Genomic DNA, 57,671 nt, shown 5'->3' with positions numbered 1-57,671 from the left:
TTCGCTATTCCATCAGACATGATGAGCAACTTAGTACAACAATTGATTGAGTTTGGCGAAGTTCGCCGCGGTGTACTGGGGGTTCGGGGTAACGACTTAACTCACGATGTTGCTCAGGCACTGAATATTCCGGTCAATCGGGGGGCTTTTGTTTCACAGGTGGTACCGGGTAGTTCTGCCGCTGAAGCTGGTATTGAATCCGGCGATGTCATTATCTCAGTTGACGGCCAAAAAATCCGCTCATTTTCTGAGCTTGGTGCAATGGTCGGCTCGATAGGCTCGGGGAACTCATTAAAGCTTGGAGTGATTCGCGACGGAGAAGAGCAGTTTGTAAACGTTACCCTTGGTGCGCAGGACATGTCTGTTACAGCGGAGTCAATTCACCCTGCTTTACAGGGCGCTACTCTTGCGGCAACGGATGGGAATGGAATTGAAGTAGAGGAGCTTGAAGAACGTTCTCCTGCCGCGCGAATTGGCCTCGAGAAAGGCGATATTATTCAGGGCGTTAACAGAAAATCAGTGAGGTCACTGTCGGAGTTGCGGTCAGCAATTGAAGATAACAGTGGCGTTATAGCTCTTAATATCAAGCGAGACGACAGTTCACTATTTATTGTGTTGCGGAACGCAAACTGACATTGTGACAGGCAGGTGGTATCAGTGCTATGCTGATACCACTTGATTTAACCGGAAGCTGGTATGCAACAACTTTCTTCAACTCTACGATTTTTATTTCAGTCAGTTGGCTTAGGCCTAGTTGTTGCGGCTATAGTGATTATCGCCAAGCCTTTCTGGGCTCAGTCTGAATCATTAAGACAAAACGGCAACGAAATTACCTCTTTTAATCAGGCCGTTCGAAAAGCAGCCCCTGCCGTCGTGAATATTTACAGCATGGGCGAAATTCAGGGCTCTTATTATCAACCTCAATCATCACGCGTATGGCGTTTAGGTTCAGGCGTTATTATGGACACTCAGGGCTATATTCTGACCGCCCATCACGTTGTCGATAACGTTGATAAAATTGAGGTCGCACTGCAGGACGGCAGACGCTATGCCGCTCAGTTAATTGGTAGTGACCGTTACACCGATTTAGCCGTACTGAAAATTGATGCAGAGAACTTACCGGTCATTCCGGTTCAGTCGACACGCCGCGTGCGCGTTGGTGATATTGTTCTTGCCATAGGTAATCCATACAACATCGGCCAGACAATTACACAAGGTATTGTCAGTGCCAGTGGTGGTCGGGTCGGTGTCAGCAATTCCTATTCCGATTTGATTCAAATGGACGCGGTGATCAACCAGGGCGCCTCAGGCGGAGCTTTGGTCAACACCGCCGGCGAGCTTATCGGGATTAATAACGCCCGCTATAATTCGGCGTTCGGAGACGGCGGCGAAGGCATCTATTTTGCCGTACCTTATGAAAATGCCCGCAAAGTAATGAAAACGCTTATTCAGGAAGGCAAAGTGGTCCGCGGATACATTGGTATTAGCGTTAATCCTAACTTTAGCGAAGAACAGTCTCTGTCTGGCATATTAATAACGGAAGTCGAACGAAACAGTCCGGCGGCAAAAGCAGGACTAAAACCAAACGATTTTTTAATCGCTATTGGTGGCGACCCCGTTCGCTCTGCGCCGGAGGGTCTTGACCGGGTTGCGGGTAGTGAGCCTGGCACTGAACTGGAAGTGGAATTTTATCGTAATGAAAAACGAATGACGACCACCGTGACAGTGGCCGAATTACCGAGGTAATAAGTGAGAACGGCTGCTAAGCCGTTACTCGTTCAATATCAGCACCTAAGCCCTGAAGTTTTTTCTCAATCCCTTCGTAGCCCCGGTCAATATGGTAGATGCGCTCGACAACAGTTTCGCCGGTCGCAACCAACCCCGCTATAACGAGCGAAGCAGAAGCTCGTAAATCGGTACACATAACCTCAGCGCCGGTCAGTTCATCGACCCCGTGACATAACGCCGTACTGCCTTCTGACTCAACATTTGCACCCATGCGTCGTAACTCAGGAATATGCATGAAGCGGTTTTCAAATATCGTTTCGCGAATACCGGCAGTGCCTTCTGCAATAGCGTTCAACGCGCAAAACTGAGCCTGCATATCGGTTGGAAAGGCCGGGTGAGGAGCTGTAATAATATTCACCGCTTTAGGCCGCCCATGGCTCTGTATCGCTATCCAGTCATCGCCTTTCTCAATTGTCGCACCAGCTTCTTCCAGCTTTTTCAATACCGCATCGAGGCTAGCCGGGTCAGTTTTCTCACAACGCACCGAGCCTCCAGTTGCTAAGCCGGCAACTAAGAAGGTCCCGGTTTCGATACGGTCGGGCATGACACTGTATTCGCCACCATGCAGCTTGTTGACACCAGTAACATGAATGGTGTCGCTTCCTGCGTCCCGGACTTCCGCGCCCAGGCTATTGAGAAAGTTAGCTAAATCAATGACTTCTGGTTCGCGAGCCGCATTTTCTATGACCGTTTCACCCTCAGCCAGTACCGCTGCCATCATCAAGTTTTCAGTACCGGTCACGCTGACCGTGTCGAGCAAAATCTCAGCACCCTGGAGGCGACCGTCTACTGACGCTTTAATGTAACCATTTTCAACGTCAATATGTGCACCCATTTTACGCAAACCTTCAATATGAAGATTTACCGGTCGCGCGCCTATCGCGCAACCACCCGGTAGCGACACTTCCGCTTTACCAGTTTTAGCTAATAAAGGGCCTAAAACCAGAATGGAAGCACGCATAGTCTTAACTAATTCATAAGGCGCTTTGAATTGGTTAAGCGTGGTTGGGTCAATACAGACGCTATTATTATTCAGGTTACTGTGACTAATGCCCAGGCAATCTAATAACTCCAGTGTCGTGTCGACATCGTGAAGGTCGGGGACATTAGACAAGGTTATTTTTTCAGACGGCAACAGAGACGCCATTAAAATAGGTAAAGCCGCGTTTTTTGCACCTGAAATAGTGACCGAACCCGATAAAGGTTGGCCACCACGTATTTTAAATTTATCCATCAACTAACCAACAACCTTATGGCATCATTAATTTTTTATCACGCGCCCAGTCTTCCGGCGTGTAAGCTTTTATCGATACGGCATGGATTGAACCGTCGGCAATCAACGGGTTTAGAGGACCATACACGGCTTGCTGACGCTTTACCCGACTCATATCTTTAAAGTCTTCGCTGACAGCAATAATTTCTACATTCGCGCCTTCAGCTTTAACCAGAAGCTCTTCCAGAGAAAGCGCATCGTTCAGCAAAGTTTTCAGTTCTTCAGTATTCATTGTTATCTGCCGTTGGCTTAAAAGTTAATAAGACCGCCTAGCTTAACGAAAGCAGTGACTCAACGCCACTAACACGGGCAATTTGTTTTAGCTGCTCAGATGCCCCTATACAGGTTAGCGGCCCTTTGCCATCGCCAGTTAACTTGAGAATTTCAAGTAAAAAGGCAACACCGGCTGTGTCAATAACCTCAACATCGGTCAAATCAACCTTAGTTTCGCTTCCCACCGGCCAGCTTTTGCGTTGTGTCCACAGTCTGGCGACACTATGACGAGTCAATGAACCGCTGAAAACCAGCGCGTTATCATCGCTAACTTTCACTGATGCTAACTCTGTCTGCTGAGTACTCATTAGAGACCCTCTGCCGGGTTTTCAACTTCTTCATCTGCCTTAATAGGCTCAGCCGCTTTCTTTTCAATCAGCTCGATAGTTTTATCAATGCCATTGGCACGAATAACCGAAGATATTTCACTTTGCTTACTGTTCAGCAGGCTGACACCTTCAACAACCAGGTCGTAGGCTTTCCAGATTTCTTCATCGGAGTCGTAACGTATACGAAAATCGAGACGAATTTCAGGACGCCCTTCTTCTTTAACTCGAGTGCGCACTACCGCTGAACGCGCATCATCCGCGAGATCTGCGCTCGGTTCGAAAGAAACCTTGTGCTTGTCCTCATCATACTGAGTAAAGGCACGCGCATAGGTTGCCACTAAATAGTCATAAAAAGCACGGTAAAAACGCTGGCGCTGTTCTTTTGTTGTGTCTCGTAAATAACGGCCTAATACTTTCTTCGACGCATACATGTTATCGACGTAAGGCATCATCTCGTCTTCAACGATTTCCTTTAAATAATTAGGGTTTTCGTCAATTTTTTCTCTGTCAGATGCAATGCGATCAAAGGTTTTTTCCGCAACTTCTTTTAACAATTCTTGCGGATCATCGTTACGAATTAAATCGGCTGACGCTGATGCGACCAATACTAAGGTTGCAAAAATAGCCATTATCCATTGTTTTACTGCCATGGGACTCTCCTTACCACTTAATCATTGCCCTGACTGAACAGGAACTGGCCTATCAGGTTCTCTAAAACCAATGCTGACTTAGTATCAGTAATGGTATCGCCGTCTTCTAGCGTGCCTACGCTGTCGTCAATAAAGCCAGGTTCAAGCCCAAGGTATTGCTCGCCCAGGAGTCCCGACGTCAGCACCGACAATGTGCTGGCTTCAGAAAACTTGTCGTAATCTTTGCTAATACTCATTGCCACACGTGGCTCGTAATAGTCGCCCGACAATGAAATATCAGTAACACGACCCACAACGACACCACCCACCTTCACCGGCGAGCGGACTTTCAGGCTACCAATATTGTCGAACTTAGCGTACAGGGTGTAACTGTCGCCCGATGTCGTCATAGTGCCGCTGGCTGCTCTTAATGCGATAAAGAACAGAGCCAAAATACCGACGACAACGAAAACGCCTACCCATAACTGTGTTTTTCTTGATTCCATGGTTATCCACCAAACATGATAGCTGTAAGAATAAAATCGAGTCCTAGAATTGCTAACGACGCAGTCACCACTGTCGACGTTGTCGCAGTGCTGATTCCCGCCGAAGTTGGTACTGCACGATAGCCCTTATACAAAGCTATCCAGGTAACAACGAAAGCAAATACAATAGACTTAATAACGCCGTTCAGGAGATCGTCCCGCCAGTCAACGGCTGATTGCATGACCGACCAGAAAGCGCCCTCATCAACACCCAGCCAGCCAGAGCCGACCAAATAACCGCCGTAAATACCAACGGCTGAGAACATCAGCGCCAGCAGTGGCATACTAACCACACCAGCCCAGAACCTTGGGGCAATGACACGACGTAGAGGGTCAACTGCCATCATCTCCAGGCTGGACAGTTGCTCAGTGGCTTTCATAAGGCCAATTTCCGCAGTTAATGCAGAACCCGCCCGCCCGGCAAATAGAAGCCCCGTAACGACGGGCCCTAACTCACGCAATAACGACAGCGCAACCATAGGCCCCAGACTTTGCTCGGCGCCATAATCGACGAGAATGGTGTAGCCCTGTAAACCCAACACCATCCCAATGAATAAGCCACTGACAATAACAATAAGCATCGACAGTACGCCGACGACATACATTTGTTTTATAAAGAGCGGCCAGGACTTAGCAGGTTGCGGCTTACCAATAATGGCGCCCATGAGCATAGCTAAGGCATATCCAATGCCCGCCAGGCTATCCAGTACCTGGCGGCCGATAGACCGTATAAACTGGATCATCCCTCGCCCCTTAATAAGTCCGTTGTAAAATCGTCATCTGAGTAATGGAACGCGACAGGCCCGTCGGGCGCTCCGTTCAAAAACTGCTTAATAATTGCCGTGTCATTATTACGGAGTTCATCCGGAGTTCCCTTGCCAACCACTTTTTTGTCAGCAATGACATAAGCGTAATCCGCAATCGACAACACTTCCTTTACGTCGTGCGATACGACAATAGAGGTTAAACCCAGAGATTCATTCAAAGATTTAATAAGCTTTACAATGACCGCCATAGAAATGGGATCCTGGCCGGCAAAAGGCTCATCGTACAAGATTAGGTCGGGGTCCAGAGCTATAGCCCTTGCCAGAGCGGCTCTACGAGCCATACCACCTGACAGTTCTGACGGCATAAGGTGGCGTGCGCCACGCAGGCCCACCGCCTCAAGCTTCATTAAAACCACACTTCGAATAATTTCTTCGGGTAAATCGGTATGCTCGCGCAGTGGAAAGGCGACATTCTCGTAAACCGACATATCAGTGAACAGCGCACCACTTTGAAACAGCATGCTCATGCGCTTGCGTAACTGATACAAGGCCTCGCGTTTTAACTGCGGGACTTCCTCTCCGGCCACTTTGATACTGCCGCTTTCAGGCTTGAGCTGGCCACCGATAAGGCGCAGCAGTGTTGTTTTGCCAATGCCACTAGGCCCCATGACAGCAACCATTTTGCCTTTCGGAACATCTAACGACAGGCCGTCATAGACTCTATGACTTCCATGAGCAAAAGTCAGATCTTTAAGTTCTACCAAGTTTGTCACGACAGTTTCCTGTTACGAGTTTACCAGTCTTAAATTTTAACGACTGTCGGTATTATCCAATACCGAAAAAGTGTTGCAAATTTTATCAGCGAATTGATTCTATTTCTGTCAATTCGTCGACAAGCTTCAGTAAATATTGTGCAAACTCTTCTCGCTCATGCACGCAGGCGTCACACAAGTTGAGTTGTTCAAATAAACGCGCACCATGAACCGCATAAAACAGCGTTTTGCCCACTTTGCTTCCGGCAATACGTTCCAGCCGCTGCAGCGTCAATGCTATATGTTCTTTTAAAGGACCTAACAGCTCAGGGTTAGTCGCAGCGGCCGCCAACATGCCACTGCCTAACCGGGCGCATTCAGCGTCCGTATCAAGCGCTGCCAGTAAAATACTTTTTAATTCGCCTTTTGGGTCATTAGCAAACTGGTGATGATATTGCTCACGAAGTGCCTCGTAGCGTTCAACGCGGCGTTTTAACATAGCCTGCAGCAAACAGTCTTTGCTCTTGAAATGATAAAGCAAACCACCTTTACTGATGCCGGTCGTCTGGCTCAAGGCGTCAAACGTCAGATGCCCTGCCCCCTCTGCAGCAACCAACTGATCAGCGGCATCCAGAATGACATCTCTGTTGCTGGGTCGCCCTGCGCCTTTTTTCTCTACCATGGTGTATTCACTATTGTCTGCACTTACTTTATCAACCGTCTGGTTGGTATAGTAATTATTTTTGTAATAAAATACAAGATTTACTTGCGTACGGTAGGCAGAGTTGTACCGAATGACGTATTATACAGGGCAAAAGTGCAACGCCAGAGGCATGACAATGAAACAAGTCACCCAGAACTTTCGGCTACTGGGCGAGCAAGTACTGGATATCGAAAAAAAGGCGATTGAAGGTCTGTATCAATATTTGGATGAGAATTTCGATGCCGCCTGCCAAACCCTGTTCAACTGCAAAGGCCGCGTTATTGTCACCGGCATGGGGAAATCCGGCCATATTGGTGGAAAAATAGCAGCCACACTTGCCTCTACTGGCACACCAGCATTTTTCGTACATCCGGGCGAAGCCAGCCATGGAGACTTAGGCATGGTTGCGGCTCAAGATGTGGTCATTGCGATATCGAACAGTGGCGAAACAGCCGAAGTGCTGAACATTATTCCGGTCATTAAGCGTCTGGGCGTCCCCTTAATTTCAATGACGGGCAAACCGGGCTCCACTCTTGCCCGGCTGGCTGACACTCATGTCTGCATAGCGGTTGAACAGGAAGCCTGCCCGCTGGGATTGGCGCCTACAGCTTCTACCACAGCAACGCTGGTTATGGGCGATGCGATGGCGGTTGCCCTGCTCAACGCCCGCGGTTTTACTGCCGACGACTTTGCATTGTCGCATCCCGGCGGCTCGCTGGGTAAACGCCTGCTATTAAGGTTGCATGATGTGATGCACACTGGCGAGCGTGTTCCGACTATACCGGCCGACGCTATTATTAGTGATGCCTTACTGGAAATATCGCGTAAAGGGCTGGGCATGACCGCGATAGTTGATGAAAACCAGCGCCTTGCCGGCATTTTTACAGACGGTGACTTACGTCGCATTCTGGATAACCGAATCGATGTTCATAAGACTCCGATAGCAGAAGTTATGACCCGCTCCTGTATTACTGCGAACGAGGATATGCTGGCCGCTGAGGCATTAAAACTCATGCAGGACCGAAAAATAAATGGGCTCATTATTACTAACGAAGATGGGCAGCCTTGTGGCGCAATGAACATGCATGATTTACTGCAGGCAGGAGTGCTCTAATGGAATGTATTAACACCTGGTATGGCGACATTGAAAAAAGCCTGTTTAAACGCTTTTCCGAGATAAAGCTGCTAGTGCTGGACGTGGACGGAGTGTTCTCCGACGGCCGCATTTATTTAGGTAACGATGGTGAGGAACTGAAAGCGTTTCACACCCGGGATGGCTTTGGCATGAAAGCACTGAAAAAATCAGGAGTCGAAACAGCGGTCATTACCGGGCGGACCTCACGCATTGTTGAACATCGCATGGAGCACTTAGATGTTGGCTTTATTTATCAGGGACAGAACGATAAAACAGCCGCTTTCGATGAGCTACTGACAAAGTTAGGCCTTAGCGCAGCGCAAGTGGCTTATGTTGGCGACGACACTCCCGATTTAGCTTTAATTAAAGCTGCGGGTCTGGGTATTGCAGTCCAGGACGCTCACGCATCGGTGCAACAGCAGGCCGATTATATTTCACGTTGTCATGGCGGACATGGTGCCGTGCGCGAAATCTGTGATTTAATCATGCTCAGTCAAGGACAACTGCACCTGGCGGCAGGAGCCAGTGTGTGAGTCAACGCGTTACTGTCATTCTCATTTTATTATTCGGTGCCGGACTATTGCTTGTCTGGCGCCCTTTTAGCGATGACGCTGACGGTAGCAACGCGGCTACAACACGTGCGATGCAGCCCGACTTTACCGCTTTTGGTCTGGAAACGCGTATTTTCGAAAGTGACGGTTTACTGGCTCACAAGATCAAATCTGAGAAGATGTCTCACTATAACCAAATTGGTCTGACCGAACTTAAACACCCGGTTTACACGGTATTTTCTGAGCAAGGCGAAGAGCTTTGGGAGGTCAGTGCCGAGCAAGGGACTTTCTACGACGACCAAACCCTGATTTTGGAGCACGATGTTGAAATCCTTGCTTTAGAGCCGGATACTCGCATCAAACAAGTGTTAACCGAGTACCTGATTATTGATTTGAAAAGTGAGTCAATGAGCACTGAACATCCGGTAAGCATTCACGGACCCCGACTATTAATTCGGGGTAACGGCATGACTGCGGACCTGAAAGCTGAACGAATGGAGCTAAAAAGACATGTTAAAACGATTTTCCAGCCTGCTGAGTAAACTCATCCTGGTTGCCTTAATACCGTCAGCGGTTATGGCTCAGGGTAAGTCTGACTTTAGTCAGCCAATGGAAGTAGAGTCGAGTAAAGAAGAGCTTGATATTAAAAATAATCGTCTGGTTTTGACGGATAACGTTATTATTCGCCAGGGCAGCCTATTAATTCGCGCAGACAGATTAGAAGCGTCCGCCAGCGAGAGCGCCAAACAAGCAGATATTTTTATTGCAGAAGGTACTCCTGCGACTTACAGCCAGACGCTGGAAGATGGTAATGAAATTAACGCAGAAGCGAAAAAAATAACCTACTTTCAGTCGGAACAACGACTGGAGCTGAAAGGCGACGCACGCATATCTCAAGGCAGCAGTAGCTCCAGCGGCAGTTTAATTACCTATGATTTGGATAAGCAAACGGTAACGGCAAGCAGCTCAGGCGAAGAAGACAGCCGTGTTATCACTATTTTCACGCCAAAACCAAAAACTGACACCGACGAAAAAAATAACGAGAACCCTTAATATGGCAACTTTACGAGTCAAACATTTAGCCAAAAGCTACAAAAGCCGACAAGTCGTCAAAGACGTCAGTCTGGAAGTCAGTCAAGGACAGATTATTGGTTTGCTGGGCCCCAACGGCGCAGGCAAAACCACAACCTTCTATATGATTGTCGGTTTGGTTAATAGCGATAAAGGCCAAATTTTACTGGACGACAATGACCTTACCTTGCTGCCAATGCATGAGCGGGCACGCAGAGGTATTGGCTATTTGCCGCAGGAGGCTTCCATTTTTCGGAAGTTAACCGTGCGCGATAATCTGATGGCTATTCTGGAAACTCGTAAAGAACTATCAACCAACGAACGTGAAGAGCAACTTGATGCTTTGCTCGAAGAGTTTCATATTGGGCACATAGCAAACAGTCAGGGCATGAGCCTGTCAGGTGGTGAACGCCGTCGGGTCGAAATTGCCCGTGCCCTGGCAGCGGAACCTACGTTTATTTTGCTGGATGAGCCTTTTGCCGGGGTGGATCCCATTTCGGTTATTGATATTAAAAAGATTGTTGAACATTTGAAACAACGTGGTATTGGTGTACTGATTACTGACCACAATGTTCGCGAAACATTGTCTGTTTGTGAACACGCTTATATTGTCAGTCATGGCGAGCTTATTGCCAGCGGCGATGCAGAAAGTATATTATCGAATCAACAGGTTAGAGACGTTTACCTCGGTGAGCAGTTCACCCTATAACGTGATACCGGGACAGTCATTATGAAGCAAAGTCTGCAGCTAAAAATTGGTCAGCAGCTGACCATGACGCCACAACTCCAACAGGCTATCCGCCTGCTGCAGCTTTCCTCGCTCGATCTTCAGTCAGAAATTCAGGATGCGTTAGACAGTAATCCATTGCTGGAGGTTGAAGGTGAAACTAGTAACGACGCCGACCAGTCTGAAACCCGCAACATTGAGGAAAGGGACGACAGTCAGCGGGAAACATCCGACGTTATAAAAACTCAGGAGATGCCTGACGAACTGCCGGTCGACAGCAGTTGGGACGACACCTACTCCAGTCATACCCCTGCCAACGGCGCAGCCTCTTCGGGGAAATCCTTTGACGGCGATTTTGAAGTCTACCAGGGCTCTACCAGCGAATCTCTGCAGGATCACCTACTCTGGCAGATGCAACTTTCTCATTTCTCAGAAGAAGACACCGCCATAGCGGAAGCCATTATCGAGGCCATAGACGACAACGGCTACCTAATGGTCGATGTTGATGAAATTATTGAAGCCGTGCGTCTGCCCGAAGTAGAAGCAGAAGAAGTTTGCATGGTGCTAAAGCGTATTCAGCATTTTGATCCAATTGGTGTCGGCGCTCGCAGTGTCAGTGAGTGCCTTGCCATTCAATTGCGGCAACTGAGCGACGACACTGAATACAAGCAGGTTGCTTTATGCTTAGTGACTGAACATATGGACTTACTCGGCAGTCGCGATTTTCGCACTATTCAGCGTAAACTGAAGTTATCGGAAGACGATTTACGCCAGACTATGCGATTAATTCAACAATTGCATCCGCATCCGGGCGAGCAAGTTGCACAGCAACCTGTTGAATATGTTATTCCTGACGTGGCCGTTACTAAAAAAAATGGTCGCTGGATGGTCGAATTAAACCCCGACAGCGTACCTAAATTAAAAGTGAACGAAGAATACGCCGCCTTAAGTAAAGCGGCAAAGTCAGTAGCCGACAGCCAGTACATAAAGAACCATACGCAAGAAGCTCGCTGGTTCATAAAAAGCCTGGAGAGCAGGAATGATACGCTGCTGAAGGTGGCTAATTGCATAGTACAGCGCCAGCAAGGCTTTTTTGAGCATGGTGAAGAGGCTATGAAGCCTATGGTACTGAACGATGTTGCTGAAACTGTCGATATGCATGAAAGTACGATTTCACGCGTAACGACACAAAAATACTTACACTGCCCAAGTGGTGTATTTGAGTTGAAATATTTTTTCTCAAGCCATGTCAGTACAGAGGGCGGTGGTGAGTGTTCAAGCACGGCAATACGTGCTTTAATTAAGAAGATGGTCGCTGCTGAAAATCGCAGTAAACCATTAAGCGACAGTAAGATTGCTGAACTGATAGCCGAACAGGGTATCCAAGTAGCAAGAAGGACAATTGCGAAGTATCGGGAATCGTTGAACATTCCATCATCGAGCCAACGCAAAAGTCTTTTATAACTTTGTTAACTGCAGAAGGAAGACGTTATGCAAATTAATTTGACCGGTCATCACATCGATATTACCGAAGCTCTGCGTGACTACGTGGACACAAAATTTGCCAAGCTGGAAAGACATTTTGACCATATAACGAATGTTCACGTCATCCTAAACGTTGAAAAAACGATTCAAAAAGCGGAAGCTACGCTGCACGTGAATGGCGGTGAGCTTTTCGCCGATTCAAAGCACGAAGATATGTACGCGGCCATCGACGGTTTAATTAATAAACTGGACCGTCAGGTGATTAAACACAAAGAGAAAATGAAACAACATTAATCCATGCAACTGAGTGAATTGTTAAGCGCCGACTGCACCAAGTGTGCAGTCGAGGGCGCAAGTAAAAAAAGACTACTTGAAACCATTAGTCAAATCGTAGCCCCTAAGCTGTCTGGCATTACCCGTCATGACATTTTTGAGAGCCTCTTAAACCGTGAACGTTTAGGCAGTACGGGAATTGGCTTAGGTATCGCAATTCCTCATGGCCGTTTACCTAATGCAAATCATCCGGTGGCGGTATTATTGACCCTAGACGAACCTATCGAGTTCGATTCTATTGACAACCAGCCTGTCGATATTATCTTCGCGCTTCTGGTGCCGGAGTCAGAGCACGAGAACCATTTACAAACATTGGCCACTGTGGCCAGAAGAATGAATGACAAAGACTGCACCCGCGCACTGCGCCATGCAGATTCTGACAAAGCGTTATATCAATTATTTGTGGGCGAAGGTGAACAGTCGCCATGCAACTGATCATTGTTAGTGGTCGTTCCGGATCAGGTAAGACAATTGCTCTGCGCGTACTGGAAGACTTAGGCTTTTATTGCGTTGATAATTTACCCATAAGCCTGTTGCCAACGCTGGTGCATGCAGTCATCGAGCAATATCAAAAAATAGCCATCAGCATTGATGTCCGCAATTTACCAGAGCATTCTGAAGAATCACTGGATTCTCTGAGCTTTTTGCCCAAAGGCGTTGAACCGGAAATTCTGTTTATTGACTCTGACGACAATACCTTACTAAAGCGTTTTGGCGAGACTCGTCGCCTGCATCCGTTATCGCAAAAAGAACTGCCTCTGCTTGAAGCGCTTCAGGCCGAACATAAAATGCTTGAACCCATTATGGAGAGAGCAACCTGGCGCCTCGACAGCAGCGATTTATCTCTGCACCAATTAAGTGAACAGGTCACTGAGCGGGTGCTGGGACGAGCGGATAAAAAGCTGATTATAGTGTTTCAGTCTTTTGGTTTTAAGTACGGTTTGCCCAAAGACGCTGACTTTGTCTTTGATGCGCGTATTTTACCCAATCCGCACTGGCAACCTGAGCTTAAGCTGCTTACCGGCCTGGATACCGACGTGCAGATTTTCTTTCGCCAAGAGCCCTTGGTGACTAAGTTTATTTATCAGCTGGAAAACTTTCTAGATACCTGGCTGCCGCACTTTCAGCGCAGCAACCGCAGCTACCTGACCATAGCTACCGGCTGTACCGGCGGTCAACACCGCTCAGTTTATATTTCTCAGCAGCTAGCCGAGCGCTTTGAACAAAAAACTGTCAAGGTTCAGGTCAGACACCGGGAACTAAAAATCCATGGATAAAATTTGCAGAAAGTTAATTATTCGCAATAAACTAGGCTTGCACGCACGCGCGGCAACAAAATTAGCGCAATTAACGCAGGAATTCGAGTCGGACATTACGGTTACTCAAGGTGAGCAATGCGTTAACGCTGCCAGCGTTATGTGCCTGATGCTACTGGCCAGTCAACAGGGAAAAACTGTTGAAGTCTGTGCCGAAGGGAAAGACGCACAAGCGGCACTGGATGCCGTTAGCGCTTTGTTTGAAGATCGCTTCGAGGAAGACGAATAAGCATGATTGCTGAGCTTTCCGACAAAGAATATGCCATGCAGCGCATTCAGGAGGTTAACTCCGCGCTGTCTGATGGTATGTTCGTTGCTGCCCGCCGTATGCTGCATAATATGCCGGCATGCGATGTGGCATTGCTGTTGGAATCCTCGCCGCCCAAAAGTCGTTCCATTGTCTGGAAACTGGTTGACGTAGATGAACACGGCGAAATTCTTGAGGAACTGAACGAAGAGGTTCAGAAAGACATTATCCGTCAAATGGCACCGGAGAACCTTGCTGCTGCCACCGAAGGCATGGACACCGATGACCTTGCCTACGTCTTGCGTGGCTTACCAGAGCCAGTCTATCAGCAAGTTCTGAAGTCCATGGACGAAAGCGACCGGGAACGTGCGGAAACCGCGCTTTCATACGCCGAAGACAGCGCCGGTGGTATCATGAATACCGATACCATTACCTTGCGCTCGGACGTCACTATCGATGTCGTGCTGCGTTATTTGCGTCTTAAAGGTGAACTCCCCGAAGCCACCGATAAACTCTACGTTGTGGATCGTCATGAAAAGCTCATTGGCGAAATTACCTTAACCCAGTTGTTAACTATTGACCCTAGCCATCGCATTGACGAAATTATGTCGGCGGATATAACCACCATCCCAGTGACTATGGATGAAACCGAGGTTGCGAAATTGTTCGAACGTCATGACTGGGTATCTGCGCCGGTCGTCGACAATGAACAGCAGTTGGTTGGTCGTATAACCATCGATGACGTGGTCGATATTATCCGCGAAGACGCCCAACATTCCATGTTGAGTATGGCCGGTCTGGAAGATGACGAAGATACCTTCGCTCCGGTATTAAAAAGTACTCGCCGCCGTACCGTATGGTTGGCGGTAAACCTGGTTACTGCCTTACTTGCCGCTATGGTCAGTTCATTATTTGAAGACATACTGGCACAAATGGCTGTACTGGCTATTTTAAATACCATTGTACCCAGTATGGGCGGCATAGCCGGTAGTCAGACCCTGACACTGGTCATACGAGGTATGGCGCTGGGCCACATCGGCTCAAGTAATTCGCGATGGCTTATTGGTAAAGAGTTGGCCATTGGCTTTCTGAACGGGGCTATCTGGTCAGTGTTAATCGCTGCAGTCGTTGCGCTGTGGATGCAGAGCTGGTTAGTCGGCGGCATTATTGCCTTTGCGATGATGATGAACCTGGTCGCAGCTGCCCTTGCCGGCGCTACCGTGCCCCTTATTTTGAAACGGTTTAACATCGATCCAGCACTGGCAGGCGGAGTTATTCTGACGACCGTTACTGACGTCGTGGGTATTTTCGCCTTCCTTGGCTCAGCAACTTTGTTACTGTCTTAATTCCCTGTCTTTTTAATTGCCGGCAATACTCATTTGCTCTAATAACACCGAGCCGGTATGCAGTGCGTGGCGTTCATCGGTGTCATTACCTATGGCAACAATGTTCGCCAGCATGTCTTTCAAGTTACCGGCAATGGTCACTTCTTCTACCGGGTACTGAATTTCACCGTTCTCCACCCAGAAGCCGGCCGCTCCGCGCGAATAGTCACCATTAACCATGTTCACGCCCTGCCCCATCAATTCGGTTACCAGCAAGCCTGTTCCCATTTGTTTGCATAACTGCGCTAACGAGTTGTCCTGCTGTGTCACCCGCCAGTTGTGGATACCACCTGCGTGGCCGGTAGGCTGCATATCCAGTTTACGTGCAGCATAGCTGGTTAACAGGTAAGTCTGCAGCACCCCGTCGCTAATAATATCGCGATCTTTCGTAGCCAAACCTTCAGCATCGAACGGTGAGCTCGCCAGGCCACCGACAATATGCGGTTTCTCCTGAATGCTCAGCCATTCTGGCAGCACCGGCTTGCCTAAATGATCGAGCAGAAAGCTGGACTTACGATACAAATTGCCACCGCTTATCGCACTGACCATATGACCAAACAAACTCCCTGCCACGTCAGCCCGAAAAATAACCGGCACTTTAGCGGTTGGGACTTTGCGCGCTCCTAACCGCGACAGGGTTTCTGCGGCGGCTTCTTCAGCAACGCTCTCGGCAGATTTCAATTCGTGCATTTTTCGAGCAACTGAATAGCTCATATCACGCTGCATTTTGTCGCCCTCTTTGGCTATCAAAACGCAACTGAGGTTATGCCGGGACTGTAAGTAACCGCCAATAAAACCGTGGCTATTACCATAAACGCGAAACCCCGTATGGCTGCCGTAATGCGCGCCGTCAGAGTTAACAATGCGTTCATCCAGATTCAGCGCATGTTTCTCGCAAGCCAATGCCTGCTTTATGGCATACTCTGCGCTCTGGTCACCCGGATGACACAAGTCTAGATCGGGTACATTGGTCGCCATTAATTCTGCCGGAGCCAACCCATTGTATGGGTCCGGAGAGGTAAAACGGGCGATATCACAGGCCTTGTCGACTGCTGCGTTAATAGCCTGTTCCGACAAGTCTGTAGTTGATGCCGAGCCTTTTTGGTTGCCACGGTAAACACTGATACCCAGCGCCCCGTCCTGATTAAACTCTACGGTTTCGACTTCGCCCAGGCGGGTTCCCACCGAAATACCGGAACTGTGACTGATTGAGCATTCAGCAGAACTGACGCCTTTTGCTTCAGCCAGTCGCAGTGCTTCTTTAACAGCACTCTCCACCTGCTTCATTTGAACCTGTAAGTCACTCAGTTGTACTATCAAAAAACTCTCCTCACTGCTAAACTGACGGCTTTGTAGCGCTAATGAATCGAACTTATGCCGAAACGCCCAGCCGAAAACCCTGAACAATCTGACGACTTCGTCAGCAAGTCCCAAAAAAAACGCGACATGGCAGAACGCCAGGAGCTAGGGACTCAACTTGTCAATTTGACCGACAGCCAGTTAGCAAAAATGCCACTGGACGATGAGCTGCGCGATGCCGTTTTACTTGCCCGTAAAATTCGTAACAAGCACGAAGGCTACCGACGCCAGCTTCAATTTATTGGCAAGCTCATGCGCTTACGTGATATAGCGCCTATTGAGCAAGCCTTAAATAATTTAAAAAATGCGCATCAGCAGCAAACATCCATTTTTCACGAGATTGAAACAACTCGCGATAAACTGCTGCATGAAGGCGACGATGCTCTACAAGAATTCATTGAAGAGCACCCAGATGCTGACCGTCAAAAATTGCGTCAGCTTATTCGTCTTGCCGAAAAACAGCGGGCCGAACAAAAACCACCGGTTGCTGCCCGCCAGCTGTTTGTTTATTTACGTGAACTGCTCGGTTAATACTGGGCAACTCACTTATTCGGTACCGCCAACTGTCATTGAATCCAGTTTCAGCGTCGGTTGCCCAACACCTACGGGTAAACTCTGCCCGTCTTTACCACAAACACCGACACCTTCGTCCAGCGACAGGTCGTTACCCACCATAGACACCTGAGCCATAGCTTCTGGTCCGTTCCCAATAAGCGTTGCACCTTTTATCGGTGTGGTAATTTTACCGTCTTCAATTAAATAGGCTTCAGATGCCGAAAACACAAACTGTCCGGAAGTGATATCGACCTGACCACCGGCAAACTGCGGCGCGTAGATGCCCTTTTTCACACTACCAATAATCTCTTCCGGGCTGCTTTCTCCGGCTAACATATAGGTATTGGTCATTCGCGGCATAGGTAAGTGAGCGAAGCTTTCACGGCGGCCATTTCCGGTCGTTGCCTGACCCATTAAACGCGCATTCATTTTGTCCTGCATGTAGCCACGCAATATGCCGTTTTCTATTAATACGTTGTAACCACTGGGTGTGCCTTCGTCATCGATACTCATCGAACCACGACGATCACTCAGGGTGCCGTCATCAACAATAGTACAAAGCGGTGAAGCCACTTGTTCGCCAATTTTACCGGAATAAGCAGACGAGCCTTTACGGTTAAAGTCGCCTTCCAGACCGTGTCCGACCGCCTCGTGCAGCAGCACCCCCGGCCAGCCAGAGCCCAGTACCACAGGCATATTACCTGCTGGTGCAGGTTTCGCTTCTAAATTCACTAAGCCCTGACGTACGGCTTCTTCCGCAAAACGCTGCCAGCGGGCATTGCCGGACGCTTCATCAAGGAAAAATTCATATCCTACACGCGCCCCACCACCGGCACTGCCGCGTTCGCGGCGACCGTTTTGCTCGGTAATAACAGAACAGTTCAGACGAATTAAGGGGCGCTTATCGGTGGCCAAAGTGCCGTCTGTCGCAGCCACTAAAACTTCGTCGTAACTGCCACTCAGACTCACCACCACCTGGCTTACACGTGAGTCCTGTGCCCGCGCATGCGCATCGACTTTTTGCAGCAACTCAATTTTTTCGTCTTCAGATAAAGTATCCAGCGGATTCAGCGCTTCATAGCGCGACTTAGCCTGCACCGACTTCAGGGCTTCAACCTTTTTACTTTGGCCCTGACGCGCTATACCGCGGGCCGCTTCACTGGTGCGCTGCAACGCATTCAACGTAATTTCATCGGCATAAGCAAAGCCGGTTTTCTCGCCCTGAACAGCGCGCACACCCATACCCGTTTCAATATGAAACGCGCCGTCTTTAATGATGCCATCTTCCAGCACCCACGACTCGTTGACACTGTGTTGTAAATAGATATCGGCAAAATCAATATCACCGCTGTACAGCGTGGATAAGGCCTTGCTTATGTCGTCTTGTGACAATTCGTAGTCAGTTAGTGTCATGTCTTTTGTACTACCTCAAATTGATTTTGTTGCGCCACCGGCATTTGTTTTCGTATGGGTTCAATATCCGCTACATCAACGCTGACAGAAACAACACCTTCATCCAGTTCCTGTTCTGCCAGTATTTCACCCCAGGGGCTGACAATAATTGAATGGCCGAACGTTTCACGACCATTTGCATGCTCCCCCACCTGACCCGGTGCCACGATAAAAACCTGTTGCTCAATGGCACGGGCGCGAACCAATGCATGCCAGTGAGCTTTTCCGGTAACCTGAGTAAATGCAGAGGGTAAAGCAATGATTTGAGAGCCAGCCTGACGCAATGCGCTGAATAACTCTGGAAAGCGCAGATCATAACATACTGCCATGCCAACCACACCAAAGTCCGTTGCTGTCGTTACCACGTTACTGCCCGGCTGCGTCCACTTAGACTCACGGTACTCTTTGGTATTATCCGCCACATCAACATCAAACAAATGAATTTTGTCATAACGATTGAGAATGCCGCCATCGGGGCCGAAAAGAATGGAGGCCGCAGAGAATCGTTCACCGGCGTCTATTGGCAGCGTACCGCCCACCAGATAAACCTCATGCTTTTTCGCTAAGGCGGCCAGCTGTTTCTGCACCTCACCATCCTTGTAGGTTTCAGCCATCGCTAACTGAGCGCGGTCACCGGCACCGAAGCAGCTAAAGGCTTCAGGCAGCACCACCAGTTGCGGGCGTGTGGCAGGGAGTTGTTCCAGCAGTTTAGCAACAATGGCTAAATTATCTTGCGGGTCCGGACGACTGCTCATTTGCAGCGCCGTCAGTTGAACTTGTGTCATCGTCTGCCTCTGAATCGGTTGAGTTCTCTTCCAATTCTGGCAAATCAACCGGGCGGCTGTCACGTTCTATTTCTTCAACCACCGGTTCCTCAATAGTACCGGTGACCTGATAACGCAGACGCGAAATCACTTTTGCATCGTGCAGTACTTTGTCGATGAACAGCGCAGCCAGCCCGCTGGGAGGGTTCACCATCCAGGCAAGAATAATTGGCAGGCTGGAGGTAACCTTCGGCGCATAAGTCAAATTATAATTCAGCTCGCCAGTTTTCATATCGGTCCAGCCGCGAATATCCATATCGCCAGCTGACCCTAGTAATCTTGCGTCGTTAGTATGAGCAACACCTTCGTCAATCTGGACACTACCGGTTAAGTCAGTAAAAAACATTCCCTGTGAAAAAATATCACGAAAATCTAAAGTCAGCTTTCGGAGGATACTGTCCAGGCTCAGCAGTGAAAAAATGCGCGCGCCGCCGTCACTCACTTCAGCGAGGTAGCCTTTTTCTAAATCCCAGGCGACTTCGCCATTTAACGAATTCCAGTCTGGTTGATACAAATGATCACGCCAGTTTAAATTAAAGTCGATAGCCGCAGCACTGTCTCTGACCGCCGTTTCCAGACCATAGTCACGTAATAAATCACCAAGGTCTCCAGCCTCCAAACGTCCGGAAAGCGCACTTAACGCTTGTTCGTCTGTGTAGCGCCAGTAACCCGTTAAAGCCAGCTCATCACCGCCTTTTTTAAGAGCCATTTTTTCTATACTGAAGCCATCTTCAAGCGGAGCAAGCACTAACTCAACTTCGCCTAATTCATGCTCGTCAATGCGACAACTGCGGCAGAAAAAGTTAAGCTTCGGAACTTTTTCAAGCCAGCTCCAGTCGGTCTTCCCGGTATTTTCCGGAAGCTCGACGTCGCTGCTTAACGCCAGGTAATCGGCTCTGACCGTTATTCCCTGCTGTACAAAGCTTTCCGGAATGGTCGCGCTTAGCACGGCGTTCTCAGCATCTACCCGCGCCTGCCAGACGGAGTCTTCCGGCCATACCTGAATGTCCGCCTGATCAAACTTCTGTCGTCCCCACTGTAGCTGAGGCGTTTCGATACGAATTGAATCGGGCAGCCACCCTTCGCCACGACCACCTTCAGCATCAACGTTTGAGTCCCCGGACAGTGCGTAAAGTACTGAGTACCATTGGCCTATATCGGCGTGTGGGAGCTGTGCGTTTATCGCGAACCCATTGGCCAGTTCGTTCGCAGAGTTGACCTCTCCAATATTCAGCCGTGCCTGTTGCCAGCCTCCGCTGCCTGGCTGCCAGCGGCTATCCCAGTTAAGACGCTGATCGATATTTGCCTGTAAACGCAGCTCATCTCCAGTACCATTAAGCTGAACAGCCAATTGCCAGTTATCACCAAAATCTTTTTGCAACGGCGCTGGCAGCGAGGTCTCAAGACCAGTCAAGTCAAACTGCGACTCCAGCACGACGCCGACATCGTCGTCGTTGAACGTTAACTCTAGATTAGCTTCGCCATTTACCGCACCGTAAAAAAACGGTTTCCACTGCGAATAAGGCAATTGCTTAAATAAAGGCTCGCTCTGCCAGTCCAGAGTTGTATTCACATTCAGTGAATAATCCTCGCCGTTAAGCCGTCCCGATACGTCGGTTGGTATCGGCATACCGTACCAGTTCAGACGCAGCCCTTCGGTACGTATCTTGCTGTTGTCAATTTTCAGATGGCCTTCAGAAACCGTAAAATCTTGTTGTATCGCCTCGATATTGAGAGACACCCCGGCTAACGGCGCCTCGACAACAACATCAACATCTCGCGAGTCGTTTAGCGGTATATCCAACTGCAAAGAACCAGAAACCTTTCCGCTCGGGTTAATTTGCATGAGCGTTTCGGTTACGCTGTCCAGCGGCGACTGCTCAAACACTGGTAACAACGACTCACCCTTTGCACTAACACCACCCTGAATCTGCAACCCCTGAGAAACATCGGTTAAATCCTTAATCTGCGCATCAACCCAGGTTACCTGCACATCTTCTATATGCCCTGAATCTGTCGACATGAACAAGCTTCTGTTATAAAAATCGAGCTTTACCGGAGCATCGGCTAACGGCGGCCAGTCTGGCTGAAACCGGTAGGTTAAATTATCGAACTCTACCCGCGCATTGAAGACACCTCGGTTATCCTCACCCGGAAACTGCGTGACAGGTCCGCGCCACAGTAACTCCATACCACGAGTCTGACCGGAAACTAAGGCTGTGGAAAGGTAGTCTTTTACTCCCTGCCCCATAATTGATGGCAGTAGCTTACGGGCCGTATCGACAGAAAAGCCCTGGGCGGTAGAAAGAAATAAATCAATTTGTGGTGTTGTTTCGCTGTCGCCGGACAAACCGCCACTACCGGTAAGATTAAAGTCGTCTCGCTGGAGTTGTAGCTGTTCTAAATTCACCCGCCAGTTGTCCGCTTGTAGCAACCAGGACCCCGATAAATTAAGCGTATCAATATCCCACGCTTGCTTGCTGGAAAGACTATTACCGGTAAAGAGAACATTGTCGCCTTCTACTTGCCATGCACCATGATTCGACAAGCTACTGATATTGACATCCAGACCATTAAAGCCCGGCCAGCGCGCATTCCCGTCCGCCGATAAGTTTTGGCTTTTTACTGACCATTGCTGGCCGGAGACAGGGTGCAGGCGATAGCGCAAGCTCGCTTTACCCTGTAAGCCCAGACTTCTTACCGACTCAGCTTTTTTATTAAACGGCAGCAGAGGCAGTAATGCGGCAATCTCATCAATCGCGATATCATTCACACTGATATCATGGGTCTCATCGAGTTGCTGCCAGGCAATACGCGGTAACTCCAGTTGACCTACTGAGGTATTCACCGTCATTGGTAAACTGTTGAGCAACCAGCCGTTTTCTTCCGGCCTCAGCACAATTTCACCTTCAGGTAACTGCAACCAGTTGAGTTCTTCTGAATGACTGTCTAACCAGGTAACGCGGTTGTCTCTTAACTTGACTAAACCTTCAAATAACTGGCCATTCCGAACATCAAGCCAACCGGTAAAGTTTACGTTTGAAGCTTGTACGTCAATCTCGCCCAGTTGCTCCTCAAGCCAGGGACTGATATCGACGTTCTGCGAATTGACATAAAACTGACCGTTAAATTCCGCCCAACGGTCGCCGCGCAAGTCGATAATGAAATCGAGACTGTTGGTCGCAAAATCCTCCATCCGGAATTGGCCAATCCCCTGGTGCTTTTTGCCTTCATTGCTCCACGACAGTCGGTCAATATCAATTTCTCGCGTTACGCCACGCAAGTTTGTCAGTAACAACTCACTATTATTCAGAGAAAACTTCTCTAATTGCTGAAGGAATAAGCGGTTTACGTAATCTAAATCTAATTTTTCAGCTTCGCTAGCTACCGAGAATTTGCGTATATCTACCGCTATGCGGGCGTCATTAAGAATAAACTGCTGCGCTATGAGCTGTTGATCCCTTAAGGTTTTCCAGAAGTCGAGCACTACATGAACCTTCCCAATGCGCACCTGCACAGGCGACTGCTCACGTTCCATCAAAACTAAATTATCCAGCACAATCGAAGGGCCTTCCCGGGTCCAGGCCATCGATAATTCGCTAATGCTCACGGGTTGCTGAAAACGGGCTTCCAGCTGTTGCTCAAGTGGCTCAGTCAAATCGGGCAGGTATGGCAGACTGTAACGCAATAAACTCAGGCCGACAGCAACCAGCACCAGCACAATAGCCAGCGTTAGCCAGAGTTTGTTCAAAATCCACGACAGAATCCTCATACGGCTTACATCATTACTACGTCGAATTGTTCCTGATTATACAGAGGTTCGGTTTGTATTTTTATTTGACGCGAAACAAACAGTTCAAGTTCAGCCAGCGCATGAGATTCTTCATTAAGTAAAGCTTCACTTACCTTCGCGGATGCATAAACAACGAACTTATCAGCTTCATAAGCTTTATGAACCCGGACAATTTCACGCATAATTTCATAGCAGACGGTTTCAACCGTTTTCATACTGCCTCGCCCCAGGCAAACCGGGCACTCCGAGCACAAAACATGCTCCAGGCTCTCTCTGGTGCGCTTCCGGGTCATTTCTACTAACCCAAGCGAGGTAAAACCATTAATGGTTGTTTTTGCGCGGTCTTTGCCTAACGCCTGTTCAAGGCTGTGCAATACCCGTCGCTTATGCTCCTCGTTCTTCATATCGATAAAGTCGATAATGATGATGCCACCAAGATTGCGTAACCGTAACTGGCGGGCTATCGACTGCGTGGCTTCGATATTGGTGTTAAATATGGTTTCTTCCAGATTACGATGACCCACAAACGCGCCGGTGTTGATATCGACCGTGGTCATCGCTTCGGTCTGATCAATAATCAGTGAGCCACCGGATTTCAAGTCAACCCGACGATCCAGTGCTCGCTGCATTTCATTTTCAACATCAAACAAGTCGAAAATAGGCCGGTCACCGGTGTAATACTCAAGTACTTTCGTTAATTCGGGAATAAAGTCCTGAGTAAAGACTTTGAGCGTATCGAAGGTAACTTTGGAGTCAACCCGAATGCGCTCTATTTCTTCACCGACAAAGTCACGCAAGACACGACAGGAAAGATTCAAATCTTCGTACAACATACCCGCTTTGCGTTGAGATTTTTTTCGCGTTTTTATTTTCTCCCACAGCCGGAAAAGAAAGTCAGCATCGCCTCGCAGCGACTGCTCTGAAGCACCTTCTGCCGCCGTGCGAACAATGAATTTCCCGTCGCTTTTACTGACCTCTTCTGCCAGCTGCCGTAAGCGCTCGCGCTCCTCGCCTTCTTCAATACGCTGAGAAACGCCAACATGGTCGCTCTTAGGCATAAAGACCAGGTACCGCGACGGTAGGGTAATGTCAGTGGTTAAACGCGCTCCTTTGGTTCCGAGAGGGTCTTTAACCACTTGCACCATAATATGCTGCCCCTGATGCACTAATTCGGTAATGCTTTGCTGTGTTTTTTCGTCAGGCCGCGGTAAATCATCACCGTCCACCTGAACAACAATATCCGAGGCATGCAAAAAAGCCGCTTTATCGAGGCCAATATCAATAAACGCCGCCTGCATTCCCGGCAACACCCGTGATACCTTGCCCATGTAAATGTTGCCAACTAAGCCACGCTTTGCCTGGCGTTCAATGTGGACTTCCTGCAGGATGCCATTTTCAACAAGCACAACACGAGTCTCTGTGGGGGTCACATTCATTAGGACTTCAACGCTCATCGACTTCACCTGTCATTTCAAACATCCGCAACAACTGTTCAGTTTCATATAAAGGTAAGCCAACAACAGCAAAGTAGCTACCTTCAATACGTTTTACAAATTTCCCGCCATAGCCCTGAATACCATAGCCAGCCGCTTTATCATGAGGCTCACCAGTTGCCCAGTAAGCATCTATTTCTTCCTGGCTCAGCGCAGCGAACTCCACTTGCGTTGTTACTAAAGCCGTCTCGCTGGCAACCACGCTATGCCCATTCCAGCGACAAACACTCACTGATGTCAGAACCTCATGTGTCTGACCAGAAAGTTGTTTCATCATTTGACTGAAATGTTCATAACTTTCTGGTTTTTCCATCACCTGTCCCTGAAAACTTATCAGCGTATCAGAGCCTATCACCAGACAGGGAGTCTCCTGTCGTTGTGCCACTGCCTGAGCCTTTTCTTCAGCCAGACGAGTCACATAATCATTGGCATTCTCATTAGCCTCTCGTAGTTCCTGAATTTCCGGAACGTCACAATCGAAAGGACGATGCAATAGCGTTAACAGTTCTCGCCGACGGGGAGAAGAGGAAGCGAGTAGCAGGCGCATTAAGCAACTCCGAATTGACGACGGACTTTTCTCAGTAACGGAAACACCCATAACCAAAAAACAGCTGAGGTGAGCACTGGCCAGAAGTAAGAGAACGTAAATTCAGCGTCGTGCAAAAACACATTGGCTTCAAACACAACAAAGCGCTTAATAAAAATCAGTACGGCAATAACCAGCGCTTGCTGTATTAAGGCAAAATTACGAATACGCTGAAAATGACGTGCCGCAAAATAAGTAACAACAACCATACCTAAAGCATGCACGCCGACAATAGACCCCAGCAATATATCGCTCAGCACGCCGAGTACCAAAGCGGTTCCCATGTTTACCCGGTGCGGCAAGGCTATTATCCAGTACAGCATAACCAAGGTTGGCCAGTCAGGCCGAAAGGTATCGAACGCGGCAGGCATTGGCATGACCATAAGAGTCAGCGCAATAACGTAGGTGATCAACAACGTAATGAAGCCGGGTTTTATCACAATTATTCCTCGTCCTCATCAAAAATGGGCTGCTGCTCGCCGTCGCTTGGCCACAACAATAAAACGTTACGTACGCGGTCAAGCGCGCTGACGGGATCCGCTACCACTTTAGCAAAAGGGAGAGACTCATCCCTGACAATTTTTCGAATTGTTGCCACCGGATAGCCCTCAGGAAATATTCCCCCTAACCCCGAAGACATGAGAAGGTCCCCTTCTTTCAGCTCAGTGCTGTGGGGAATAAACATCAACTCAAGACGACCGATATCGCCTGTTCCCTGCGCCAATATGCGAATATCGCTGCGTTCTGAGCGCAAGGATATCGCATGACTCTGGTCCGAGAGTAACAAAACACGAGCGGTATTACCGCCTACGTCCTGCACCTGTCCAATAATGCCATGGCTGTCGAGTACGGGCTGACCTTCGTAGACTCCATTAAGCGTACCTTTGTTAATAACCAACTGCTGTGAAAACGGCTCGGAGGCAACGGCGATGACCTCGGCAACCATACGCCGGGCTGAATCGCGGGCGTCTGAACCAAGAAGTTCACGTAGTCGTTTATTCTCGTTCTGAAGAAAGCGGAGCTGCTGTTGCTCACCCTGTAACTCCAGAATAATCCGCTTAAGCTGCTTATTTTCATCACTTAACTGCGACGTGGTTTTTAACGATTCGGAGACACCGTCCAGCAGCTGTTCTGGCAAAATAGCCAAATACTGAACCGGAGCCACCAGCGAATTCAAAAATAACCGAACCGGCTTCATTGCCTGAAGCCGGTGGTCAATAAATATCAGCAGAAACGAACAGGCTAGTGCGAGCACTAGCCTGGAGAGTAAGGATGGACCGCGGGCAAACAGCGTCTTCATGAATTACTCATAACTGAATAAATCACCACCATGCATATCAATCATTTCCAGCGCTTTACCACCGCCTCGTGCAACACAGGTTAGCGGATCATCAGCAATAATAACCGGGATGCCTGTTTCTTCCAGAAGCAAGCGGTCAATGTCTTTCAATAACGCACCACCACCGGTAAGAACCATGCCTCGCTCGGAAATGTCCGATGCAAGCTCAGGTGGAGATTGCTCCAGCGCAACCATAACGGCACTGACAATACCCATTAAAGGTTCCTGCAAAGCTTCCAGGATTTCATTACTGTTAAGAGTAAAGGAACGCGGAACTCCTTCAGCAAGATTACGACCACGAACTTCGATTTCTTTCAGTTCTTCGCCCGGGAAAGCTGAACCAATTTCGTGCTTAATACGCTCTGCTGTCGCATCGCCTATCAATGCACCAAAATTACGGCGAACATAACTAATAATTGCTTCGTCAAATTTATCGCCACCAATACGAACCGATGATGAATAAACCACACCGTTTAAGGAAATAATGGCAACTTCAGTTGTACCACCACCAATATCGACCACCATAGAGCCTGTAGCTTCAGACACCGGTAAGCCTGCACCAATAGCGGCAGCCATAGGCTCATCAATTAAGTAAACCTCGCGCGCACCGGCACCCAGTGCAGATTCGCGAATAGCACGACGTTCTACCTGGGTTGAACCGCATGGAACACAGACTAAAACTCTTGGGCTTGGCCGGAAATAATGACTATCGTGCACCTGCTTGATGAAAAACTGGAGCATTTTCTCGCACACATAAAAGTCTGCAATAACACCGTCTTTCATAGGACGAATGGCACGAATGTTACCTGGTGTACGACCCAGCATTTGCTTTGCTGCTGCACCAACGGCGGCGATAGATTTTGGCCCACCTGAACGTTCCTGACGAATGGCAACAACAGACGGCTCGTTCAGAACGATGCCTTCATCCTTGACATAGATAAGCGTGTTCGCTGTTCCAAGGTCAATAGAAAGATCGTTTGAAAAAAGGCCGCGAATTTTTTTAAACATGAAGCGGTATATCCCTACTTATAAGCTAACAGAGTGACAGCAAAGAGCTCAGTAATACTCACTGAGCTCTTACAACACGGAATCCAATGTAGTTGGAGTTAAAATCTGACGGAAGTTCCATTTTTGTAGAAACTCTTGCCAAACTTGGCGTAAAGTTCCAGGCACCGCCCTTCACTACCACACCGTCATCGGTTTTAGCCCACTCCCAGACATTACCGACAGTATCGTATAATCCCCAGGGGTTACGATGAAAGCTCGCGACTGGAGCAGGGCGTGTATTTGACCAATCTGTACCACAGTTACGACAGTTTGCTTTGCCATAACCGACATCATTTCCCCACCAGAAATCGGTTTCCGAACCGGCGCGTGCCGCGTATTCCCATTCTGCTTCAGTAGGAAGACTGTATTCAAATCCACTTTTCTGTGTAAGCCACTCAGCGTAGGCTTGTGCATCGTTAAAGCTGACGCAAACCACTGGTGAGCTTTGTGACTGTTTAAACCCAGGATTTTTCCACGTAAGTTTTTCGTTAAACTGCGGACGACCATTGCTCAGGCTTGCGCAAGTACCGTTTTTTTCAGCTTCGGTGACATAGGCCGTATCTTCCACAAAGTTACCAAATTGCTCAACCGTAATCTCAGTGTCAGAAATACCCAATGCGGTCGGAATTTCACGCGTTTCGGCCGGACGTTCGTTCGGTAAACCATTGCCGACCAAGTCGCCCATTTTAAATTTCCCCGCGGGCACAACAACCAGTTCAGGACCACGAACATCGCGATACAGAATGTCCTGAATTTTTTCGCCACGAGTAAAGGAGTAATCAGATTTCTCTAATTCAGCACGAATAGCGGTAGCGTCTTTCAGTAAAATTTTCTCCGCGTAGGCAGAGTAACCATACTTAAGAATTTCAACCTGATGTTCACCGCCGGGCAACATTACTTCCAACGGGGTGGAACCATAGCTTACACCATCGATAACAACTTCATCATCATACACGTTAGAGCGTATGGTTAACGGGTGCATGACGGAGCTATCAACCGTTTCCTCATCACCCGCTTGCAGCTCCCCCGGCCGTTGCTCCGACGCACAATAGCGCATATCAACGTTCAATAGCGTACAAGCCTGACTTTGAGGTAACTGACCACGCAATTCAACCGCCAGTTTAACGCCGTAGTTACCTGCGCCACTAAAGCCATTACTGACCGTTTTAGAACCTAAAATTTGTACATTCGGACTGGCTTTTTCAATGTTTTCGCGAGCGAGTGAAGCTTCACTTAAACCATCCAGAATGGTATCAAGATATTGTTTCGATGCTTTTTGCTTAGCCATGAGCTTGCCGCGATTTTCACACTGCCCCAGTGTTTCCTGGCGGTCACAGCTAATTGACTGACTCACTTCAAGTTCGCCAGTACGGTTAAACTCACTTTCTAAGCGATCGACACGCGCTAAATTGCGTTGCTCTTTAAGCGTTTCAATTTCATTAATAAGACTGTGTTTGCTTACACGCGCTTCTTCTACTTCGCGTGCTTTTTCATTAACCAGACTCACTTGCTGCTTAATGTCTGCTTTATTCTGTTGATGGGCCATAACGGCTTGCTTGTACGCTTCTTGGGCGCCAGCAATGTCGATTGTTGGGTCTTCCACCAAACGTTGGTAGCGGTCATTCATTTCCGCCAATGCTGATTCACGTTTCGCTTCCAGTTCGCTGTTGCGCTCACGCAAGTTTTGCAGCTTTTCTCGCAGGTTCCGCTCTTCTTGCTGAAGCGTGTTTACAGTACCAGAAAAGTTTTCAAAATCGCTCTCTAGAGTCGAAATTTGGTTAGCAATTTCTTCGACAGTCATCTCCTGCTGAGCAAGAGCCGTCGAGGCGAATGTCAATGTAGAGGCCATTACCAAGGCCAGTCGAGCCAATCGCATCATGTTTCCATTCCAAGCTTGAAAAAATAACAAAGCGGCGTAAAAGCCAAAGCTGTAGTCGCACTATCGTTATTGTAATAATTATGAACGTTCGTCAACGTCCGCATTTTTCGTTTAAACTCTGCTTTATGCTATTTGCTTGTTAACAAAAGAGCAAGAGGCATTGTCATCGAATTGTCGATTAATCGTTATAATTCGTTCTACCAACCCACTTCCTGCCAGTAGATTTGCCGATCACTGCCTCGGTAAATACCAAAGGTACCTTCGGCTTGAGGGTTATCTTGGTATTGTTCGTCATCGCTTTCATCATTGTCCCACTCATATTTTAGGTACGGCGGAACATTTAAGTTAAAATCGAACGTATATGGCTTATTAGGCAGCTCAGCTCCTTCCTGGCCAGACTCCCAACGCAGCAGACTGTCTAAAGGTATTGATGGCGGTGCTAACTGTCCATTTTCAACAGTGATATCACTTGAAGCTGCAATATCAACCGGAGCGGGAGCTGGGATTGGAGCTGGGTCTGGAACTTCATCATTTTCACTATAAAAAGATGAGCCCGCTAAATATTCGTGTGCTCTTTTGTCAAACGTCTCGCATGAGTCATCCTCATTTATAACAAACTTTTCCCCGTCCCAATATTCAACATTACCTATAACCGGCATTTGATCGCCTATTGCAGCGTAAGTGTCCTGTAGGCTGACACGTCCGTATAATAAGCGAGCTCTATCATAGAGCTTATAGGATGGGGCACTACCCGCAGCCGGCAGGTCAGATTCACTTATTACGGAGTAATAGTTTCCCCCTTCACCATCGTTGAACTGAATACCTAAACTATAGTTTTCATAAGGTCCCTCTTCGGTCCCTGATCTCTCGTAAATAACTGTAGGGTTAGCGAAAGAGAAATATGCTTCACCATTACTCCAGTTCAATTCATGATTTGTAGGAGTCAATTCTCCCTCTAATAATTCTATTGATGTCAGTTCGTTTTCATCGTTAAAAACTTTATTAAAGGGGTAAAACTCTAGCCCCCACTCCCCAAGGTTCGGAATGGAGTCCTCTAAGGGATAATTTTTTGTTGTTTGTCCAGACTTATTAACTGCGGTTAAAGCGAATCCCTGTGAGAGGGATTGTGATTCCCCTATATAATAAAAGACATTTTGATTTTCCCCGCAAGTATTCATAAAGCCGCCTATCGCTTCCATCTGAAATTCGTAAGGAATAAATCGACCGATAATATGCTCGGTTGTAACAGGACCGGCACCTAAGTAGTCCTCATCCGCAACTTTCGCCGTAATCGTCGCACTCCCAACCTCAGAATATGTAACCGAGTCGTTACTAAACAGCATATTATCGTCTTTAGCATCAAAAGCTGAGGCATTCTCGAGAGCACCTCCAACATTGTCAGAATCTACTGGCTCAACATCACTATCCAAATTCAGTGATTCGCGTGGAGTCTCCTCTCCAAAGTTCGGAGTCACTTGATCGGCACTATTACGCGCCTGAAGGTCAACTGAAAATGCCTCTCCCGCTTTAGCGAAAATTCCATCAGAGTAAGTATTAGCTGCTATTGCTGCCATTTCAATGGCAGCAGGTTTATAGACGAACTCATTGGAGACGCCTTCAATGGTTTTTCCATTTGGTAGTTGGGCTTTTGCGCGCAGGCTTACTTTTCCGGCGTCACCGTACTGAACCTCTAATTCTTCTTGGCCAGCATCAAAACCGGCGGCTACTGGAGTCCAGCCACTAAAGCCTCCTGAGCCGTATTCCTGAAGCTCATTAATAAGCTCCTGTTCAACAGACATTTGCGCATACGGAAACTCGCCAAAGTCACTGCAACTGCCCGGGTTAACACAGTGCATTCCCATCTCTATCTGGTTAACTTGCTCAGCAACGACCTCACACGCCTGCGTGTTGTCGTTGGTCCGCACAACCGACAGGTTAGTTAGAAAGCTATTGCCTGATGTCTGAGTACCTATAGAATCAAATTTCAGACCGGTGTCATTGAAGGTAATGGAGCAACCTGCGTTAAAGTTTCCATTGACATAGCACTGGGGGGGATTCAACGCTCCCGGTGTGGTTTGTGTGTCATCTATAGCAAGAATGTAAGTTCCTGCTTCGGTCTGACTCAACTGTGTGGTCGCTGTCGGTGACGCTGCTACCGGATTTTGACTCCAATCACCCGCGCTATCCGATAAGAACACGGAACTGGCAACAGAGGAATAAGTAGAGCAGGAAGCGTCAGCACATGCTTCAACAGTGACTTCCGCGGCTTCACATGTCAGCGCAGGACTAGAGTATGACAAACGATAATGATCAGGAGCCGTCGCCGGAGGATCGACATCTCCAGCTTCACAGAAGTTACCGCCATCGAGCGGTTCTGCAGGTGAACGGTACTGAATATTTGGAGCGAAGAACCCAAACGAACCATAATCAGCAGATTGCCCGTTTAGGCTTAATCCGCCTTCAACTACCGTCCTGAACCAAGGTGATATACTTCGCTCAAAGTACAAGTTGCCACTGACGTATATAAATCCATTTATTTCGACATTTTGTTCTAAATACAAATCGCCGGTAACAACCAGTATCAGTTCATTTGCATTACCGTTAATGTTTATTCGGCGCCCGGACTGAATCGTTAGGTCGCCATCAATATAAACTCTGGAGGTTTGTCCGTTCGTAAAATAATCGGCTCCAACATCACCGAAGCTTCCAACTCTTAAATAATCTTCTGGTTGTAATACACCTGGCAGTTGCGAGTTCAATGCTCGGTCGGGTAAATCAAGCGGAAGCGGAGCGTTGTTAACAGGACTAAAGCCTTGCGGCCACACCTCGGAACATTGTGGTCTAGTGTCGGCACAAGAGCGGGTCGTCAACATCAAGTTTAAAACATCATCAGTCGACATGACTTCATCACTGATAAACACTTCATCTAACTCACCGTAAAAACTGTTAGATGCAGTTGATTGTCCACCTATAAATAAATTGTCACTAATGCTATTTAAGTTACGATTCCCATTAAATGATCGTTGATCTACGAGGTTCCCATCGATAAAAATTTGAAGTCGCCTATCATCTCGACTGTAAGTTGCCGCTACGTGATGCCACGTATCATCCAGTAGCTGCGTGCCACCCTCTAACTGATTTCCTGCTTCGACATTCACAATAGCCCCATTACGTAAGCGAATTTCGAAATAGATACCGCCGCCGTCTGACGTGTCCTGTCTATAAACTTCAAAACGCCCAGCAGAAGATTCAGTCGGCCCATCGCCAACTATTAGCAATGTCTGATAACTTTCACTTTGGTTCTGTAAGCTCGCATCACCTTTAAACCAAAAAGCTATGGATATTGAGTCAGCTTGAGTTATTTCTGTAGCGTTCGGCACTTGAACAACGTTATCGCCACTAAACTTGCCATAACGGCAGGTGCCAAGATCAGCATCAATAGCGGGTGAGAACCCAGAGGTTGACGCGTTACGAAGCGCCTGACCATTATAGCTATTGCCTGATTGGTCGACGACTTCGCCAGTATTACCATTCCAATTCAGCTCATCAAAATACCAATAACCTATCGGCTCTATTGTCGGAGTTCCCGGAGAGCCAGAGCAAGGGCCTATATTGTCGTTTATATCGCAGGTTTCCCCTTGAACGTTATCTTCATCTATAATTTCAGGCGCATTGACGTAGCCAGTCACACGACTACTATCCGGAACATACACCGTACCAGGTGAATTCACATTCCCATCTACCGTCACTTCCCTTTGTAAGGTTACATCCTGACTTGCCGATATATTCCCAGTTACTTCCGAACGAAAGTTTAAGGAGACGGAGCCACCTGAATCAACGTTTCCCGCTAGTTCAACTTCATTTTGAAGTGACACATTGCCACCACTTGATAGATTTCCTGCCACCTCACTTTGGAACGCTAAAACGATATTACCAGCCGCTGACAGATCGCCGATCACTTGAACTTCGTTTTCTGTATTAACATTACCTGCTAGCGACGTGGCACTGCCATTTAGAGAGCTTCTGAACCCCAACGTTAAGTTGGTCTGCGCAGTTAAGCTTCCTTGTACGGGAGTTTCATTGTCAATTCTTAAGCTACCGCCACTCGAGATATTTGCATTTATCTCATTGTTGTAGCCGCCTCTGAAGCTACCTGTTGTATCAATCGTAAGTTGGTCAGGCTGTCCATTTGGGTTTAAACGGACTCTGGTGCCTAAGTTCACATCACCAGATACATTAATAGTGACATTTCTTTTACCAGTCACTTGAAGCCTGTCTTCAAACCCCAGCGTTAGTCCATTGGGGCAAGTATAAGTGTCAGTTGAATTGTCCAGCGAGCAGCCAGGTAGCGGATTATTTGGCAAAGTATAATTTGCCGCGCTTATACTATAAGACGCAAATAGAACAATAATAAGAACAGCTAAACGTGCAAAGTTGCTCACGGCTCTTCTCCTTGCTCTATTCGCGTTTCTATTTGAAGCTCTCGCGAGGCTCGCTGAGCACCTGCTTCGCACACTGCGCTAGAGGTTATAACTAGGTGAGTAAATGAGACATTCGTCTCTGCCGGTTCTTCATTGCACTCCAGGCTAGTTGTTGTTTCGCCATCAGAGCTAATAATTGCACAACCACAACTAATGCTTACATAGCATTGTTGAAGCCCAGAAGATTCATAATTGAAAGGCTCGTTCTCGGGAGTTGCTATGTCACTGCAGTTGGTTTCAACCTTATCCTTCAAAGGATAAACAGTCATCATCGCTTGTTCCAAACCTGATTGCGCCGCTAAATAGCTTCTCGCCCCCAGAACCTCTACCACCACACTCTCGGAAGAGGTTCTCAGTAAACTGGCCAGTGCCGCAACCAATCCTCCAAGCACGACAATCACAAACACCGCGATAACCAAGGTGTTGCCTCGTTGTGTTTTTATTGGCTTAAAAGGTCTGTTATGGCGCATTAGGAATGTGCACCTCGCGATAATAGAAAACCTGCTCTTCCGCATTATCACCAAACTGAAGCTGAATGGTGACAATATTATTACTTTGTTGGTTATTAGCGGTTACGTCAAAGGGTTCGTCAGAACTCACTCCCGTCGCAATTAAATCGCCACTGGACCACTCGGTTTGCGCCTGGCCCCATCCATAGCTACTCACCCTAAATAAGTTCCCTGAATCCAGACAGAAGCTCACTGGTGTGCTGCCAATATAAGCTCTTTTTAATGGTGACTCTTTCGCAAAACGAATCTCTTCATTAAATGTTAATTCAAACTCAATATTATTTGTTTTCTCATAACTTTGAATATCAGCATTACGCCCAGAATCTGCGTAAATAAAATTAGGCCGTGTCGCATATATAAAAACACGCTCATTTCCATTAATGTCATCAGGGCTGTCAGCAAAAGTCACTAACGTCATTTCACTACCCGAGTCTGACTGAATAGGCGCATTGTAATAGGTTCCCGCCACTATAATAGGAACAAACTCGATACACTGCTTATTTTCGCTTACTCGAACACTGTTCGGAACCGCACCTCTAATTTCCCGAGTCAGCCGCTCAATAGCAAAGCGGCTTTTCTCGATAGTTTGCAAACGTTCAGAGCCCGTGCTGAACATTTGTGCGCCAATACCCACAAATTGAAAACTAAAACCAGCAACTATCGCCAGCAAAACAATGACGATGACGAGCTCTATTAAAGTGAAGCCTCTTTGCACGCTCATCACCAGTTTCCCTTAATAGCGCTGAACTCAATACGTTCGTCCTGAGGTGTCGTGACTGTGACCGTAATGCTTTTTAACTCATTGGCGGCTATTTCGGTAACACACACTAAGGCTTCAAAGCCGTTATAACGGTTGGGTGATGAGCCACTAAGCTGAGCTCCGTTAAGCTTCAAACCGTTGTAGTCGTCTACATCATCAAACTGAGAGCGCTGAGCTTCTTCCGCGTTAGGTGTGCTTGCGTCACTGGGACATGGTGCTGGCGTTGTACAACTTCCAGAGCCTTCAGAGCAACGTACATATTGGTTCCCGACATTAGAATTCTCATCGAAACGGCGCGCCATTACTTCATTCATCAAACTTTGACCAACTTCAGTCGCTCTTACCTGTTGCCAGGGATCTACGCTTTGACGGAAAAGTTGGCCCAACCCTGCTATAACCACTAAGGTAACAATAGCAATAACGACTATGCCCGCAATAAGCTCAATGAGGGTGAAGCCTTGCTCTTGTTTATTGCGCATCAATAAAGCCCTCTTTATTAATGCTGATGGTGCGGCTGATGCCTGAGCTTTCGATAATGGTTACTGTGCAACCACCATCGCAATCAAGCGTTGGTTGTCCTAGTGCATTAAAGCCTATAATTATACCCGCAGGAGAAAACGCAATATCATCTAAGTTGCTGAGTTGAAGATTGTTATCTTCATTGTAAGGTGGGTTCCCTAATGTGCTTTCTGTTACCGAAACACTATAATCGTTCGCTGTATCTTGCATAGCTTGCTGCTGAATAGCTCGCAAAATACTCAGCGCCTGTAATCGAGCGCTTTGGCTTTTCATACCGGAATCACTAATAAAAATGGGGCTGGCTGATACGGCTAGAATACCGATGATGACCAGTATGATGATGAGCTCGATAAGAGTGAAGCCTTGGGACTTCATATTTGGCCTTTAGCTTTAAATAGAAGCCCGCAGCCTTAATTACTGCGGGCTACAAGGCTTAACAACCTGAATCTTCACTTACCGCAACCGTAGCAGGCTCGGAGCTAGAAGCTACTTTATAAGTAAGGTAGCAGTTAGAAGAAGCTATATCACCTGAAGCATAGTCACCACCACTACCTGAACCAGTTACTGACGATGACTGAGCTATAAAGATTTCACCTGAAGGCTCAGTACCGCCAGAGCCGTCATCTTGAGTTCCTTCTTCGTATACCCAGTCAGCTGATAAGTTAGTATCAAAACTACCATCAACAGCATTGATAATTCCCGTTCCAGATGCTGCTGGATATCCATAAACCAAATCAACTGTATTGCCTTTTACTGATATACTCTCTCCAGAAGCGGCCGACTCTTTTCCCTCTACAGCAGCCTTAGAGTAAGTCAACTGCGTAGCTCCTTTAATGGACCCTTCCATACCTTTTAAGGCACTAGCACGAGCATCACTCGAAAAATTAATAAACTGAGGTGCGGCGGTTACGGCCAAAATCCCCAAAACTACAATGACAATGATCAGTTCGATCAGAGTAAAACCTTTTTGATTACGCATAATTAAAACTCTCAGTTGTGATTTAAAAAAATTATTGGTTGTTGCTGTGAATACTCACGCCGCCATTACGTGGATTATAAACGAAAGCGTTGCCTAGTGTCAGATAATCATCACCAGATGGCGCATTCGCTTCATTTTTTATGGTGTTCGCCAAGTAGTAAACACACATATCATTGCCCGTTGTGGAGTCCTGCGTCACATAAGTGAAGTAACGCGTTTCTTCCAGATTAGCAAAGTCTTCTGAGACTGTCGGTGCGCCCTGCAATATCGATTGCATGATGCTTGCACAGTCAGCTGCCTGAATATTTTCATCGTGCGCAGCGTTATTATCGCCACTCACCGGATAACCGGTATTGCCATCGACATACAGCAATACCTGGTCCATAGACACTTCAGCGCCAGCGCCGGTAGACGCAGCTCCTTTAGGACGTCCACTCAGCTCCCACTCACCACGAACAATACCAACAGCGCTGGCAAAGCCCCCGGCAACGCCTTCAAGCGCGGCATCTTCGGCGTCAGAAGAAACGTCAGTGAATCGCGGAATAGCCGCCGCAGCCAATAGGCCGAGAATCACCACCACGATTATCAGCTCAATAATGGTGAAGCCCTGTTGTTTCTTCTGTCTGTTGCGCATGTTCCCACTCATAGTTAGCCTCTATAAATCCATTTTATAACAAGTTCTCAACAATGCCTACCGGCGTTTTTCTCGCTGTATCCGACCTTGATCTGTATCAAACCAGAACCATGGTTTCTCATTAATGGCAAAGTAACAGCGATTTTCATCTTTTCTCGCACTTAGCGCACTAGCGGGTATTTCGCCACCTAACTTACGCCACAAGCCCAAGCAATCATTATCAACCGACGGCCATCCTTTATCATTCACCTTAATAAAGCCTGCCGGCGAATCAGCACGTTCAAACAGTGCCACTGTAGCGGGCTTTCCTTGGCGCAACCATTCTGCCCGAACCAAACTGACAGCTTCTGAAAATGTCGACAGCGCGACGTCTTTCTCTGTTTCCCGCCAGTGCTGCGGCTCATCAATAAGCAGCATTCTCACAGCAACCGCTGACAGAACCAAAAACACCGCTACGACCAGCACATTTTGCAGTCGCCGCAGACCTTTCCGCTCTTCAACGTCGTTTGCCGTCATTATTAACGCCCCTGGTAGGCACTCATCATGTCCCACATTGGCGTGAAAATACCTAAGGCCAATATCAACACCATAACCGCGACAACAGCAATCATCAGCGGCTCAATACGCGCTGTTAGGGTCTTAAGATCATAGTCGGTTTCACGTTCATAATATTCCGCCACTTCCAATAGCAAGGTGTCTACCCGTCCGGTTTCTTCACCCACTGATATCATCTGTAAAATAAGCGGTGTAAACAGGTTCGACTGCTTTGCTACGCGCGACAAATTTTCGCCGCGTTCAATGCCGCGGCGCATTTCAATAATACGTTTTTCCATCCAGGCGTTATCCACCGCTTCGGCAACCAAAGATAAAGCCTGTGTCAGTGGAACGCCGGCTCCTATCATGACCGAAAAGCTGCGGGCAAAACGACCTAGCATAGAACGCATTAAAATGGAGCCAATAATGGGTGTTTTCAACTTTAGGCTGTCCCACTTCAGTCTTCCGTTGTCTGTTGCTATGTAATACCGCAGACCAAAATAAGCCCCGACCATTGCAATCAACAACATATGCCAATAGGCGACGAAAAAATTAGACGAGCCCAACAAGGCGCGGGTTGCCCAGGGCAGTTCAACATTAAACCGGCTGAACATAGAAGCGAAAGTTGGAATAACAAAAATGTTCAGTACAAACATGGCAATGACGAGCGCAATAAGAACAAAGCTTGGGTAGCGGGTTGCGGCTTTTATTCGCTTTCTGGTGTCTTGTTCTTTCTCTAAATAAACCGACAGCTGCTGAAAGGACTCTTCCAGCTGCCCGGTATTTTCGCCCACATGCACAATAGCAATGACCAGCCTGGGGAAAACACCCCGGTGCTGGGACATTGCTGTCGATAAATTACGGCCCTGCTCAAGTTGGCCATGCACATCCTGTAAAGTCTTACGTAAGCGCTTGTTCTGGGTTGTGTCTGCCAGCCCTTCAATAGCCCGCAGCATAGGAATACCAGCTTGCGTCAGCGAATACATTTGGCGACAAAATATAATCAGTTCGTCCAGCGACACTTTTTGCTGAAACGCAGACTTTAAACTTTCTCCAAAGCCGCTGCCCAGCAAAGAGAAGTTCTGACGTTTTACAGAATGAATCGATAACGGCACCAAGCCGCGACGCATCAGTACATCGGCGGCATTGCGCTCATCACTGGCATCCAGTGAGCCCTGCTGCAACTGACCGGCTTTATCCCGTGCGCGATACCGAAACTGCATCAGATACTGTCCTCAACACTTTCTGCCAGAAACAATACCTCATCAACGCTGGTAACACCCTCCCGAGCATAGTCCAGTGCCACTGTCGCCATGGACTGATACCCGGGGTGAGCTTTAGCCGCCGTCGCGAATTCGCGGGTATTCCCGTCTCTTAACGCATCCATCATTGCAGTGTTCATCTCGAGCAGTTCAAACACACCAATACGCCCACGGTAGCCGGTATGGTTGCATGTCTGGCAGCCCACTCCGCGTTTAAAAGAATAGCCCGAACTTCCCTCTTTCAAATGCTCCAGCCACTGACTTTCAGCTTCATCGGGCTGATAATCTTCGGTGCATTTATCGCAAACCCGGCGTACTAAACGCTGAGCCAAAATGCCGCGCAAAGCTGCGGCCACTAGATAAGGCGGCGCGCCCATATCAATTAAACGCATGGCGCTGGTAATAGCATCATTGGTATGTAATGTGGATAAAACCAGGTGACCGGTAATAGAGCCGCGCAAACCTATTTCAACGGTTTCATGGTCGCGCATCTCACCCACCATGATAATGTCGGGATCCTGACGTAAGGTGGTGCGCAAAACCCGTGAGAAATCCAGCCCAATTTTACTGTTCACCTGCACCTGCGAAATACGCGGCAAACGGTACTCAACAGGGTCTTCAACCGTAATCACTTTTTTGCCTTCGGTATTCAGCTCGCTAAGTGCACCGTATAAGGTCGTGGTTTTTCCCGAGCCGGTAGGCCCGGTTACCAGTAGCATGCCGTGCGGACGTTTAATTAAAGCCCGTATACGCTTAACAATAGCGTCAGGCATCCCCGTTTGCTCCAGCGACAACAGCCCGGCAGACTGATCCAGCAAACGCAATACACAGGACTCGCCATACTGAACCGGCATGGTTGATACCCGAACGTCGATACTGTGTTTGCGGATTTTCATATTAAACCGACCGTCCTGCGGCAGACGTCGTTCAGAAATATCCAGCCCGGCCATAAGCTTTAAACGCAAAACCAGGGCGTTTGCTATGTTGGTTTCATCTAATACGTTTTCCTGCAGCACACCATCCACACGTTGACGGATCCTTAATTTTCGGTCGTCCGGCTCTATGTGAATGTCGGAGGCTCTGACCTGCACTGCGTCTTCAAAAATGGACTGCAGCAATTTAGCTACTGTGGCTTCATCGGTGTCGTCATCAAGACTTAACTGCCCCAGCTCAAACTCACTGGTGTCGTCGTACTCATCTTGTAATTGGCTGGCAAAGGTTTCAATTTCTTTGGTGCGTCGATAAAGGTTATCAAAAGCCTGCATCAATTCGCCTTCAGGCACGACTGCCAACTCTACGTGACGCGGAGCAAGTAACTGATTTATCGCATCAATTGAAGACAAGTCGGCCGGGTCACTCATACCAACCAGAGCTTTTTTCTCATCGGCTTCAATAACCAGAGCCCGGTGGCGACGCGCCTGAACTTCCGGAAGCAGCTTGAAGGCTTCTGGTGGGATTTTACGCTCTGAGATACTAATAAGCGGCAGCTTTAACTGTTGCGCCAGAAACTCGAGCAGCTGATGTTCCGAAATAAAGCCCAGGTCGGTTAGGGTTGCACCCAGTTTACGCCCACTAACATTTTGCTCTTCCAGTGCTTTTTGCAGTTGCTCTTCACTGATGATTTGCTCGTGAACCAGCAAATCACCCAGTCGCATTTTAAGACGAGGACGCTTCATTGCTCACCTGTTGATTCAGTTGCCTTTAATGTCACAATTTGCTGCTCAATAAAGTCGAGAGTCGGCTGATGCTTGATTCGCTTTAAAGCTGCCTTGTAGGATGCCACCGCCGCCTCAGGCGCAAATTCCTGTTGAGCCACCGCCTTACCTAAATACCAGCGGCCCTGCGCAGGTTCAGACTCAATAAGACGTTGATACGCGTCAGCCGCTGCCTTGTAGTCACCCTGCGACTGGGCCAACAACGCCTGTTTCTGGACATATTCCGGATAGGCACCAGCGTCTGGTGTCGCTTGCTTCAATAAGCTCAGCGCAGCTGCAGGCCGCGCTTCTTTTTCGAGAATACGGGCACTTAACAGACGAAACTCAAAGTCATCCGGGTTCAGCTTAAAACCGGCTTCCAGCGTTGTTAATGCCTGCGATACCTTATTCCGGCCAAACTGCAAAGCCGCCAGCTTTTTTCGCACCTCTTTATTTTCAGGTGTAACAGCAAGCGCCTTACGCCAATGGTCTTCTGCCGACGTTAAGCGTCCCTGTTGCTGAGCTTTTTGCGCTTTTTCAATATGTTGTGCGGAAATTTCTGCTGGCGAGAGCTGCACGGCTTGCTTACTAAACTCACCATTTTTTTGCGTCTCGCTTTCGGTCTCTTCAGCGGCCAAAATAGGCTCTTCTGGGAGGGGCTCTGCTTTTTCGGCTATTTCCTGCTCGGTTTCAGTAACCGTAACCGGCTCTAAGTCTCGTACCTCTATTTCATTAGATTGCTGCGAGTCAGTTTCAGAGCGAGGAGTTCGCTCAGCTGGCACTTCTATCACTGCAGTATCAATGAATGGTTCGACCCGTTCTTGCAGTTTTGGCATTTCAGCAGGCCCACTCTCTGTTACCGTCATTGTGTTTTCTGAACGCGACTGCCACCAAAAAACCACTAAGGCCAGAACAATTACCAGCATAACCGCTAACAACCACAGGGCTAAACGATGGCTACTGCGGCGCTCTACCGCGCTAATCGCGGCCCTTTTCGAGAAGGGCTGTTGCCCCCGACGGTCTAAATCTTTTAAAACTTTATTAATAACGCTCATAGCGAACCACCCATTTGCCAATAACTGAGCGCAGCTGCAGCCAGAAAAAACACGCATACAGACACCGTTACGGGAAGCCATACCGAGCGAGTCAATTCTGTATCTTCAGTATCATTAACCGCTAACTTTAAGTCACGTGTCGACAGCTGATGCCGACCCTCTCCGTAAGCCAGCAGCAGCATTTTATGACACAGCATATTAATCAAGCGGGGCACGCCACGGCTGCAACGGTGTAATCGCCGAACTAACTTCCAGTCGAATATCGGAGTCCCCTGATAACCAGCGACATCCATACGGTGCGCTATATACTCAGCCGTTTCATCCGCATTCATGGCGGTTAATTTATGTGAAAAACTGATTCGCTGACGAAGTTGCCTAAAGGCTTTTTGTGACAAACGCTCATCCAGTTCCGGCTGACCCAGTAAAACAATATGCACCAATTTACGCCGTTCGGTTTCTAAGTTGGACAGTAAGCGCAAAGCTTCGAGACTTTTTTCCGGTAGCGCCTGTGCCTCATCAATGAGTATCACGACGGCCTGCCCGTTTTTATTTATATCGAGCAAGCGCTGTTGTAGTGCCCGCGCCAGCTGCTGCTGGTTGGTCATTTCTTCGGTTTCCAGGTCCAGCTCCTGAGCAATGGCCAGCCTCAGTTCTGCCGGGTCAAGGTATGAGTCCGGAACATAAGCGGTTTTAAAAAAGTCAGGAATGTCGTTTAATAAACGTCGGCACAGCAAGGTTTTACCGGTTCCGACTTCTCCGGTAATTTTAATAAAGCCTTCACCAGTTTTTAACGCCGTTAAAACCACCTCGAAAGCCTCGTGATGGCTGTTCAAGTCGAAGTAGAACTGCGTGTTCGGCGTTATCGTAAAGGGCAGTTCGCGTAAGCCGTAATGGTATAAGTACATACTACCTTAGTTATTGTTCTATATCCGGGAACCATTCCTGCAGCAGTTCGCGAGATCGTTTCAGTTCATCGCGCCAGGTATCAACACCCACCACAGTCGGTTTCAGTAATATAACCAGCTCTTTCTTTTCCTGGCGGTTGCGGCGGTTAGTAAATAACTCGCCCAACAACGGAATGTCACCCAGTAACGGGACTTTACCCACTTCCTCAGAATTTGTGGTTTGCATTAAACCACCCAGCACAACAATTTCACCATTGCGTGCTTTTACTATGGTGTCAGACTCCCGAATGTTGCTTTTAGCCAGTGGCAATACAGACTCTTTGCCAGACACTGTAATGACTTTCTCCTGTTCACTGGTTTCCACCACTGAGGGGTGAACATGAAGTATTACTTCACCGTCGTCACTTATCTGAGGGGTTACATCTAATGAAATACCGGAGAAAAACGGTGTAAACTCAATATCGGAATCAGACGATGTCAAATCCCCAACTCCCGATGTCGTGCGGCTGGTAACGTCGGTAACAAAATATTCGTCCTGGCCTATTTTTATAACGGCCTTTTGGTTATTTGATGCACTAACCCGAGGGTTCGAGAGTACCTGCACCGTACCTTGAGTCTGCAGCATTTCTATCATGCCGTTAAAATTATTGGACGGATCTTCGTAGGTTAGACCAAAGAGCCCGCCAATAGTCGCCGAAGTTGTGTTACTTGGTGTCACTCCGTTAAAGTCAACGCCAAAGCCAGTCCCGCTTGCCATATCACGCCAGTTTATCCCTTGTTGATAACCATCATTCAGGGTCACTTCAATTATACGGGCTTCCAGAATCACCTGGCGTTGCAGACGTGTTTCCAGTGTATCGATAAAGTCTCCAACAGCCCTTAACTTTTCAGGCGAAGCTGTAACGCTGACAATACCCGCCTGCGGTGAAAGCACCACATTACCACCGCCAATAATACCTTCAATGACGTCTTTCAGACCGCCCCATAAGTCGGTTTCTGACTGGGTATTAATGCTGGAGCCATTACCTTGCAACTGGTTCTGCTGACTGCCGCGACTGTAATCGCCACCGTTATTACCGAGCAGAGAGCTCCCTTCGGATCGAGTGTTACTATTGCTTATTCCAGAGTTATTACGTGAACCCTGGTCACGTTCCTCGCTCACACCACCACCTGAAATTTCAGTCTGTGAAATACCAAAGCGGCGCAGCGACAGGTAATCCAGTGAGAATGTTTGAGTTCTTACCCCGGCCGGGTATATTTGAATCGTGCGTCCGGCACGACGAACTTCAAAACCGTACATGTCCTGCACCGCATCCAGCGTTTCATCTAAGGTCACGTCTTTCAGGCTTAACGAGATTTCGCCACTGACATTGGGGTGTACCAGAATATTATAAGGAGAATCTGCCGCTAACCCATAAAAGAAGGCTTGCGCGTCGACATCATTGGCCTGCAGCACAAAACGGGGCTCCTCAAGTAAGGCCAACCCATCTTCTTTTTCTTTATTTGCCGTCTGATTTAAGAAGTTACTGACTTCTGCTGGCAGCTCTTTTTTAATTTCCGTCTTTTTATTCTCAGAAGCTTCCGGTTTCATCGCTTTATTGGCTTCATCTGGAGAATAACTCGGTTGATAAGCACAGCCGCTCAGTGCTAACAATAACGCTCCTGCTGCAACTTTCTTCATTGTACCGCCCCCGGATTGCCTTTCTCGTTCTGTTTTATCGGCTTAAACAAAGTAATCTCTACTCTCTCGTTGTTCTTCTCTAAAATAACGCTGTTAGGGTTGACTGAGCTAACCCGAAAACCATCAACATTGTCGCCAGGCTTAACCCACTCTCCGTTAATTCGCGCTGACTGACTCTGGTCTGAATAATAAATTTGAGACAGTTTTATATTCTGTCCCCAGCTATCCATTTCCACTGAAGGCTGACTGACCGTGAGCGGAGGCTGAGTCGGGTCTCTCTCTTGCGAAAAAGTCGAAAGCGAAACCATAAGCAATAAAAAAGTAATGACTCTAAGCACTGATAAACTCCTTATCCGTACTTAGCAGATACCAAACTATAGTTACTGTTGCTGTCGGGTAGTCGCCTACCTGATAGTCAAAGCGGGCCCACTGGACATTCGGGTATTCTTTTTGCAACGTATCCACAAAGTCGGATACCGCGAAAAAGCGCCCGGTAAATTCCGCCTGCACAGCATGCTGATAGAGTTTTATAGATCCGGTTTCAAATACGACGGTCGGCTCTTTAGCTTCTAAACTATCCATTCCCAGTTCTGAGGCAAGACGTAACACACTGTTTAGAAACTGTTTTCGTTGTTGTGCGGGCAATAAAACCTGGCTTTGTGAAAAGTCGCCTTTTGCCTGAGCTAACCGCTGCTTCAAGTGCTTAATTTCCTCCCTGAGCGGAGCATCAATATCTTTGCCTAACTGCGCCTGCAAGTCCTGCTCTAATTGCTCAGACTGCTCTATTTGAGAAGCAATACGGGCATTTTCCACAGAAAGCGCTTTGCTCTGCTTCAGCGTCGGGGAAATAACATAACTCATAAGCGGCAGAGTAATAATTAAAAAACCGGCCAGAGACAAAAGAGCTCGCTGTCTCCCGGGCATAGAGTTAAAGGTTTCTTGTGCGCGTAACCACCAATTATTCATTGTTTGATTCGTCCTCACTGCTTCTGACGCTTTGCAGCAAAAACTGCTGATACCCCTGCTCACTGCGCTTAAGTTCAACAACCGCAAAACGCTTATTAGCCAGTAAGCTCGATTGCCCAAATTTATCCATCCATAGCACTAAGGCTTCACTGTTTAGCGCTTGCCCGTGTAAACGGATATTTTCGCCAGACATTGAAAAATCGGTTAACCAGATGTCTTCCGGGGTGATTTCTGCAAGTTCCTGTAAAAACTCACTAACGGATGAAGAGCTGCTTTGACGAAACTCTGCAATTTGCTGACTGAAACTTCTGGCGTCCTGCAACTCTTGTTGCAACTGCTGTTTTTCTGCCTGCAATTGTGGACTCGGCTGTCGTCGGGAAATTCTCTCGCGGCTGCCTTCCAGTTTATTATTTATCTTATTCAAAGTAGCCGACAAACGCTCATTCTTTTCAACAACCGCTGTCTTTTGCCACTGAGTAACACCAACCACAACGAGCAACAGCGCCAGCCAAACACCCAAAACAGAGCTTACCTTCGTTAAGGTGAGCCTCTGCTTTACAGGCTTTAGCTCGTTGCGGTACAGATTTACCCATTGCTTCATAAATCGCCCTCGACTAAAACACCTAAGCCCGCAAGATCGGAGTAGTCGCCCTCGCGTAGGTCAGCAGACCATAGCGGGTACTGGTACCTAGTGCACTCTACTGCTAACAGCTCAGCCAGGCTTTTTTCAAGAGCTTCCGGCGTCATATGTTCTACGGCGAGAATAATTCGGCTAATGGGAGCCTGTCGCAAATGACTTTCGAAATAATCGACCGAACGCTGTAACTCTGTTGCTAAAGGCTCTAAGGCGCCAGCTTCTATTTCGCTCTCTGTGTATTTAGACACATCGGTCACACCTCGTAGCAGGCGAGTAAACATCAAACCTTTTGGGGTATTAATTTGGGCAATGTAATTGCCCGCGGGGTTTTGATATAAAGTGAGTTCAGCGTGACTCTGAGTCTCGGCTAAGCGGGGTAGCGCCAATTCCGTAATTGCGATATCCGTTAAGCTCAAATCATGCTCATTAAATAACTCAACCCAGGGCATTAAAAAGTTTTTGTTCGCCGCAACTGCAACCAGTTTATCCTGACCGGATGGCTGCTCGGGAAACTCATAATAGTCGGCAATGATTTCTTCCGCCGAAAAAGAGACTAAATCGCTTAACGTATATTTTAAGCTTCCTGAAATTTCAGCGGGATCCAGAGCGGGCCGATCAACTTGAACAGACTCGTATAAGTCCGTTCCTAGCAACAAAGTAACGCTTGCGTGTTTTAATGACAAACGCGAATATTTTCCCAGCAGAGTTTCTGCGTGTTTAACTAAGCTGTCCTGCTGCACTTGTTCATGATCGTTAACAATCAGCTCAGGAGCTTTACCTGACCCTTTTACAATAAGAAGACGGACGCTGTTTTGCGTTACCTGAAAGCAAATGCGGTGATCATTTTCTTTTTGCTTTGAAAGTCCTAGCACTCAACAACATCCTTTACTCTGTTTAAAACCATGTTAACAGAAACTTTGCAAAGCTCACCACAAAAAGCACTTGTCTGAAGTTCTTTATGATCTTCGTCATAACTCATTTCTTGCGACGCAACTTTAAGGGCTAGCCACGCAGTTTCCATTGCAAATCAGCCCCAGCCCAATATGGCACCATAGGACCTGTTGCCGTGTCTACCGTTTCAGCAACGGTCCATGGCTGCTGAACCAGTTCAATGGTCTCAGTATTGCGGGGCAACTGATAAAAGTCAGCACCAAAAACACTGGCAAAATTCGCCAGTTTATCCAGCGCGTTATGCTGACTAAAAAATTCAGCATACAGCTCAATTGCAGCTGGAGCTGAATAACAACCCGCGCAACCACAGGCAGTCTCTTTGCTTGCCTGCACATGCGGGGCTGAGTCAGTTCCGAGGAAAAACTTAGGGTTACCGGACAAGGCCGCCTGCTGCAAGGCCTGCTGGTGTGACTGACGTTTTAAAATTGGCAGGCAATAGTTGTGTGGACGAATACCACCGACCAGCAAGTCGTTGCGGTTCATCAGTAAGTGTTGCGGGGTCATTGTGGCTGCAACGTTACTGTTGGCGTTTTCAACAAACTGAACCGCATCGGCGGTGGTTATATGCTCCAGCACCAGCTTTAACTGCGGGAAGCGCTCGGTTATCGGAATTAAATGCCGTTCAATAAAAACTCTTTCGCGGTCAAAGATATCGATGTCGCTGTCGGTTACTTCACCATGCACCAGCAAAGGTACCTGATGCTCCTGCATAGCTGCCAGTACCGGAGCCAGAGCTTCTACCGACTTCACACCAGCGGCTGAATTTGTAGTGGCTCCTGAAGGATAGAGCTTGAAGCCAATAACACGCTCGTTCGCAGCAGCTTCAGTAATTTCTGCAGGAGTTGTGTCTGCCGTAAGATACAAAGCCATGAGCGGATTAAAACTCATTCCGGCGGGGATCTCGGCCAAAATTCTCTCACGATACTCCATAGCGGCTGCTACGGTGGTTACCGGAGGTACAAGATTTGGCATAACCACGGCACGATGAAACACTGCCGCAGTTGCAGGTACGGTCGTTTGCAACATAGCACCATCGCGTAAATGCAGGTGCCAGTCATCAGGTCTTGGAATGGTTAAGCTTTGCATAGTCACTTCTGGCTAAAAAATGAGAAACTCAGTATACCATCAAGTGCCTTCGCTAAAACCCATATTCCGTACTCTATTTAACCGTTTTAGCACAGCCCCATGGCTTCTTTCCAGTGTTTACGACAACAGGAAACGTAACGATCATTGCCACCAATAGCTATTTGTTGCCCCATGCGTATCGCATTGCCCTGTTCGTCAACCCGCAATGACATGGTTGCTTTGCGACCACAGTGGCAGATGGTTTTCATTTCCACCAGTTTGTCGGCGATAGCCAACAACACCGCGCTGCCGGGAAAGGCGTTGCCAAAAGCGTCCGTCCGAATGCCGTAACACATTACCGGAATGTTGTCGGTGTCGGCCAGGCTGGACAGCTGCCACACCTGCTCTTCACTTAAAAACTGTGCTTCATCAATTAACACGCAGTCAATTGCCTGTTGCATGTAGCGAGCCCGGACTACGGCAGATAAATCTGTCCGATGGGTGAAAGACACCGCATCGCGACCAATACCTAATCGGGATGCAATACGCCCTTTACCTGCCCGATCATCTAAAGCTGGCGTCATTAGTAAGACATGTTGTTGGCGCTCTTCGTAGTTGTGCGCCACTTGCAATAACGACGTGCTTTTGCCTGCGTTCATTGCCGAATAAGTGAAATAGAGAGAAGCCATTTTGTTCTATTTTTTTAAGTTAATGTGGTCAGATCCTGGCAGAGATTAGCACGATTTTATGGCATTATGGGACAAAGCAACCTTAAGGCAGGAGTTCTCTATGCAATATTCCCCCGAGTTTATCAAAGCCATTCCTAAAGCTGACTTGCATTTGCACCTTGATGGCAGCCTTCGTGCCAGCAGCTTAATTGATATGGCTAAGCGCGCTGATATCGAACTTCCAAGCTATACCGAAGAAGGCCTGTTTGATCTGGTATTTAAATCACATTACAACAATTTGGGTGAATACCTAAATGGGTTTCAGTATACCTGCGCCGCTTTGCGTGACTTAGAAAACCTGGAGCAAGCCTCTTATGAGTTAGCCGTCGATAATCAAAACGAGGGGGTGAATTACATTGAGGTACGCTTTGCTCCTCAGCTACTCATGGATCCGGGTAAAGGCGTTACTTTTGACACCATAATGCACGTAGTCAACGACGGCTTGTTGCGCGCGAAGAAAGAGTACAACAACCGCACCGATGTAAAAAATGGCGATAAACCACTATTTGACTACGGCATTATCAACTGCGCCATGCGGATGTTTGGCAAAAAAGGATTTTCTCCTTATTACACACAAATGTTCCAGCTGATGCGTGATTTTGAACCTATGCAGGTTATCAAAACGGCCGCAATGGATTTGGTTCGCGCCAGCGTTCGTATGCGTGACGAAGAAGGTATGCCTATTGTTGGACTGGATATTGCCGGCCAGGAAATTGGTTACCCGGCAGGTGAGTTCAAAGAAGTATACGAATACGCGCACGAGAACTTTCTGCTGAAAACCGTACATGCCGGAGAAGCTTACGGTGCTGAGAGCATTTTTGAAGCCTTAACCAAGTGCCATGCCGACCGCTTAGGTCATGGTTATTCGTTATTCTCTCCGGAAATGACTCAAGACCCGTCTATTGAAGACCCGAAAGCTTATGGCGAAAGCCTGGCCTCTTATATTGCTGACCGTCGTATTGCCGTTGAAGTTTGCCTGACCAGCAACCTGCAAACTAACCCGGATATTGGCGACATTAAAAATCATAACTTCCAGCACATGCTGGATAACCGCTTAGCCACCATTATTTGTACTGATAACCGTCTGGTTTCTCGTACTACGGTCAGTAACGAATATCAGTTAGCTGTGGATAATTTTGATATTTCTCTGAAGCGCCTGAAAGACATTGTCGCCTATGGCTTTAAGAAAAACTTCTTCCCGGGTCGCTACGTAGAAAAACGCGATTACGCCAAGCAAAACCTGGAGTATTTTGACAAAGTGGTTAAGCAGTTTGGGCTCGAATAAACTGAAAAAAATAAAAAAGGCTCCAGCAAGGAGCCTTTTTTATTGCCTGACGCTTTCTAACAGCAAATCCTAGAAGGGAATGTCGTCATCAAAATCGTTGTCAGGTGAAAACGGCGCGGGTTCTGCCGGTTTTTGTTGTGACTGTTGATTTTGCTGCTGCGCTGGCTGAGGTGCAGGGCGCTGTTGTTGCTGTGACGGCTGTTGTGGTTGACCACCACCGTAACCGCCGCCTTGCTGCTGACCGCCACCAAAACCCTGGCCTTGTTGTGGAGCACCACCCTGAGGACCGCCACGAGAATCCAGCATTTGCATTTCGTTAATGACCACTTCTGTCGTGTAACGCTCTACGTTGTCCTGGCCTGTCCATTTACGGGTTTGCAAACGCCCTTCAACATAAACTTTAGAGCCCTTTTTCAGGTACTCGCCGGCAATTTCTGCTAAGCGACGATAAGCCACACAACGGTGCCATTCGGTCTGTTCGCGCGGTTCGCCTGTTTGCTTATCTTTCCAGGTTTCACTGGTCGCAATCGACAGGTTGGCTATCGCTGTGCTGTTTTGGGTATAACGAACCTCTGGGTCAGCACCCAAATTACCAATTAAAATTACTTTATTTACACCGCGACTGGCCATTAGATTCTCCTGTTCCTTGTACGCGTTACAACTGCTTTAAATGATTAAGCGACCGATGCTTCTTTAAGCAACTGATTAACCGCCTTTTCATCGTAATGTTTTTTATCAACTTTTAAGTAAGTGGCCTGATCTTCTTCAACCCATCTGGCTTCCGTAACGCCGGTTACGGTAAGTAACTGCTCACTTAGCTTGGTGGCCTTGCTTTCAGTTAACCCCGGCAATGATAACGAGACGCTGGTGACTCCTGCGGGGTTAACCATGACGAAACTGATTAGCAACCAACATACTAGCAAGATCAGGCAGAAAACAACAACGCCAGATATCCCAAAAAATTGTAAGACGGAGCCACCCAAGACCCCACCGACAAAAGAGCCTAGAAACTGACCTGTTGAATAAATACCACTGGCACTGCCTTTGCTTCCCGCTGGAGCAACTCGGGTCAGTAACGAAGGTAAACTGGCTTCAATAAAATTAAAGCCGGTGAAAAATATCACCAGAGCAGCAACCAGCAGCCAGGCGTTTTGCCCCGCTATGGCAATAATTAACAGCGCAACAATTAAGGTAATAATAGAAAACCGCAACCATTGCACAGAATTATTATTACGCGAACTGCTGATAATCATTGGCACCATGAACAAAATAGAAGCCGCCAGCGTGGGTAAGTAGAACCAGGCGTGAGTTTGACTTTCAAAACCCGCATTTTGCAGTTGCATAGGTAAAGTCACAAACCAGGCCGTTAAAATAGCGTGTAACACAAAAATACCGCTGTTCAGGCACCACAGCTGTTTGTGTTTAAGCAAGTGGCCCAGTTCAGACAACACGGGTAAGGATTCACGCCTGGCAGAGGTTGTCACCACTTTGGGTACGCTCAGCAACAGCACCAGAATACCCAGAACGCCACTGGCGGCGGTAAACCAGAACAAACCCGAAAGACCAATAATATCGCCCAATAAAGGCCCGGCTACCAGCGAAATGGCAAACGCCAGGCCAATGCACATACCAATAGTGGCCATCACTTTCGGTCGTTGTTCGTCACGCGATAAGTCAGCTGCCAGCGCCAGAATAGCAGCCGCAATAGCGCCTAGCCCCTGTAGCGCCCGACCAATGGATACACCGAATAGAGTATCGGCCTGAGCGGCCACCACACTACCAAGAATAAAGACCAGCAAGCCACCGACAATAACCGGTTTTCGGCCAAGGCGGTCAGACAGCATGCCTAACGGAATTTGCAACAATGCCTGTGTCAGGCCGTAGGCACCCAGAGCAATACCGACCCACAGCGGCGAGTAGTCAGGGTAGTCTTGTGCATAAACCGCTAAAACTGGCATGATCAAAAACAGCCCTAACATCCGTATACCAAACACAGACGCTAATGCTAAAGCGGCTTTTTTCTCTGTTTTATTTAATTTTTGAGGCGTCATTTCACTGCTTTTATATCAGTAACATGATAAATGATGCCGTTATTGTACCAGATGCCTAACACTGTGCGATAATAGCGTTTTGTCGTCAGTCATTTACTGAACAACAGACGGGAATTATGGATACTATCGAAGTACGCGGTGCGCGCACGCACAACTTAAAAAATTTCAATCTGACTATCCCCCGCAATAAGTTGATTGTGATAACCGGCTTATCCGGTTCGGGTAAGTCATCACTTGCTTTCGATACCCTATATGCAGAGGGGCAGAGACGCTATGTTGAGTCGCTGTCTGCCTATGCACGTCAGTTTTTGTCGCTGATGGAAAAGCCTGATGTTGACAGTATCGAGGGTTTGTCTCCGGCTATATCGATAGAGCAGAAATCAACGTCGCATAATCCGCGTTCGACGGTCGGTACCATTACGGAAATTTACGACTATTTACGTCTGATGTTCGCCCGGGTGGGTGAACCCCGCTGCCCGACTCACGACGTACCGCTGGCGGCGCAGACCGTATCGCAGATGGTCGATAACGTGCTGGCGGCTCCTGAGGGCGAAAAGCGTATGTTGCTTGCGCCCATTATTCAGAACCGTAAAGGCGAACATTTAAAAGTGTTAGAAAACCTCGCCTTGCAAGGTTATATCCGCGCTCGTATAGACGGTGAGATATGCGATTTAAGCGATCCTCCTACATTAGAGCTGCAGAAAAAACATACCATTGAAGTGGTGGTTGACCGCTTTAAAGTTCGCGAAGGTATGGAGCAGCGTCTGGCCGAATCTTTTGAAACCGCACTGGAACTCAGTGGCGGAACGGCTTTAGTGGTACCTATGGACGGCGACGGTGATGCCGAAGTGTACTCGGCAAACTTTGCCTGCCCGCATTGTGGTTACAGCATGCAGGAACTGGAGCCACGGTTGTTTTCGTTCAACAATCCGGCTGGCGCCTGCACCACTTGTGACGGTCTGGGTGTCGAGCAGTTTTTTGATCCGGCCAAAGTTGTTGTTAATGCAGAACTGTCGCTGACAGGCGGTGCAATTCGCGGCTGGGACAAGCGTAATTTCTACTACTACCAAATGCTGCAGTCTCTGGCGAAACACTACGAGTTTAAATTGTCGCAGCCTTTTAACGAATTACCCGATAATATTCGCGAAAAGATTCTGTTCGGCAGCGGTAAAGAAGAAATAAAGTTCACATACATGAACGACCGCGGCGACAAAGTGGTCAGAGCGCATCCGTTTGAGGGAATTATTCCTAACATGCAGCGCCGTTACCGCGAGACTGAATCACAGGCTGTGCGCGACGAGTTGTCCAAATATGTAGCGACACAACCCTGTAAAAGCTGCGGTGGTACGCGTTTACGCACTGAAGCACGTCATGTGTTTATTCAGGGCACGACCCTGCCGGAAGTTGTTGCCCAATCCATTGGCGACGCACTTGAATTCTTCCAGCAACTGAATCTGGAGGGTCAGCGCGCGCAAATTGCAGAAAAAATTCTGAAAGAAATTAATGACCGCCTGCGCTTTTTAGTGAACGTAGGACTTAACTATTTAAGTTTGTCCCGTAGCGCAGAAACCTTGTCCGGTGGTGAGGCGCAACGTATTCGTCTGGCCAGCCAAATTGGTGCGGGTCTGGTTGGTGTTATGTACGTACTGGATGAGCCCAGTATTGGCTTGCACCAGCGCGACAACGAACGGCTGTTAAACACTCTGACGCACCTACGTGACCTGGGTAACACCGTCATTGTGGTTGAACACGATGAAGACGCGATCCGTCAGGCCGACCACGTTATTGATATCGGCCCAGGCGCCGGCGTACATGGCGGTGAAATTATCGCTCAAGGCCAAGTCGATGACATTGTCGGAAGTAAAAACTCATTAACCGGCGATTACCTGTCCGGCAGAAAAGAAATAGAAATACCGAAGCAACGCCACAAACCTGACAAGCGCCGGTTAACCATTCATGGAGCCAGCGGGAACAACCTGAAAAACGTCGATTTCAATTTACCATTAGGTATTATGACCTGTGTGACCGGAGTATCCGGTTCAGGTAAGTCGACTCTGGTTAACAACACGCTGTTCCATATTGCGCACCGTGAACTTAACGGCGCGACAACGGGCGAACCGGCTCCTTACAAAAGTGTCGATGGCATGCAACTGCTGGATAAAGTGGTGGATATTGACCAAAGCCCAATAGGCCGTACGCCGCGCTCTAACCCGGCAACGTACACCGGTATTTTCACGCCCATTCGCGAACTGTTCGCAGGAGTTCCGGAATCACGAGCCCGAGGTTACAAGCCGGGGCGCTTCAGCTTTAATGTGCGCGGCGGTCGTTGCGAGGCTTGCCAGGGCGACGGAGTGATTAAGGTTGAAATGCACTTTTTGCCGGACGTTTATGTCCCTTGCGATATTTGTAAGGGTCAGCGTTATAACCGCGAAACGCTGGAAGTACAGTATAAAGGTAAAAATATTCACGAAGTGCTGGATATGACCATTGAAGACGCTCGAGAATTCTTCGAACCGGTTCCGGCTATTGCACGCAAGTTGCAAACCTTAATGGATGTAGGCTTGTCTTACGTCCGTTTAGGCCAGTCAGCGACAACACTCTCCGGTGGTGAAGCGCAACGGGTCAAATTGTCACGTGAGTTGTCCAAGCGTGATACCGGCAAAACCTTATACATTCTGGACGAGCCGACAACCGGTCTGCATTTCCACGACATTAAGCAGTTGCTGGCGGTGATTCACCGTTTGCGTGATCACGGCAACACGGTCGTGGTTATTGAACACAACTTAGACGTGATAAAAACCGCTGACTGGATCATCGACTTAGGCCCTGAAGGTGGTTCTGGCGGTGGTGAAATCCTCTGCGAAGGCACACCCGAAGATATTTGTGAAAATGAGCGCTCACACACGGCCCGTTTCTTAAAACCTATGCTTACACAATCTTAAAAGGACGCAATATGTTAACGGAAGACTTTAAAGTAAGATTTTATGAAACCGACGCCCTTGGGCACGTCAATAACACGGTTATACCGGGTTGGATAGAAACCGGGCGTTTGCCTATTTTTGAGTTCTTTGGAGAAATGTCTCCGAAAACACAAAGCTTAATTGTTGCACGACTGGAAGTTGATTACCTTTTACCTATTTATTTTGGCGGTCATGTCACAGTGAACACTTACGTCAGTCGTTTAGGGGGCAGCTCATTTGATATCACCACCGAAATTTGGCAGAAAGATAAAATGTGCGCTAAAGGTAAAACGGTATTGGTGTACTTTGACTTTCAGCAGGAGCGCTCTGTGAAGCTATCTGACGAATTAAAAGAACGCCTGTCCACCATCACGCACCCGGAGCATCCTCTTGACGCGTGATCTGGTCAGTGGCGGGCAGCAGATACATGCCCCGGATGATCTCAAAAGCTTGCTGGAGGAGATTCACCAGCAGGCAATGAAGATCACCGAAGGGCATGTTGCTGATTACATCCCGGCGTTAGCAGAGGTCGACCCCGAGCTCTGCGGACTCACTCTGGCCACCCTCGACGGGGAGGTGTTTAACGTCGGTGATACCCAGGAACAATTCTCTATTCAGTCCATCTCGAAGGTCTTTGGTCTTATGCTGGCAATGGAGCGCCTTGGAGAGGACTTGTGGGACAGAGTTAAAATGGAGCCCTCAGGTCAGGCTTTTAACTCTATCGTTCAGCTAGAGTGGGAAAAAGGTATTCCTCGTAACCCGATGATAAATGCCGGCGCTATTGTGGTCAGCGATGTATTGGTCAGTCGCTACTCAGCCAGTAAGAACGCTGTTTTAAGCTTGGTTCGCAGCCTTTGTGGCAACGATAACGTTTATGCCGACAACATTGTTCACCAGTCAGAAAAAGAGCATGGCCATCGCAATGCTGCTCTTGCTCACCTAATGAAAAGCTTTGGTAATATTGACGCAGAGGTTGATGAATTGCTGGATCATTACTTTTGGCAATGCGCGTTGACCATGTCCTGCGAAAATCTGGCTCGCTCTTTTACGTTTCTTGCAAATGACGGAATTTGCCCTTTTTCCAAAAAGAAAATTATGTCGAAGCGAGACTCCCAACGCATTAATGCGTTGTTATCGACGAGTGGTATGTACGACCAAAGCGGTGAGTTTGCGTTTACCGTAGGTGTTCCCGCTAAAAGTGGTGTTGGCGGCGGCATGATTGCGGTTGTTCCTGACTTTGGCGTGATTTGCTCATGGAGTCCGAGGTTAAACAGCTACGGTAACAGTGCCCGTGGAATGTACATGGTGCGCGAGCTAGCGAACCGCCTGGGGCTTAGTGTTTACTAGCGCGTTATTGCTGGGCGATATATCTGAAACCGGTTCATATTAAACCGTTTAAAGAGTATTTCAAACTCCCCCTGTCGACCAAGCTCCCGCAGTAACCTCTGTAACGTATCTGCGCTGATATTTTTATTTTCGCCAACAAGTAAGTGCAGCTTATATTCCAGACTAACCTTTTCCGATAACAATAAGTTGCTTACCTTAATTTGACTTGAGCCTTGCAAGGCAGAAAGAAGCTCATCATTAATAATAGTAAGGTCGATTCGACCTCCTATGACCATCTGCAAATTTATAATTCTTGAATCTGCCAGGTAGGTCGTATACTTTTTCTTGATGGCATCTGAAGCCAGTAACTCCCCGCTTAACAGGTAATGATACCCCTTCACTCCACCTAAAGTTTTGCCATCAAATGAATCGAAAAACGACTGATCTCTCCCGTCTTTTTTATAGGCTACCAACCTCTCGTTTCCTCTGACTAAAGGGATTGTTTTCTGAAACCCTACACCGCTTTTCTTCCAGCCCCAAAGGGGTGACTCGAAAAATATAACATCACAGCACCCTTTCGCGCTCAGAGCTTTATAGCGGCCGGTAGGAGGAATGACCTGAATGCGGAAATCATAGCTGTCCTGATACTTATTCAGCAAGTTGATCAGTTCTCGGGTGAGATCTGTATTCAGTACATCGGAAAAGTAAGGTGGATGATCGTAGGCAGCAACATAGACTGGCACCTTTGCTGTGGCAGAACAGCTTAGTACCGTGAGAAATAGGACTGAAAAGTACCTGAGTAATTTCAATTTATTGGCTGACTATAACTTGTATACATTCCTCAATAGTTCATTTTTTGTTATTGAATGTCAATACTTGAACGGGCCTTCGGTTACTTTTCACGACACACGTTTACTGAAACATTATTGGCAGGCATAAAAAAGCCCGGCGAAAGCCGGGCCCTTAAAATCAGGCGGACTGCTTAGTCCATGATTTTTGATACAACGCCTGCACCTACGGTACGGCCACCCTCACGGATAGCGAAACGCAGAC

General features: G+C 47.9%; 59 protein-coding genes (1 of these 59 running past the window's edge). 18 read left to right on the top strand and 41 right to left on the bottom strand.

Annotated elements, in window-relative coordinates; genetic code table 11:
- Both Q5L94_RS07585 and Q5L94_RS07580 read left to right on the top strand, forming a co-directional pair.
- Window positions 1–633 carry the final stretch of a DegQ family serine endoprotease gene (locus Q5L94_RS07585; protein ID WP_317497839.1) on the top strand. 723 nt of this gene lie to the left of the window's left edge, so the window shows 633 of its 1,356 coding nt (coding positions 724–1,356); its start codon lies off the left edge, out of view; the stop codon is at window positions 631–633.
- Between the two features lie 63 nt (window positions 634–696).
- Window positions 697–1,746, top strand: a complete 1,050-nt coding sequence (locus Q5L94_RS07580; protein ID WP_317497838.1) for a trypsin-like peptidase domain-containing protein — start codon at window positions 697–699, stop codon at window positions 1,744–1,746.
- A 16-nt stretch (window positions 1,747–1,762) separates the two neighbouring features.
- Here the strand turns inward: Q5L94_RS07580 and murA are convergent, their stop codons facing one another.
- The 8 genes from murA to Q5L94_RS07540 form a co-directional block, all read right to left on the bottom strand.
- Window positions 1,763–3,022, bottom strand: coding sequence for a UDP-N-acetylglucosamine 1-carboxyvinyltransferase (murA, locus tag Q5L94_RS07575; protein ID WP_317497837.1), 1,260 nt, complete (start codon window positions 3,020–3,022; stop codon window positions 1,763–1,765).
- Between the two features lie 16 nt (window positions 3,023–3,038).
- Window positions 3,039–3,293, bottom strand: coding sequence for a BolA family protein (locus tag Q5L94_RS07570; RefSeq protein ID WP_011233669.1), 255 nt, complete (start codon window positions 3,291–3,293; stop codon window positions 3,039–3,041).
- A 37-nt stretch (window positions 3,294–3,330) separates the two neighbouring features.
- Window positions 3,331–3,642, bottom strand: coding sequence for a lipid asymmetry maintenance protein MlaB (locus Q5L94_RS07565; protein WP_317497836.1), 312 nt, complete (start codon window positions 3,640–3,642; stop codon window positions 3,331–3,333).
- A complete protein-coding gene (locus Q5L94_RS07560; protein WP_317497835.1) occupies window positions 3,642–4,313 on the bottom strand; it encodes a phospholipid-binding protein MlaC in 672 nt (223 codons plus the stop codon). The genes Q5L94_RS07565 and Q5L94_RS07560 overlap by 1 nt, the downstream gene beginning before the upstream one ends.
- A gap of 17 nt (window positions 4,314–4,330) precedes the next feature.
- A complete protein-coding gene (gene mlaD, locus Q5L94_RS07555) occupies window positions 4,331–4,798 on the bottom strand; it encodes an outer membrane lipid asymmetry maintenance protein MlaD (protein WP_317497834.1) in 468 nt (155 codons plus the stop codon).
- 2 nt (window positions 4,799–4,800) lie between these two features.
- A complete protein-coding gene (gene mlaE / locus Q5L94_RS07550; protein WP_317498018.1) occupies window positions 4,801–5,577 on the bottom strand; it encodes a lipid asymmetry maintenance ABC transporter permease subunit MlaE in 777 nt (258 codons plus the stop codon).
- Window positions 5,577–6,377, bottom strand: coding sequence for an ATP-binding cassette domain-containing protein (locus Q5L94_RS07545; RefSeq protein WP_317497833.1), 801 nt, complete (start codon window positions 6,375–6,377; stop codon window positions 5,577–5,579). The genes mlaE and Q5L94_RS07545 overlap by 1 nt, the downstream gene beginning before the upstream one ends.
- Window positions 6,378–6,462: 85 nt before the next feature.
- Window positions 6,463–7,038 (bottom strand): TetR/AcrR family transcriptional regulator, encoded by a 576-nt coding sequence (locus Q5L94_RS07540; protein WP_317497832.1) that lies wholly within the window; start codon window positions 7,036–7,038, stop codon window positions 6,463–6,465.
- A gap of 157 nt (window positions 7,039–7,195) precedes the next feature.
- On the opposite strand from Q5L94_RS07540, the gene Q5L94_RS07535 reads away from it, so the two are divergent.
- From Q5L94_RS07535 to mgtE, 11 genes are read left to right on the top strand one after another with little or no spacing between them, the layout of a single operon-like run.
- Complete coding sequence (locus Q5L94_RS07535) at window positions 7,196–8,173, top strand: KpsF/GutQ family sugar-phosphate isomerase (protein WP_317497831.1); 978 nt, start codon at window positions 7,196–7,198, stop codon at window positions 8,171–8,173.
- Window positions 8,173–8,727, top strand: a complete 555-nt coding sequence (gene kdsC, locus Q5L94_RS07530) for a 3-deoxy-manno-octulosonate-8-phosphatase KdsC (RefSeq protein WP_317497830.1) — start codon at window positions 8,173–8,175, stop codon at window positions 8,725–8,727. The genes Q5L94_RS07535 and kdsC overlap by 1 nt, the downstream gene beginning before the upstream one ends.
- Window positions 8,724–9,287, top strand: coding sequence for an LPS export ABC transporter periplasmic protein LptC (lptC, locus tag Q5L94_RS07525; protein WP_317497829.1), 564 nt, complete (start codon window positions 8,724–8,726; stop codon window positions 9,285–9,287). The genes kdsC and lptC overlap by 4 nt, the downstream gene beginning before the upstream one ends.
- Window positions 9,256–9,798, top strand: coding sequence for a lipopolysaccharide transport periplasmic protein LptA (gene lptA, locus Q5L94_RS07520; RefSeq protein WP_317497828.1), 543 nt, complete (start codon window positions 9,256–9,258; stop codon window positions 9,796–9,798). Before lptC ends, lptA begins: the two co-directional genes overlap by 32 nt.
- A 1-nt stretch (window position 9,799) precedes the next feature.
- Window positions 9,800–10,525, top strand: a complete 726-nt coding sequence (gene lptB, locus Q5L94_RS07515) for an LPS export ABC transporter ATP-binding protein (protein ID WP_317497827.1) — start codon at window positions 9,800–9,802, stop codon at window positions 10,523–10,525.
- Window positions 10,526–10,546: 21 nt separating this feature from the next.
- Entirely contained in the window at window positions 10,547–12,007 is a 1,461-nt protein-coding gene (locus Q5L94_RS07510) for an RNA polymerase factor sigma-54 (protein ID WP_317497826.1), read from the top strand.
- Window positions 12,008–12,034: 27 nt separating this feature from the next.
- Window positions 12,035–12,322, top strand: a complete 288-nt coding sequence (gene hpf / locus Q5L94_RS07505; RefSeq protein ID WP_317497825.1) for a ribosome hibernation promoting factor — start codon at window positions 12,035–12,037, stop codon at window positions 12,320–12,322.
- Window positions 12,323–12,325: 3 nt separating this feature from the next.
- Entirely contained in the window at window positions 12,326–12,796 is a 471-nt protein-coding gene (gene ptsN / locus Q5L94_RS07500) for a PTS IIA-like nitrogen regulatory protein PtsN (RefSeq protein WP_317497824.1), read from the top strand.
- Entirely contained in the window at window positions 12,787–13,638 is an 852-nt protein-coding gene (rapZ, locus tag Q5L94_RS07495; RefSeq protein WP_317497823.1) for an RNase adapter RapZ, read from the top strand. Before ptsN ends, rapZ begins: the two co-directional genes overlap by 10 nt.
- Entirely contained in the window at window positions 13,631–13,906 is a 276-nt protein-coding gene (locus Q5L94_RS07490; protein ID WP_317497822.1) for an HPr family phosphocarrier protein, read from the top strand. The genes rapZ and Q5L94_RS07490 overlap by 8 nt, the downstream gene beginning before the upstream one ends.
- A gap of 2 nt (window positions 13,907–13,908) precedes the next feature.
- The gene (gene mgtE, locus Q5L94_RS07485) at window positions 13,909–15,270 is read left to right on the top strand and encodes a magnesium transporter (protein WP_317497821.1); all 1,362 of its coding nucleotides are present in this window, start codon (window positions 13,909–13,911) and stop codon (window positions 15,268–15,270) included.
- Window positions 15,271–15,282: 12 nt separating this feature from the next.
- Here mgtE and pmbA read toward each other — a convergent pair whose 3' ends face one another.
- Complete coding sequence (gene pmbA / locus Q5L94_RS07480; protein WP_317497820.1) at window positions 15,283–16,629, bottom strand: metalloprotease PmbA; 1,347 nt, start codon at window positions 16,627–16,629, stop codon at window positions 15,283–15,285.
- 54 nt (window positions 16,630–16,683) lie between these two features.
- On the opposite strand from pmbA, the gene yjgA reads away from it, so the two are divergent.
- The gene (gene yjgA, locus Q5L94_RS07475) at window positions 16,684–17,199 is read left to right on the top strand and encodes a ribosome biogenesis factor YjgA (RefSeq protein WP_317497819.1); all 516 of its coding nucleotides are present in this window, start codon (window positions 16,684–16,686) and stop codon (window positions 17,197–17,199) included.
- Between the two features lie 15 nt (window positions 17,200–17,214).
- On the opposite strand, the gene tldD is transcribed toward yjgA, so the two are convergent.
- From tldD to Q5L94_RS07335, 28 genes are all read right to left on the bottom strand, one after another.
- Window positions 17,215–18,636 carry a metalloprotease TldD gene (gene tldD / locus Q5L94_RS07470; RefSeq protein WP_317497818.1) on the bottom strand — a complete coding sequence of 474 codons (1,422 nt, stop codon included), beginning with the start codon at window positions 18,634–18,636 and terminating at the stop codon, window positions 17,215–17,217.
- Complete coding sequence (locus Q5L94_RS07465) at window positions 18,633–19,430, bottom strand: carbon-nitrogen hydrolase family protein (RefSeq protein WP_317497817.1); 798 nt, start codon at window positions 19,428–19,430, stop codon at window positions 18,633–18,635. Before Q5L94_RS07465 ends, tldD begins: the two co-directional genes overlap by 4 nt.
- Window positions 19,402–23,250 (bottom strand): YhdP family protein, encoded by a 3,849-nt coding sequence (locus tag Q5L94_RS07460; RefSeq protein WP_317497816.1) that lies wholly within the window; start codon window positions 23,248–23,250, stop codon window positions 19,402–19,404. The genes Q5L94_RS07465 and Q5L94_RS07460 overlap by 29 nt, the downstream gene beginning before the upstream one ends.
- Before the next feature lie 26 nt (window positions 23,251–23,276).
- The gene (gene rng, locus Q5L94_RS07455) at window positions 23,277–24,746 is read right to left on the bottom strand and encodes a ribonuclease G (RefSeq protein ID WP_317497815.1); all 1,470 of its coding nucleotides are present in this window, start codon (window positions 24,744–24,746) and stop codon (window positions 23,277–23,279) included.
- Complete coding sequence (locus tag Q5L94_RS07450; protein WP_317497814.1) at window positions 24,736–25,332, bottom strand: Maf family protein; 597 nt, start codon at window positions 25,330–25,332, stop codon at window positions 24,736–24,738. Before Q5L94_RS07450 ends, rng begins: the two co-directional genes overlap by 11 nt.
- On the bottom strand, window positions 25,332–25,811 hold the full coding sequence (mreD, locus tag Q5L94_RS07445) for a rod shape-determining protein MreD (protein WP_317497813.1): 480 nt from the start codon (window positions 25,809–25,811) through the stop codon (window positions 25,332–25,334). Before mreD ends, Q5L94_RS07450 begins: the two co-directional genes overlap by 1 nt.
- Window positions 25,812–25,813: 2 nt before the next feature.
- Window positions 25,814–26,671 (bottom strand): rod shape-determining protein MreC, encoded by an 858-nt coding sequence (gene mreC / locus Q5L94_RS07440; protein ID WP_317497812.1) that lies wholly within the window; start codon window positions 26,669–26,671, stop codon window positions 25,814–25,816.
- 3 nt (window positions 26,672–26,674) lie between these two features.
- The gene (locus Q5L94_RS07435) at window positions 26,675–27,718 is read right to left on the bottom strand and encodes a rod shape-determining protein (RefSeq protein ID WP_317497811.1); all 1,044 of its coding nucleotides are present in this window, start codon (window positions 27,716–27,718) and stop codon (window positions 26,675–26,677) included.
- A gap of 58 nt (window positions 27,719–27,776) precedes the next feature.
- Window positions 27,777–29,636: a formylglycine-generating enzyme family protein gene (locus Q5L94_RS07430; protein ID WP_317497810.1), complete on the bottom strand. Its 1,860-nt coding sequence runs from the start codon at window positions 29,634–29,636 to the stop codon at window positions 27,777–27,779.
- Between the two features lie 197 nt (window positions 29,637–29,833).
- The gene (locus Q5L94_RS07425) at window positions 29,834–34,078 is read right to left on the bottom strand and encodes a DUF6701 domain-containing protein (protein WP_317497809.1); all 4,245 of its coding nucleotides are present in this window, start codon (window positions 34,076–34,078) and stop codon (window positions 29,834–29,836) included.
- On the bottom strand, window positions 34,075–34,587 hold the full coding sequence (locus tag Q5L94_RS07420) for a type II secretion system protein (protein ID WP_317497808.1): 513 nt from the start codon (window positions 34,585–34,587) through the stop codon (window positions 34,075–34,077). Before Q5L94_RS07420 ends, Q5L94_RS07425 begins: the two co-directional genes overlap by 4 nt.
- Window positions 34,577–35,347, bottom strand: a complete 771-nt coding sequence (locus tag Q5L94_RS07415; protein WP_317497807.1) for a type II secretion system protein — start codon at window positions 35,345–35,347, stop codon at window positions 34,577–34,579. The genes Q5L94_RS07420 and Q5L94_RS07415 overlap by 11 nt, the downstream gene beginning before the upstream one ends.
- On the bottom strand, window positions 35,347–35,865 hold the full coding sequence (locus tag Q5L94_RS07410) for a type II secretion system protein (RefSeq protein ID WP_317497806.1): 519 nt from the start codon (window positions 35,863–35,865) through the stop codon (window positions 35,347–35,349). The genes Q5L94_RS07415 and Q5L94_RS07410 overlap by 1 nt, the downstream gene beginning before the upstream one ends.
- The gene (locus tag Q5L94_RS07405) at window positions 35,855–36,280 is read right to left on the bottom strand and encodes a prepilin-type N-terminal cleavage/methylation domain-containing protein (RefSeq protein WP_317497805.1); all 426 of its coding nucleotides are present in this window, start codon (window positions 36,278–36,280) and stop codon (window positions 35,855–35,857) included. The genes Q5L94_RS07410 and Q5L94_RS07405 overlap by 11 nt, the downstream gene beginning before the upstream one ends.
- Window positions 36,281–36,338: 58 nt before the next feature.
- Complete coding sequence (locus Q5L94_RS07400; protein ID WP_317497804.1) at window positions 36,339–36,884, bottom strand: type II secretion system protein; 546 nt, start codon at window positions 36,882–36,884, stop codon at window positions 36,339–36,341.
- A 31-nt stretch (window positions 36,885–36,915) separates the two neighbouring features.
- Window positions 36,916–37,518, bottom strand: coding sequence for a prepilin-type N-terminal cleavage/methylation domain-containing protein (locus Q5L94_RS07395; protein WP_053953251.1), 603 nt, complete (start codon window positions 37,516–37,518; stop codon window positions 36,916–36,918).
- A 57-nt stretch (window positions 37,519–37,575) separates the two neighbouring features.
- Complete coding sequence (locus tag Q5L94_RS07390; RefSeq protein WP_317497803.1) at window positions 37,576–38,034, bottom strand: Type II secretory pathway component; 459 nt, start codon at window positions 38,032–38,034, stop codon at window positions 37,576–37,578.
- A 2-nt stretch (window positions 38,035–38,036) separates the two neighbouring features.
- On the bottom strand, window positions 38,037–39,275 hold the full coding sequence (locus tag Q5L94_RS07385) for a type II secretion system F family protein (RefSeq protein ID WP_317497802.1): 1,239 nt from the start codon (window positions 39,273–39,275) through the stop codon (window positions 38,037–38,039).
- The gene (locus tag Q5L94_RS07380; protein WP_317497801.1) at window positions 39,275–40,990 is read right to left on the bottom strand and encodes a GspE/PulE family protein; all 1,716 of its coding nucleotides are present in this window, start codon (window positions 40,988–40,990) and stop codon (window positions 39,275–39,277) included. The genes Q5L94_RS07385 and Q5L94_RS07380 overlap by 1 nt, the downstream gene beginning before the upstream one ends.
- Complete coding sequence (locus tag Q5L94_RS07375) at window positions 40,987–42,063, bottom strand: tetratricopeptide repeat protein (protein WP_317497800.1); 1,077 nt, start codon at window positions 42,061–42,063, stop codon at window positions 40,987–40,989. The genes Q5L94_RS07380 and Q5L94_RS07375 overlap by 4 nt, the downstream gene beginning before the upstream one ends.
- Window positions 42,060–42,968 carry an ExeA family protein gene (locus Q5L94_RS07370; protein WP_317497799.1) on the bottom strand — a complete coding sequence of 303 codons (909 nt, stop codon included), beginning with the start codon at window positions 42,966–42,968 and terminating at the stop codon, window positions 42,060–42,062. The genes Q5L94_RS07375 and Q5L94_RS07370 overlap by 4 nt, the downstream gene beginning before the upstream one ends.
- Before the next feature lie 10 nt (window positions 42,969–42,978).
- On the bottom strand, window positions 42,979–44,649 hold the full coding sequence (gene mshL, locus Q5L94_RS07365) for a pilus (MSHA type) biogenesis protein MshL (protein WP_317497798.1): 1,671 nt from the start codon (window positions 44,647–44,649) through the stop codon (window positions 42,979–42,981).
- A complete protein-coding gene (locus Q5L94_RS07360; protein WP_317497797.1) occupies window positions 44,646–44,987 on the bottom strand; it encodes a general secretion pathway protein GspB in 342 nt (113 codons plus the stop codon). Before Q5L94_RS07360 ends, mshL begins: the two co-directional genes overlap by 4 nt.
- Window positions 44,980–45,615, bottom strand: a complete 636-nt coding sequence (locus tag Q5L94_RS07355) for a Type II secretory pathway component (protein WP_317497796.1) — start codon at window positions 45,613–45,615, stop codon at window positions 44,980–44,982. The genes Q5L94_RS07360 and Q5L94_RS07355 overlap by 8 nt, the downstream gene beginning before the upstream one ends.
- Window positions 45,608–46,216, bottom strand: a complete 609-nt coding sequence (locus tag Q5L94_RS07350; RefSeq protein WP_317497795.1) for a PilN domain-containing protein — start codon at window positions 46,214–46,216, stop codon at window positions 45,608–45,610. Before Q5L94_RS07350 ends, Q5L94_RS07355 begins: the two co-directional genes overlap by 8 nt.
- Entirely contained in the window at window positions 46,213–47,124 is a 912-nt protein-coding gene (locus Q5L94_RS07345) for a Type II secretory pathway component (protein ID WP_317497794.1), read from the bottom strand. Before Q5L94_RS07345 ends, Q5L94_RS07350 begins: the two co-directional genes overlap by 4 nt.
- Before the next feature lie 130 nt (window positions 47,125–47,254).
- Entirely contained in the window at window positions 47,255–48,289 is a 1,035-nt protein-coding gene (pyrC, locus tag Q5L94_RS07340) for a dihydroorotase (RefSeq protein WP_317497793.1), read from the bottom strand.
- Between the two features lie 86 nt (window positions 48,290–48,375).
- Complete coding sequence (locus Q5L94_RS07335; protein ID WP_317497792.1) at window positions 48,376–48,957, bottom strand: thymidine kinase; 582 nt, start codon at window positions 48,955–48,957, stop codon at window positions 48,376–48,378.
- 100 nt (window positions 48,958–49,057) lie between these two features.
- Here Q5L94_RS07335 and Q5L94_RS07330 point away from each other — a divergent pair, with 100 nt between their 5' ends.
- Window positions 49,058–50,281, top strand: a complete 1,224-nt coding sequence (locus Q5L94_RS07330; RefSeq protein WP_317497791.1) for an adenosine deaminase family protein — start codon at window positions 49,058–49,060, stop codon at window positions 50,279–50,281.
- 69 nt (window positions 50,282–50,350) lie between these two features.
- Here the strand turns inward: Q5L94_RS07330 and ssb are convergent, their stop codons facing one another.
- Together ssb and Q5L94_RS07320 are read right to left on the bottom strand one after the other, a co-directional pair.
- Window positions 50,351–50,911 carry a single-stranded DNA-binding protein gene (gene ssb, locus Q5L94_RS07325; RefSeq protein ID WP_253618027.1) on the bottom strand — a complete coding sequence of 187 codons (561 nt, stop codon included), beginning with the start codon at window positions 50,909–50,911 and terminating at the stop codon, window positions 50,351–50,353.
- A 44-nt stretch (window positions 50,912–50,955) separates the two neighbouring features.
- Entirely contained in the window at window positions 50,956–52,332 is a 1,377-nt protein-coding gene (locus Q5L94_RS07320) for an MFS transporter (protein ID WP_317497790.1), read from the bottom strand.
- Window positions 52,333–52,448: 116 nt separating this feature from the next.
- Here Q5L94_RS07320 and uvrA point away from each other — a divergent pair, with 116 nt between their 5' ends.
- The 3 genes from uvrA to glsA are packed head-to-tail and all read left to right on the top strand — an operon-like array spanning window position 52,449 to window position 56,639.
- Window positions 52,449–55,274: an excinuclease ABC subunit UvrA gene (uvrA, locus tag Q5L94_RS07315; protein ID WP_317497789.1), complete on the top strand. Its 2,826-nt coding sequence runs from the start codon at window positions 52,449–52,451 to the stop codon at window positions 55,272–55,274.
- 11 nt (window positions 55,275–55,285) lie between these two features.
- Window positions 55,286–55,693 carry a thioesterase family protein gene (locus Q5L94_RS07310; RefSeq protein ID WP_317497788.1) on the top strand — a complete coding sequence of 136 codons (408 nt, stop codon included), beginning with the start codon at window positions 55,286–55,288 and terminating at the stop codon, window positions 55,691–55,693.
- Window positions 55,683–56,639 (top strand): glutaminase A, encoded by a 957-nt coding sequence (glsA, locus tag Q5L94_RS07305; RefSeq protein ID WP_317497787.1) that lies wholly within the window; start codon window positions 55,683–55,685, stop codon window positions 56,637–56,639. Before Q5L94_RS07310 ends, glsA begins: the two co-directional genes overlap by 11 nt.
- On the opposite strand, the gene Q5L94_RS07300 is transcribed toward glsA, so the two are convergent.
- Window positions 56,636–57,361: an amino acid ABC transporter substrate-binding protein gene (locus Q5L94_RS07300; protein WP_317497786.1), complete on the bottom strand. Its 726-nt coding sequence runs from the start codon at window positions 57,359–57,361 to the stop codon at window positions 56,636–56,638. The genes glsA and Q5L94_RS07300 overlap by 4 nt on opposite strands.
- A 239-nt stretch (window positions 57,362–57,600) precedes the next feature.
- Window positions 57,601–57,671, bottom strand: a 71-nt coding sequence (locus Q5L94_RS07295; protein ID WP_317498017.1) for a hypothetical protein, incomplete at its 5' end; no start/stop codon positions are given.

The organism is Idiomarina sp. Sol25 (genome assembly GCF_033052775.1).
GTDB lineage: Bacteria > Pseudomonadota > Gammaproteobacteria > Enterobacterales > Alteromonadaceae > Idiomarina.
Note: the sequence above shows the minus strand (reverse complement) of the source record. Positions and strands in the feature narration are given on the sequence as shown.

What these genes read in the sequence shown, in the direction of transcription:
- Q5L94_RS07410 (WP_317497806.1), bottom strand. Translation starts at nt 35,865, where the DNA reads ATGCGCAATAAACAAGAGCAAGGCTTCACCCTCATTGAGCTTATTGCG.
- Q5L94_RS07450 (WP_317497814.1), bottom strand. Translation starts at nt 25,332, where the DNA reads ATGCGCCTGCTACTCGCTTCCTCTTCTCCCCGTCGGCGAGAACTGTTA.
- Q5L94_RS07400 (WP_317497804.1), bottom strand. Translation starts at nt 36,884, where the DNA reads ATGCGTAATCAAAAAGGTTTTACTCTGATCGAACTGATCATTGTCATT.
- Q5L94_RS07540 (WP_317497832.1), bottom strand. Translation starts at nt 7,038, where the DNA reads ATGGTAGAGAAAAAAGGCGCAGGGCGACCCAGCAACAGAGATGTCATT.
- Q5L94_RS07430 (WP_317497810.1), bottom strand. Translation starts at nt 29,636, where the DNA reads ATGATGCGATTGGCTCGACTGGCCTTGGTAATGGCCTCTACATTGACA.
- Q5L94_RS07370 (WP_317497799.1), bottom strand. Translation starts at nt 42,968, where the DNA reads ATGTACTTATACCATTACGGCTTACGCGAACTGCCCTTTACGATAACG.
- Q5L94_RS07335 (WP_317497792.1), bottom strand. Translation starts at nt 48,957, where the DNA reads ATGGCTTCTCTCTATTTCACTTATTCGGCAATGAACGCAGGCAAAAGC.
- rapZ (WP_317497823.1), top strand. Translation starts at nt 12,787, where the DNA reads ATGCAACTGATCATTGTTAGTGGTCGTTCCGGATCAGGTAAGACAATT.
- Q5L94_RS07415 (WP_317497807.1), bottom strand. Translation starts at nt 35,347, where the DNA reads ATGAGCGTGCAAAGAGGCTTCACTTTAATAGAGCTCGTCATCGTCATT.
- pyrC (WP_317497793.1), bottom strand. Translation starts at nt 48,289, where the DNA reads ATGCAAAGCTTAACCATTCCAAGACCTGATGACTGGCACCTGCATTTA.
- Q5L94_RS07420 (WP_317497808.1), bottom strand. Translation starts at nt 34,587, where the DNA reads ATGCGCCATAACAGACCTTTTAAGCCAATAAAAACACAACGAGGCAAC.
- Q5L94_RS07580 (WP_317497838.1), top strand. Translation starts at nt 697, where the DNA reads ATGCAACAACTTTCTTCAACTCTACGATTTTTATTTCAGTCAGTTGGC.
- Q5L94_RS07385 (WP_317497802.1), bottom strand. Translation starts at nt 39,275, where the DNA reads ATGCAGTTTCGGTATCGCGCACGGGATAAAGCCGGTCAGTTGCAGCAG.
- mshL (WP_317497798.1), bottom strand. Translation starts at nt 44,649, where the DNA reads ATGAAGAAAGTTGCAGCAGGAGCGTTATTGTTAGCACTGAGCGGCTGT.
- Q5L94_RS07320 (WP_317497790.1), bottom strand. Translation starts at nt 52,332, where the DNA reads ATGACGCCTCAAAAATTAAATAAAACAGAGAAAAAAGCCGCTTTAGCA.
- Q5L94_RS07390 (WP_317497803.1), bottom strand. Translation starts at nt 38,034, where the DNA reads ATGACGGCAAACGACGTTGAAGAGCGGAAAGGTCTGCGGCGACTGCAA.
- Q5L94_RS07490 (WP_317497822.1), top strand. Translation starts at nt 13,631, where the DNA reads ATGGATAAAATTTGCAGAAAGTTAATTATTCGCAATAAACTAGGCTTG.
- ptsN (WP_317497824.1), top strand. Translation starts at nt 12,326, where the DNA reads ATGCAACTGAGTGAATTGTTAAGCGCCGACTGCACCAAGTGTGCAGTC.
- Q5L94_RS07560 (WP_317497835.1), bottom strand. Translation starts at nt 4,313, where the DNA reads ATGGCAGTAAAACAATGGATAATGGCTATTTTTGCAACCTTAGTATTG.
- Q5L94_RS07330 (WP_317497791.1), top strand. Translation starts at nt 49,058, where the DNA reads ATGCAATATTCCCCCGAGTTTATCAAAGCCATTCCTAAAGCTGACTTG.
- Q5L94_RS07355 (WP_317497796.1), bottom strand. Translation starts at nt 45,615, where the DNA reads ATGAATAATTGGTGGTTACGCGCACAAGAAACCTTTAACTCTATGCCC.
- Q5L94_RS07565 (WP_317497836.1), bottom strand. Translation starts at nt 3,642, where the DNA reads ATGAGTACTCAGCAGACAGAGTTAGCATCAGTGAAAGTTAGCGATGAT.
- lptA (WP_317497828.1), top strand. Translation starts at nt 9,256, where the DNA reads ATGTTAAAACGATTTTCCAGCCTGCTGAGTAAACTCATCCTGGTTGCC.
- Q5L94_RS07395 (WP_053953251.1), bottom strand. Translation starts at nt 37,518, where the DNA reads ATGCGCAACAGACAGAAGAAACAACAGGGCTTCACCATTATTGAGCTG.
- Q5L94_RS07405 (WP_317497805.1), bottom strand. Translation starts at nt 36,280, where the DNA reads ATGAAGTCCCAAGGCTTCACTCTTATCGAGCTCATCATCATACTGGTC.
- Q5L94_RS07465 (WP_317497817.1), bottom strand. Translation starts at nt 19,430, where the DNA reads ATGAGCAGTCGTCCGGACCCGCAAGATAATTTAGCCATTGTTGCTAAA.
- Q5L94_RS07350 (WP_317497795.1), bottom strand. Translation starts at nt 46,216, where the DNA reads ATGAAGCAATGGGTAAATCTGTACCGCAACGAGCTAAAGCCTGTAAAG.
- uvrA (WP_317497789.1), top strand. Translation starts at nt 52,449, where the DNA reads ATGGATACTATCGAAGTACGCGGTGCGCGCACGCACAACTTAAAAAAT.
- murA (WP_317497837.1), bottom strand. Translation starts at nt 3,022, where the DNA reads ATGGATAAATTTAAAATACGTGGTGGCCAACCTTTATCGGGTTCGGTC.
- Q5L94_RS07435 (WP_317497811.1), bottom strand. Translation starts at nt 27,718, where the DNA reads ATGTTTAAAAAAATTCGCGGCCTTTTTTCAAACGATCTTTCTATTGAC.
- Q5L94_RS07375 (WP_317497800.1), bottom strand. Translation starts at nt 42,063, where the DNA reads ATGAGCGTTATTAATAAAGTTTTAAAAGATTTAGACCGTCGGGGGCAA.
- hpf (WP_317497825.1), top strand. Translation starts at nt 12,035, where the DNA reads ATGCAAATTAATTTGACCGGTCATCACATCGATATTACCGAAGCTCTG.
- tldD (WP_317497818.1), bottom strand. Translation starts at nt 18,636, where the DNA reads ATGACACTAACTGACTACGAATTGTCACAAGACGACATAAGCAAGGCC.
- Q5L94_RS07310 (WP_317497788.1), top strand. Translation starts at nt 55,286, where the DNA reads ATGTTAACGGAAGACTTTAAAGTAAGATTTTATGAAACCGACGCCCTT.
- kdsC (WP_317497830.1), top strand. Translation starts at nt 8,173, where the DNA reads ATGGAATGTATTAACACCTGGTATGGCGACATTGAAAAAAGCCTGTTT.
- ssb (WP_253618027.1), bottom strand. Translation starts at nt 50,911, where the DNA reads ATGGCCAGTCGCGGTGTAAATAAAGTAATTTTAATTGGTAATTTGGGT.
- mlaD (WP_317497834.1), bottom strand. Translation starts at nt 4,798, where the DNA reads ATGGAATCAAGAAAAACACAGTTATGGGTAGGCGTTTTCGTTGTCGTC.
- Q5L94_RS07535 (WP_317497831.1), top strand. Translation starts at nt 7,196, where the DNA reads ATGAAACAAGTCACCCAGAACTTTCGGCTACTGGGCGAGCAAGTACTG.
- lptB (WP_317497827.1), top strand. Translation starts at nt 9,800, where the DNA reads ATGGCAACTTTACGAGTCAAACATTTAGCCAAAAGCTACAAAAGCCGA.
- Q5L94_RS07380 (WP_317497801.1), bottom strand. Translation starts at nt 40,990, where the DNA reads ATGAAGCGTCCTCGTCTTAAAATGCGACTGGGTGATTTGCTGGTTCAC.
- Q5L94_RS07510 (WP_317497826.1), top strand. Translation starts at nt 10,547, where the DNA reads ATGAAGCAAAGTCTGCAGCTAAAAATTGGTCAGCAGCTGACCATGACG.
- mgtE (WP_317497821.1), top strand. Translation starts at nt 13,909, where the DNA reads ATGATTGCTGAGCTTTCCGACAAAGAATATGCCATGCAGCGCATTCAG.
- rng (WP_317497815.1), bottom strand. Translation starts at nt 24,746, where the DNA reads ATGAGCGTTGAAGTCCTAATGAATGTGACCCCCACAGAGACTCGTGTT.
- yjgA (WP_317497819.1), top strand. Translation starts at nt 16,684, where the DNA reads ATGCCGAAACGCCCAGCCGAAAACCCTGAACAATCTGACGACTTCGTC.
- Q5L94_RS07570 (WP_011233669.1), bottom strand. Translation starts at nt 3,293, where the DNA reads ATGAATACTGAAGAACTGAAAACTTTGCTGAACGATGCGCTTTCTCTG.
- mreC (WP_317497812.1), bottom strand. Translation starts at nt 26,671, where the DNA reads ATGAAGACGCTGTTTGCCCGCGGTCCATCCTTACTCTCCAGGCTAGTG.